The 57,354-nt window shown below is 70.6% G+C and carries 51 protein-coding genes and 1 pseudogene (1 of these 52 only partly in view); 26 read left to right on the top strand and 26 right to left on the bottom strand.

Annotation, left to right across the window (positions count from 1 at the left end):
* The 4 genes from M3B01_RS02755 to M3B01_RS02740 all read right to left on the bottom strand — a co-directional run.
* On the bottom strand, positions 1–428 hold the start of the coding sequence (locus tag M3B01_RS02755; RefSeq protein WP_259789290.1) for a glycerophosphodiester phosphodiesterase family protein. The gene continues 475 nt to the left of window position 1, outside the view; the window shows 428 of its 903 coding nt (coding positions 1–428); the start codon lies at positions 426–428; its stop codon lies off the left edge, out of view.
* Positions 429–430: 2 nt separating this feature from the next.
* On the bottom strand, positions 431–1,831 hold the full coding sequence (locus M3B01_RS02750) for an ABC transporter substrate-binding protein (protein ID WP_259789289.1): 1,401 nt from the start codon (positions 1,829–1,831) through the stop codon (positions 431–433).
* Between the two features lie 132 nt (positions 1,832–1,963).
* Entirely contained in the window at positions 1,964–2,866 is a 903-nt protein-coding gene (locus M3B01_RS02745; protein WP_259789288.1) for a carbohydrate ABC transporter permease, read from the bottom strand.
* The gene (locus tag M3B01_RS02740; RefSeq protein ID WP_259789287.1) at positions 2,863–3,951 is read right to left on the bottom strand and encodes a carbohydrate ABC transporter permease; all 1,089 of its coding nucleotides are present in this window, start codon (positions 3,949–3,951) and stop codon (positions 2,863–2,865) included. Before M3B01_RS02740 ends, M3B01_RS02745 begins: the two co-directional genes overlap by 4 nt.
* Before the next feature lie 414 nt (positions 3,952–4,365).
* Here M3B01_RS02740 and M3B01_RS02735 point away from each other — a divergent pair, with 414 nt between their 5' ends.
* Together M3B01_RS02735 and M3B01_RS02730 are read left to right on the top strand one after the other, a co-directional pair.
* Complete coding sequence (locus tag M3B01_RS02735) at positions 4,366–5,388, top strand: LacI family DNA-binding transcriptional regulator (RefSeq protein WP_259789286.1); 1,023 nt, start codon at positions 4,366–4,368, stop codon at positions 5,386–5,388.
* 230 nt (positions 5,389–5,618) lie between these two features.
* On the top strand, positions 5,619–6,689 hold the full coding sequence (locus tag M3B01_RS02730; protein ID WP_259789285.1) for an LLM class flavin-dependent oxidoreductase: 1,071 nt from the start codon (positions 5,619–5,621) through the stop codon (positions 6,687–6,689).
* 181 nt (positions 6,690–6,870) lie between these two features.
* On the opposite strand, the gene M3B01_RS14680 is transcribed toward M3B01_RS02730, so the two are convergent.
* Positions 6,871–7,218, bottom strand: a complete 348-nt coding sequence (locus tag M3B01_RS14680) for a hypothetical protein (RefSeq protein WP_396123327.1) — start codon at positions 7,216–7,218, stop codon at positions 6,871–6,873.
* A gap of 48 nt (positions 7,219–7,266) precedes the next feature.
* On the opposite strand from M3B01_RS14680, the gene M3B01_RS14675 reads away from it, so the two are divergent.
* The 10 genes from M3B01_RS14675 (at position 7,267) to M3B01_RS02680 (ending at position 19,393) form a co-directional block, all read left to right on the top strand.
* Positions 7,267–7,824 carry a hypothetical protein gene (locus M3B01_RS14675; protein ID WP_396123326.1) on the top strand — a complete coding sequence of 186 codons (558 nt, stop codon included), beginning with the start codon at positions 7,267–7,269 and terminating at the stop codon, positions 7,822–7,824.
* 320 nt (positions 7,825–8,144) lie between these two features.
* The gene (locus tag M3B01_RS02720; protein WP_259789283.1) at positions 8,145–8,798 is read left to right on the top strand and encodes an S-layer homology domain-containing protein; all 654 of its coding nucleotides are present in this window, start codon (positions 8,145–8,147) and stop codon (positions 8,796–8,798) included.
* Between the two features lie 289 nt (positions 8,799–9,087).
* Entirely contained in the window at positions 9,088–12,714 is a 3,627-nt protein-coding gene (locus M3B01_RS02715; RefSeq protein ID WP_259789282.1) for a S41 family peptidase, read from the top strand.
* 6 nt (positions 12,715–12,720) lie between these two features.
* A complete protein-coding gene (locus M3B01_RS02710; RefSeq protein ID WP_259789281.1) occupies positions 12,721–12,966 on the top strand; it encodes a hypothetical protein in 246 nt (81 codons plus the stop codon).
* Positions 12,967–13,097: 131 nt separating this feature from the next.
* Complete coding sequence (locus tag M3B01_RS02705) at positions 13,098–14,198, top strand: WD40 repeat domain-containing protein (RefSeq protein WP_259789280.1); 1,101 nt, start codon at positions 13,098–13,100, stop codon at positions 14,196–14,198.
* A 76-nt stretch (positions 14,199–14,274) separates the two neighbouring features.
* Positions 14,275–14,799: a hypothetical protein gene (locus tag M3B01_RS02700; protein WP_193865040.1), complete on the top strand. Its 525-nt coding sequence runs from the start codon at positions 14,275–14,277 to the stop codon at positions 14,797–14,799.
* A gap of 153 nt (positions 14,800–14,952) precedes the next feature.
* Complete coding sequence (locus M3B01_RS02695) at positions 14,953–15,663, top strand: hypothetical protein (protein ID WP_259789279.1); 711 nt, start codon at positions 14,953–14,955, stop codon at positions 15,661–15,663.
* A gap of 119 nt (positions 15,664–15,782) precedes the next feature.
* Complete coding sequence (locus M3B01_RS02690; RefSeq protein ID WP_259789278.1) at positions 15,783–16,460, top strand: copper chaperone PCu(A)C; 678 nt, start codon at positions 15,783–15,785, stop codon at positions 16,458–16,460.
* A 95-nt stretch (positions 16,461–16,555) separates the two neighbouring features.
* On the top strand, positions 16,556–17,761 hold the full coding sequence (locus tag M3B01_RS02685; RefSeq protein ID WP_259789316.1) for a Dyp-type peroxidase: 1,206 nt from the start codon (positions 16,556–16,558) through the stop codon (positions 17,759–17,761).
* 144 nt (positions 17,762–17,905) lie between these two features.
* Entirely contained in the window at positions 17,906–19,393 is a 1,488-nt protein-coding gene (locus M3B01_RS02680) for a gluconokinase (protein WP_259789277.1), read from the top strand.
* Between the two features lie 119 nt (positions 19,394–19,512).
* Here M3B01_RS02680 and M3B01_RS02675 read toward each other — a convergent pair whose 3' ends face one another.
* The 7 genes from M3B01_RS02675 to larE form a co-directional block, all read right to left on the bottom strand.
* Complete coding sequence (locus tag M3B01_RS02675; protein ID WP_259789276.1) at positions 19,513–20,883, bottom strand: mannitol dehydrogenase family protein; 1,371 nt, start codon at positions 20,881–20,883, stop codon at positions 19,513–19,515.
* Positions 20,884–20,885: 2 nt separating this feature from the next.
* On the bottom strand, positions 20,886–22,331 hold the full coding sequence (uxaC, locus tag M3B01_RS02670; RefSeq protein WP_259789275.1) for a glucuronate isomerase: 1,446 nt from the start codon (positions 22,329–22,331) through the stop codon (positions 20,886–20,888).
* A gap of 141 nt (positions 22,332–22,472) precedes the next feature.
* The gene (locus M3B01_RS02665; RefSeq protein WP_259789274.1) at positions 22,473–23,474 is read right to left on the bottom strand and encodes a LacI family DNA-binding transcriptional regulator; all 1,002 of its coding nucleotides are present in this window, start codon (positions 23,472–23,474) and stop codon (positions 22,473–22,475) included.
* A 51-nt stretch (positions 23,475–23,525) separates the two neighbouring features.
* Entirely contained in the window at positions 23,526–23,846 is a 321-nt protein-coding gene (locus tag M3B01_RS02660; protein WP_259789273.1) for a multidrug efflux SMR transporter, read from the bottom strand.
* The gene (locus M3B01_RS02655; RefSeq protein ID WP_311203190.1) at positions 23,843–24,271 is read right to left on the bottom strand and encodes an SMR family transporter; all 429 of its coding nucleotides are present in this window, start codon (positions 24,269–24,271) and stop codon (positions 23,843–23,845) included. Before M3B01_RS02655 ends, M3B01_RS02660 begins: the two co-directional genes overlap by 4 nt.
* Before the next feature lie 34 nt (positions 24,272–24,305).
* Complete coding sequence (larB, locus tag M3B01_RS02650) at positions 24,306–25,085, bottom strand: nickel pincer cofactor biosynthesis protein LarB (RefSeq protein WP_259789272.1); 780 nt, start codon at positions 25,083–25,085, stop codon at positions 24,306–24,308.
* Positions 25,078–25,950 carry an ATP-dependent sacrificial sulfur transferase LarE gene (gene larE, locus M3B01_RS02645; protein WP_259789271.1) on the bottom strand — a complete coding sequence of 291 codons (873 nt, stop codon included), beginning with the start codon at positions 25,948–25,950 and terminating at the stop codon, positions 25,078–25,080. Before larE ends, larB begins: the two co-directional genes overlap by 8 nt.
* 192 nt (positions 25,951–26,142) lie before the next feature.
* Here larE and M3B01_RS02640 point away from each other — a divergent pair, with 192 nt between their 5' ends.
* The gene (locus M3B01_RS02640; RefSeq protein ID WP_259789270.1) at positions 26,143–27,192 is read left to right on the top strand and encodes a Gfo/Idh/MocA family protein; all 1,050 of its coding nucleotides are present in this window, start codon (positions 26,143–26,145) and stop codon (positions 27,190–27,192) included.
* 44 nt (positions 27,193–27,236) lie between these two features.
* On the opposite strand, the gene M3B01_RS02635 is transcribed toward M3B01_RS02640, so the two are convergent.
* Positions 27,237–28,577, bottom strand: coding sequence for a lactate racemase domain-containing protein (locus tag M3B01_RS02635; RefSeq protein WP_259789269.1), 1,341 nt, complete (start codon positions 28,575–28,577; stop codon positions 27,237–27,239).
* Positions 28,578–28,883: 306 nt separating this feature from the next.
* Between M3B01_RS02635 and M3B01_RS02630 the strand changes: the two genes are divergently transcribed.
* A complete protein-coding gene (locus M3B01_RS02630; RefSeq protein ID WP_259789268.1) occupies positions 28,884–29,456 on the top strand; it encodes a CueP family metal-binding protein in 573 nt (190 codons plus the stop codon).
* Between the two features lie 13 nt (positions 29,457–29,469).
* Here the strand turns inward: M3B01_RS02630 and M3B01_RS02625 are convergent, their stop codons facing one another.
* A complete protein-coding gene (locus M3B01_RS02625; protein WP_396123328.1) occupies positions 29,470–31,578 on the bottom strand; it encodes a heavy metal translocating P-type ATPase in 2,109 nt (702 codons plus the stop codon).
* A 338-nt stretch (positions 31,579–31,916) separates the two neighbouring features.
* On the opposite strand from M3B01_RS02625, the gene M3B01_RS14610 reads away from it, so the two are divergent.
* The gene (locus M3B01_RS14610) at positions 31,917–33,296 is read left to right on the top strand and encodes a LarC family nickel insertion protein (RefSeq protein WP_311203189.1); all 1,380 of its coding nucleotides are present in this window, start codon (positions 31,917–31,919) and stop codon (positions 33,294–33,296) included.
* An 11-nt stretch (positions 33,297–33,307) separates the two neighbouring features.
* Here M3B01_RS14610 and M3B01_RS02600 read toward each other — a convergent pair whose 3' ends face one another.
* A complete protein-coding gene (locus M3B01_RS02600; protein ID WP_259789267.1) occupies positions 33,308–33,787 on the bottom strand; it encodes a hypothetical protein in 480 nt (159 codons plus the stop codon).
* A 206-nt stretch (positions 33,788–33,993) separates the two neighbouring features.
* On the opposite strand from M3B01_RS02600, the gene M3B01_RS02595 reads away from it, so the two are divergent.
* Complete coding sequence (locus M3B01_RS02595) at positions 33,994–34,362, top strand: hypothetical protein (RefSeq protein WP_193865025.1); 369 nt, start codon at positions 33,994–33,996, stop codon at positions 34,360–34,362.
* A gap of 69 nt (positions 34,363–34,431) precedes the next feature.
* On the opposite strand, the gene ppsA is transcribed toward M3B01_RS02595, so the two are convergent.
* From ppsA to M3B01_RS02550, 9 genes are all read right to left on the bottom strand, one after another.
* Positions 34,432–36,807, bottom strand: coding sequence for a phosphoenolpyruvate synthase (gene ppsA, locus M3B01_RS02590; RefSeq protein WP_259789266.1), 2,376 nt, complete (start codon positions 36,805–36,807; stop codon positions 34,432–34,434).
* Complete coding sequence (locus M3B01_RS02585) at positions 36,804–37,739, bottom strand: pyruvate, water dikinase regulatory protein (RefSeq protein WP_259789265.1); 936 nt, start codon at positions 37,737–37,739, stop codon at positions 36,804–36,806. The genes ppsA and M3B01_RS02585 overlap by 4 nt, the downstream gene beginning before the upstream one ends.
* 113 nt (positions 37,740–37,852) lie before the next feature.
* Positions 37,853–38,428: a bifunctional 2-polyprenyl-6-hydroxyphenol methylase/3-demethylubiquinol 3-O-methyltransferase UbiG gene (locus tag M3B01_RS02580; RefSeq protein ID WP_259789313.1), complete on the bottom strand. Its 576-nt coding sequence runs from the start codon at positions 38,426–38,428 to the stop codon at positions 37,853–37,855.
* 94 nt (positions 38,429–38,522) lie between these two features.
* A complete protein-coding gene (locus tag M3B01_RS02575) occupies positions 38,523–39,563 on the bottom strand; it encodes a hemolysin family protein (RefSeq protein ID WP_259789264.1) in 1,041 nt (346 codons plus the stop codon).
* On the bottom strand, positions 39,560–40,951 hold the full coding sequence (locus M3B01_RS02570; RefSeq protein WP_259789263.1) for a hemolysin family protein: 1,392 nt from the start codon (positions 40,949–40,951) through the stop codon (positions 39,560–39,562). The genes M3B01_RS02575 and M3B01_RS02570 overlap by 4 nt, the downstream gene beginning before the upstream one ends.
* Before the next feature lie 245 nt (positions 40,952–41,196).
* Positions 41,197–41,859: an alpha/beta hydrolase gene (locus tag M3B01_RS02565; protein WP_259789262.1), complete on the bottom strand. Its 663-nt coding sequence runs from the start codon at positions 41,857–41,859 to the stop codon at positions 41,197–41,199.
* Positions 41,860–42,295: 436 nt separating this feature from the next.
* Positions 42,296–42,547, bottom strand: coding sequence for a hypothetical protein (locus M3B01_RS02560; protein WP_259789261.1), 252 nt, complete (start codon positions 42,545–42,547; stop codon positions 42,296–42,298).
* Positions 42,548–42,588: 41 nt separating this feature from the next.
* A complete protein-coding gene (locus M3B01_RS02555; RefSeq protein ID WP_259789260.1) occupies positions 42,589–43,146 on the bottom strand; it encodes a DJ-1/PfpI/YhbO family deglycase/protease in 558 nt (185 codons plus the stop codon).
* Positions 43,147–43,293: 147 nt separating this feature from the next.
* On the bottom strand, positions 43,294–44,850 hold the full coding sequence (locus M3B01_RS02550) for a YdiU family protein (protein ID WP_259789259.1): 1,557 nt from the start codon (positions 44,848–44,850) through the stop codon (positions 43,294–43,296).
* 158 nt (positions 44,851–45,008) lie between these two features.
* Between M3B01_RS02550 and M3B01_RS02545 the strand changes: the two genes are divergently transcribed.
* The 5 genes from M3B01_RS02545 to M3B01_RS02525 all read left to right on the top strand — a co-directional run bounded on the left by M3B01_RS02545 (position 45,009) and on the right by M3B01_RS02525 (position 49,738).
* Positions 45,009–46,193, top strand: a complete 1,185-nt coding sequence (locus M3B01_RS02545) for an ROK family protein (RefSeq protein ID WP_259789258.1) — start codon at positions 45,009–45,011, stop codon at positions 46,191–46,193.
* Entirely contained in the window at positions 46,190–47,089 is a 900-nt protein-coding gene (locus M3B01_RS02540) for a sugar phosphate isomerase/epimerase (RefSeq protein ID WP_259789257.1), read from the top strand. The genes M3B01_RS02545 and M3B01_RS02540 overlap by 4 nt, the downstream gene beginning before the upstream one ends.
* 74 nt (positions 47,090–47,163) lie before the next feature.
* Positions 47,164–48,225, top strand: a complete 1,062-nt coding sequence (locus M3B01_RS02535) for a Gfo/Idh/MocA family protein (RefSeq protein WP_259789256.1) — start codon at positions 47,164–47,166, stop codon at positions 48,223–48,225.
* A gap of 98 nt (positions 48,226–48,323) precedes the next feature.
* Positions 48,324–49,175 (top strand): hypothetical protein, encoded by an 852-nt coding sequence (locus M3B01_RS02530; protein WP_259789255.1) that lies wholly within the window; start codon positions 48,324–48,326, stop codon positions 49,173–49,175.
* Entirely contained in the window at positions 49,172–49,738 is a 567-nt protein-coding gene (locus tag M3B01_RS02525) for an NYN domain-containing protein (RefSeq protein WP_259789254.1), read from the top strand. Before M3B01_RS02530 ends, M3B01_RS02525 begins: the two co-directional genes overlap by 4 nt.
* 209 nt (positions 49,739–49,947) lie before the next feature.
* Here the strand turns inward: M3B01_RS02525 and M3B01_RS02520 are convergent, their stop codons facing one another.
* The gene (locus M3B01_RS02520; protein ID WP_259789253.1) at positions 49,948–52,383 is read right to left on the bottom strand and encodes a TIM-barrel domain-containing protein; all 2,436 of its coding nucleotides are present in this window, start codon (positions 52,381–52,383) and stop codon (positions 49,948–49,950) included.
* 451 nt (positions 52,384–52,834) lie between these two features.
* Here M3B01_RS02520 and M3B01_RS02515 point away from each other — a divergent pair, with 451 nt between their 5' ends.
* From M3B01_RS02515 to M3B01_RS14605, 5 genes and pseudogenes are all read left to right on the top strand, one after another.
* Positions 52,835–53,692 (top strand): hypothetical protein, encoded by an 858-nt coding sequence (locus tag M3B01_RS02515; RefSeq protein WP_259789252.1) that lies wholly within the window; start codon positions 52,835–52,837, stop codon positions 53,690–53,692.
* Between the two features lie 65 nt (positions 53,693–53,757).
* On the top strand, positions 53,758–54,696 hold the full coding sequence (locus M3B01_RS02510; protein WP_259789251.1) for a hypothetical protein: 939 nt from the start codon (positions 53,758–53,760) through the stop codon (positions 54,694–54,696).
* A gap of 59 nt (positions 54,697–54,755) precedes the next feature.
* The gene (locus tag M3B01_RS02505; protein ID WP_259789250.1) at positions 54,756–56,000 is read left to right on the top strand and encodes a hypothetical protein; all 1,245 of its coding nucleotides are present in this window, start codon (positions 54,756–54,758) and stop codon (positions 55,998–56,000) included.
* Positions 56,001–56,164: 164 nt separating this feature from the next.
* Positions 56,165–56,746, top strand: coding sequence for a hypothetical protein (locus M3B01_RS02500; protein ID WP_259789249.1), 582 nt, complete (start codon positions 56,165–56,167; stop codon positions 56,744–56,746).
* Positions 56,743–57,009: pseudogene (locus M3B01_RS14605) on the top strand (integrase core domain-containing protein); the annotation flags it as partial. The gene M3B01_RS02500 and the pseudogene M3B01_RS14605, both read left to right, overlap by 4 nt.
* 114 nt (positions 57,010–57,123) lie before the next feature.
* Here M3B01_RS14605 and M3B01_RS02485 read toward each other — a convergent pair.
* Positions 57,124–57,258, bottom strand: a complete 135-nt coding sequence (locus M3B01_RS02485; RefSeq protein ID WP_259789248.1) for a hypothetical protein — start codon at positions 57,256–57,258, stop codon at positions 57,124–57,126.
* Positions 57,259–57,354 lie beyond the last annotated feature (96 nt).

Below are 57,354 nucleotides of genomic sequence, written 5' to 3'. Positions count from 1 at the left end.
ATCCGGGTGCCGCCCTCTCCCACAGCGACATCGAGCACCTCGGTGAGCGTGGGGATGCGCTGGTCCTTGCCCACCCGCACCCGGTCCAGCTGCTCGCGGGTGAGCTCCGCGACCGATCCGGTGCGCAGCGGGGAATCGGGCTGGGCGGTGCGGTCGATGGTGGCGTCGTGGATGATCACGTCGCGGCCGTCGGCGCTGAGGTGCACGTCGCACTCGAGCAGCACGGCCCCGTCGGCGATCCCGCGGCGGAAGGAGAGCAGGGTGTTCTCGGGGACAAGCGCCGCAGCGCCGCGATGGCCCACCAGCTGCGGGATGTGACGGTCGGGCCGTGCACCGGCCGTGCCGGGGGCGCCGCTGCGCGACGCCCCCGCGGCGCCTGAGGTGCCAGAGCTCGGCACGTCCGATGCGCTCGTGGCGAGCGTGTTCATGCTCAGATCCTCTCGAAGTCGATCTTCTCGATGTCCTCGCGGTTGTCGTCGAGGATCTCCTGCAGGGAATCCTTGATGGAGCCCAGCGCCGTCTTGGGGTCGGTGCCGTCACCGTGCACCTGTGCGACGGCCGTGGAGATCTCCGTGACCGCCGACTGGAACCAGTTGGTGTAATCGGCGGTGCGGGCGTTCTCCAGCTGGTTGAGGGCCACCTCGTAGTTGGGGTCCTTCGCCACGAGGTCCTTGACCTCCTGGGTGTCGCGGGCGGCCTTGACAATCGGCACGTAGCCGGTGCCGATGTGCCACGTCGCGGAGTTCTCGGGCGTGCCCAGGAAGCGGAACAGCTCAGCGCAGGCGTCCTGGCGGTCCTTCGAATCAGCGCGGACGATCGACAGCCCGGAGCCGCCGGTCGGCACGGCCTTCTCCTGGCCCTCCTTGGCGAGCATGTAGGCGGTGCCGACCTCGAACTTGTCGCCAACGGCCTTCGTGGTGCCGGTCAGGCCTGCGGTCGAGCCGCGCTTGCCGGCGGCGACACCGGACTCGAAGTCGGTGCCAGCAGACTTGGCCATGTAGGCGACCTTGTCCTCGTGGATCAGCTTGCGCTGGAACTCCAGCCACTCGATCCCCGGCGCTTCGTCAATGGTGACCTGGAAGTCGTCGTCACTGTTGCGGCCACCGAAGCCCCAGATATCAGCCTGCGAGTGCCAGGCATCGTCGGTGGAGAAGGCGAGCGCGCTCAGCGGCCGCCCCTCGACCTTGATCGAGGAGAGCTCCTTGCCGAACTCGGCGAGATCCTCCCAGGTCTCGGGGCCCTCTTCCGGCAGTCCGGCTTCCTGGTAGCGGGTGCGGTTGAAGTAGAACAGCGGCGTGGAGCGGGCGAAGGGCACGAGATAGGTCTGGCCCGCCGCCTTGCACTCGGGCGTGTAGTTGTCGATGTAGTTGTCGAGCTTCCACTCGTCATCGAAATAATCATCCAGCGGGGCGAGCGCGTCGGAGAAGTAGAACTGCAGCCACTGCATCTCGGGGAAGCAGACGATGTCGGGCACGGTGCGGGCCTGCAGCGCGGCGGTGAACTTCTGGTTCAGGTCGGCGTAGCCGCCCACGGATTCGGCGACCGCGACGATGTCGTTCTGCGACTCGTTGAACGCGGTGAACAGGCCGTTGAGGACTTCGAGGTTGTTGCCGGTGAAGGGCGCCCAGAAAAGGATCGGGGTGCGGTCCTTGTACTCGTCGGGCACAGTGATGTCGGCTTGGCCGAAGCCGTCGCGGACGGGCTGGTCAGCGTCCTCCGAGCTGCCGCCATTGGGCGAGCCGCAGGCGGCGAGCGAGGCGCCGGCTGCGCCGAGCCCGAGAGCGGTCAGGATGCTGCGACGCGACGGGGAGAAGGAACGGGGGCTGGTCATGGACATCTCCTTGGGAAGGTGCGATCGGGTTGGGTCGTGGGATGGAGGTCGAGGTGGGACAGGGGCGGCGGCGCAGGGCCGACGCTGGGGCGGATGCGCCGTGTGGCGGCGATGTTCAGTGACGGGGCCGGGTCACTTCAGGGCACCGGCGGCGAGACCGCCGATGATCCGTTTCTGGCCGAGGAAGAAGAGCACGAGCATCGGCAGCGACACGAAGACGGTGCCGGCCATGATGGCGCCCCAGTTCGAGTAGCCCTCCTGGCTGCGCAGGAAGAGCAGGCCGATGGGCAGCGTGCGCATGTCCGTGGTGCTGGTGACGATCAGCGGCCACACGTACTCGTTCCATTTGCCGGCCATCACGATGAGGCCGGCGGTGAGGATCATCGGCGAGGACAGCGGCACGGCGATGGTCATCATGCGGCGCAGGTGCCCGGCGCCATCGATCTCCGCTGCTTTCATGATGTCCACGTCGATGGTGCGCATGTGCTGCAGCAGGAGGAACATGGCGAAGGCGCTGGCGATGCCGGGCAGGATCAGACCCTGGTAGGTGTTCAGCCACCCGAGGTTCGCCACGGTGATGTAGTTGACGATCAGCGTGACGTGGCCGGGCAGCATCATCGACGCGATGATCAGCACGAACACGATCCTCTTGAAGCGGAACTCGACGAAGGCGAAGGCGTAGGCGCACAGGATCGCCAGCAGGATCTCCAGCCCGGTGCCCACGACCGTGGTGATGATGGAGTTCAGGTAGAAGCGGTCGAACGGCGCGGTGGACCAGGCTTCGGCGAAGTTCGCCAGGGTCGGTTCGGTGGGGATCCACTGCAGCGGCCAGGTGTAGATGGCGTCCTGGGGTTTGAAGGCCGACGAGAACAGCCAGTACAGCGGAACGAAGAACATGGCGATGATGCCGGTGATCCCGACCATGAAGAGGGCGGTCCGCCACGCCGGTCGACGCGGGCCGCGGGCGCGGCGGCGGAGCGGGGCGTCAGCGGTGTCGCGGATCTCGGACGAGTTGGTGGTGGCGTGGGTGCTCATGAGTCGTAGTTCACCTTCTTCTCTCCCACACGGACCTGGATGAACGTGAGGATCAGCAGGATGACCAGCAGGATCGTGGCAGCGGCAGAGGCGGAGCCGATGTCGAACTTCTGGAACGCCTCCTCGTAGACCATCCAGCTCAGGGTCGAGGAGGAGTTCCCCGGCCCGCCCCCGGTCATGATCGAGATGATGTCGAAGGCCTGGGCAGCGGAGATGACGCCGGTGATGGACAGGAAGAACGTGATGGGGCTAAGCAGCGGCAGTGTCATGTGCCGCAGCAGCGTCCAGCCGTGGGCACCGTCGAGGGCGGCGGCCTCGTAGATATCGCGGGGCAGGTCCAGGATCGCGGTGTAGCAGATGACGGTGACGAAGCCGAGCCGCTGCCAGGTGTACGCGATAGTGATCGCCCACAACGACCAGTCCGAGGTGGTGGTCCAGGCCGGTGAGGAAGCACCGACAAGGGAGAACAGCCAGCGCGAGAGCCCATAGTTGGGATCGAAGATGAACAGCCACAGGGTGCCGACGGCTGCGCCGGGCAGCATGTGCGGGGCAAAGGCCATGGTCTGGGCGAATCCGGTCAGCGGCAGTTTCGTGGCCAGCAGGCTGCCCAGGAGGATTCCGCCGATGATCGAGCCGACCACGCTGACGCCGGTGAAGATGAGGGTGTTCAGCAGGACCTGGCCGAAGGCGGGGTCGGTGAACAGGTCCTGGTAGTTCTCCAGCCCCACCCATTCGGGGGTGGGCTCCACGAAGTCCCATTCGGTGAAGCTGAGGCCGATGTTGTACAGCGAGGGGTAGTACGAGAACACCAGGATGGCCACCAGGTTGGGGGCGACCAGTGCCAGGAACAGGGCCGCGTCGCGGCGGGTGCGGCGGCGGCGCTGAGGGGATCGCCTGCGCTGCTCAGTGCGTGCCCGGATGGCGTCGTTCCCACGGTGCGGGGGATGGCCGGTGCTCCCGGGTGCCTCCGTGGAGTTCGCCCCGTGAACGGCGGCAGTGGAGAGCTCGTTGGCGGCGTCGGTGGGCCTCGCGCCCGACGGGGCAGCGGTGCGCGATGACGGTGACCTGCGGGTCGCGGTGGTCATGAGAGCGCTCCCAGTTCTGTGCTCGCTGTGAAGCGGTCCCGGTGCCCGTCGGGCTCCGGTCGGCGGGGACGACCACAACCTAGGGAGGGCCGCGAAGGTCGCGCCAGTACCCCTTTGACCAGGGTTAATGCCACGTTAACGCACGATGGCAGTGCAGGTGGGAGCGCTCCCACCTGCGATGGGTCGCCGTCGTTTCGTCGGGATCTGCACCTCCCGTCCCCGCTCCTCCACGACCGCGTCACCGGATGTGCGTCAGAAGTTCACCATTTCCCGACCTGGTCGCGTACACCACACGTGCCGACTTCACCGGACCGTCACCCCCCGGCAGAGGTCCCGTTCACGGACTCGGCTACCCTGCTGCGATACCGATCCAGCCCTCGGTGCCGAGCGCTGCGATCCGGCAGGAGGGAATGCATGGGAAGGTCACGTCCACCGACGATGCAGGACGTCGCGCGGGCGGCAGGGGTCTCGCGCTCCACCGTCTCCCGCGTGTTCCAGAACGGCGGCGAGAAGGTCTCCCCCGATGCCCAGATCCGCATCCACGAAGCCGCCCGCGCGATGGGCTACGTGCACAACCTCGTGGCCAGCGGGCTGGCCGCCCGCAGCAACAGGCAGCTGGGACTGCTGATCCGCGACGCCACCAACCCGGCCTACGGCCATCTGCACGCGGAGATGCACCGTGCGGTCCTGGCCGCCGAGCGCACCCTGGTCTCGGTCACCGCCCACCGGCACGACTACGGGCCCACGGAGATCGAAGGTCTGCATCGGCTCATGGGACTGCGCGTGGCGGGAGTGTTCGTGGGCACGGGCGTCACCGCTGCCGAGGATCTCGCCGAGACGGTCACCGGGATCCCGATGATGATCGTGGGTCGTCCGAACACTCATCCGCGGATCGAATCGGTCAGCTACGACGAGAAGGCGCACGGTCGCGACATGGCCGAGCAGATCGCCGCCGCCGGCCATCGCCGTGTCGTGGTGTTGAAGGCCCCCGTCCTCTACTCCCGGGTGTTCGACCTGCGCATGCGCAGCCTGGTGGACCGATGCACTGAACTGGGGGTGTCTGCAGTCCCGGTGGACCTGCTGCCCGTCGAGCAGGGCGTGGGGCGCGCCCTCGACGTCGCCCGGGAGGAGCGGGCCGGCTGCATCGTCTGCCCGGTGGACTACGTGGCGCTGGAGCTGCTGCGGGCGGCCGCCCAGCGCGGTCTGCGTGTTCCCGAGGACGTCAGCACCGTGGGATTCGACGGACTGGGTGACGGGCTGGACCTGATCGGCCTGGCCACGGTGCAGCTGCCGGTCCGGCAGGTCGTCCGCGATGCCGTGGTCCGCATGGAGGAGCTGCTGGAGGGGGCGGACCTTCCGGTGCGGCACTCACTGCACACCGGCACGTTCCTTCCCGGCCGCTCCCTCGGGCCCCCGCCGGCCGGCCACAACTGCTGACCTGCCCCGCCCCCGGCCGAACGGGACGCTCCCGTGGGGACGTTCCCGTTCCAGGATTCGCCCCTCATCGAACGGGAACGTCCACGTGGGCCCGGGGCGCTGCGGCCGCAAGCCGGGCGCCCGCTTGCGCGACCCACCTCTTGAGCTCCTCCCATGTCGAGCTCGTCCCATGTCGAGCTCGTCCCACCCATTGATCGAATATTCAATCACCGTGTACGGTGGTGGCCATCATGCGTGCCTTCGGATTCCTCAGCTTCGGCCACTACGGCCACGCCGCCGCTCACGGCGGTCTCTCCGCCCGGCAGATGCTCCACGACGCGATCGACATCTCCGTCGGCGCGGAGGAGCTCGGCGTCAACGGCGCCTACTTCCGCGTGCACCATTTCGCCACCCAGTCCGCCTCTCCGATGCCGCTGCTGTCGGCCGTCGCAGCCCGCACCCAGCGCATTGAGGTGGGCACCGGTGTGATCGACATGCGCTACGAGAACCCGCTGCAGCTGGCGGAGGAAGCGGCCGCGCTGGACCTGATCGCCGATGGCCGGGTGGCGCTCGGAGTGTCCCGGGGCAGCCCCGAGCCGGCCGACCGCGGCTGGGAGGCCTTCGGCTACACCGGCTCCACCGATCCGCGGGGCGCGGACATCGCCCGGGAGAAGTTCGAGCTGTTCCTGCGGGCCGTGCGCGGCGAGCCCATGGCCCGCGCCTCGCAGCAGCCCTACGGCGCCCCCGTGCAGCCAGGGGCAGGACTGCGCATCGAACCCCATTCCCCCGGTCTGATCCAGCGGATCTGGTGGGGTGCGGGCTCGCGCGACAGCGCCGAGACCGTCGGCCGCCAGGGGCTGAACCTGATGAGCTCGACGCTGCTGACCGAGGCCACCGGCGCCTCCTTCGGCGAGCTTCAGGCAGAGCAGATCGATCGTTTCCGTTCCGCTTTCGCCGAAGCCGGCCACACGCACCGGCCGCGAGTGTCCGTCTCCCGCAGCGTGTTTCCCGTGGTCACGCAGCAGGATGCGCTGATGTTCGGGCTGCGCTCGGGCAGCGGTGCCGATCAGATCGGCATCATCGACGGGCACCGCTCCACCTTCGGCCGCACCTACGTGGGCGAGCCGGATCAGCTGGTGGAGCAGCTGCGCGCCGATGCCGCGGTGATGAGCGCCGACACACTCATGCTCACCATCCCCTCCCAGCTGGGGGTGGAGCTGAACCTGCACATCCTGGAGAACTTCGCGCAGCACGTGGCCCCCGCCCTGGGATGGCAGCCCAACACCGCCGGTCCCGTGGAGGGCGACCCCGCACAGCCGTGAGCGGGTCTCAGCTGACGGCGCGCCCCACGCTGTCACAGACATGAGCGCAGCGGGTGCTGTCGGCCCGTGATCAGGACCTCGCCCCGGTCTTCGCAACACCCCTCGCCCGCCCGCACCCGCTCCCGTACAGTGGGCAATCGCGGGCGCCGGTGGGAGCGCCTGCCGTCAGCGGAAGGGGAGGTCAGCGATGCCTGGGCCGCTGTCCCCCGTTGCCCCCGCCGAGCCCGGCACCGGCAGCGGCTCGGCCCCCGGCACGGACGCCTCCCGCCACCTGCTGAACCCGGTTCAGGACGCGCGCCCGATCACCCTGTGGGGCTCCTCCTCGATGAGCTCCGAGGGCGGCACCGAGGGCACTCCCCGGCCGATCCGGATCCACGAGCACCTGGCACTGGCCGCCGCCCCCGCTCCCGTGCACGCCTTCGGGGTGGGTGCCACGCAGTCCGGGCACGCCCTGCTGATGCGCGGCCTGGCCCGTCCTCGTATCAGCCCTGATCAGGGGCCCGACGGTTCGGGCACGGTCCCCGTCCACCTGGACACGGACCTTCCGGCCTTCGGTCCGCTGCGCTGCCCGGGAGAGGTGGACGGCGTCGCGGGCACGCTCGATGCCAGCTCCGGCAGCTGGCGGTTCGTGACCGATGACGCGGCCGCCTCACTGCGCACCGGCACCTTCCGCTCCTCCCTCGCGGAGGTGGCCGACGGCTCCCGACAGGTGCTGTGGCTGGGCAAGAACAACATCCTGCAGGTGGACACGGTGCTGGAGCACACCCAGCGCATGTGGGATGCCGCCGCGGATCCTGCCAACGACACCCTGGTGCTGGGGCACTGGCCCACCGAGCACGATGCGGCCGGCTCCCCCACCGGCGAAGCCCTCACCGCGGTCAACTCCGCGCAGAAGCAGAGGTACGGTGCGCACTTCGTGGATCTGCAGTCCCTTCTTTTGAGCGAGGAGGGACTGACAGCGCCTCCGGTCGCGCACCTGCGGCTGCTGGAGCAGGCCTCCACGCACGAGGCGATCGAACGCGGGGTGACGCCGCCACTGCTGGTCGCCACGGACCACATCCACCTCAACGGCTGGGGGAACCTGCTGGTGAGCTGGGCGATCGTGCGCAGGATGAGGGAGCTGGCATGGCTGTGAACCATCCTGCGCCCCACCGGCCCGCCGCCCCGCCTCGCCTTTCCGCCCCGCCTCGCCTTTCCGCCCCGCCACGACGTCCCGCCCCGCCGCGCCTCCGGCCGGGCCGCCCGGGTGTGGGTCCGGTCCTGCCCCCGGCCGCGCCACCTCAGTCGGCAGCATCGTCCCTGCCGAGCGCCCCGGCGCACTCGGTGGCTGCTGCAACGGCACCTCCCGCCCCGGCCGGCACGGCCACCACCGGCACCAGGCCCGCCCGTCGCTCTGTACTGCTGTTCGGTTCGGCTGCGGCCGCCGTGGCAGTGCCCATTGCGGGCCTCGCCCTTGTGACCAGGAGCTCGACCACCGATGACCCCGCCGCTGCACGGGCCGGCGGGATCCCCTCCCCCGGCCAGGTGCGGCCCGCGCTCGCCTCCTTCATCGACGTCCCAGCCGACCACCCGGCTGTCGAGGCCATCGCGTGGGCGCACGGAACGGGAGTGCAGCCCGGCCTGGAGGACGGCACTTACGCACCGGATTCCGAGGTCACCCGCGGGGAGCTCGCCGCTGCGCTGCATCGCCTGGCCGGTGCACCGGTGATCGACGTGGACGCCACACCGACCCTGCTCACAGACGTGCCGTCGGACCCCGAGCACGCCGCCGCCGTGCTGTGGCTGCACGGGCGGGGCGTGATCTGGGGTGATGCGGAACTGCGCGTGCATCCCGATGCCGCCGCCACGTGTGCCGAGGGAGCCGTGATCCTCACGGATCTGCTGGCACCGGCGTTGGTCGGGGCGGTGGTCGACGCAGCCCCGGCGCTCCAGGCGGTCCTTGCCGTGCTCGGCGGCTCGCACACCGTCGGGTCCGGAAACAGCACTGCGACCCGAGGTGTCGCGGGGCTCGATGGCGAAGCTCTCCGGGCCGTGGATCCCGATGCCCCGCTCACCCGGGCCCATCTCGCCCTGGCACTGCACCAGGTGGAGATCACCCTCACGAGCTGACTGCCACGGCACCCCATCGATGCGGGCTCGGGGGAGCCGCGAGGCGGCCGAGCAGAGGCGAGCGAGGAAGACGTAGCAGAGCAGAGGCGAGCGAGGAAGACGTGGCAGAGCAGCGGCGAACGAGGAAGCAGCGCACACGTCCCGTGGCCTTGCGGGTGATCGACGCCCCCTCCCGCGGCCGACACACGAGGAGTTGGCGCAATGGCGCCATCATTTCGCCAACTATCACGACCTCGACCGGCCCCGGCCCGGTATGACGCACGCCACGCGCACGCATAGGCTTGCCGGCATGCCGATGACGCCTGCGCATGCCGCTTACCTCCGCCATCCCGATGTCCACGGCGACACAGTCGCCTTCACCGCCGCGAACGATGTGTGGCTGGCCCCTCTCGCCGGTGGCCGTGCCTGGCGGCTCACGGACGAGGGCGCGCCCGTGTCCTACCCTCGCTTCTCCCCGGACGGCGCGCACGTCGCCTACACCTCCCGCACCTCCGGCGGCCCCGAGGTGTGGGTGATCGCCTCCGACGGCTCCACCGCGCCCCGTCGCCTCACCACCTGGGGCCGCCCCTCCACCCGCGTGGCCGGGTGGCTGTCCGACGGGCGCGTGCTAGCCGCCTCCAGCTACGGAGCGCCCCTGGCCCGCGACATGCAGCTGTGGGCGACCGACCTCGAGGGCACTGCCGTCCTGCTTCCCCTGGGGCGCTCGGCCGAGGCCGCGATCCACCCGGACGGCACCACCGTGGTCGTCACCCCGTGGCGCCGCGAGCAGTCGGCCTGGAAGCACTACCAGGGCGGCACCGCCGCGAAGCTGTGGATCTCCCACGAGGCGCTCGCGCTCGACGCCTCCCCGGATCAGCACGCCGCCCGCCCCTGGGAGCCGCTGCTGGACGAGCTGCTGGCCTCCAAGACCCGGGTCGCCTGGTACGGGGACCGCCTGGTGTTCGCCTCGGACACCCCGGGCGCGGGCGCCGCACTCACGGATCGCGCCACCGCGAACCTCTGGTCGGTGCGGGCCGACGGCACGGACCTGCAGGTCCACACCTCGCTCACCTCCGAGACCGGGTACCTGCGCGAGCCCGCCACCGACGGCACCAGCATCGTGTTCACCTCCCGGGGCCGCCTGTTCGCGATGGACTGCCTGGACGCTGAACCGCGCGAGGTCGAGGTGCAGGCCACCGGCGTGGGCGCCTCCCGTCTGGCCCGTCCGGCGTCGGCCACCGAGAACCTGCTGGCCATCCGGCCGGTGCACGATGCCCGTGCGAGCCTGGTGGAGTGGCGCGGCAGCGCCCACGTGCTCACCCACCGCGGTGGGCCCTCCCGCCTGCTGGCCGGCGCCTCCGGGCTGCGCATCCGCGAGGTGCGCCCCCTGGGCCGCTCCCCCTTCGCACTGCTGGTCACCGACGAGCAGGCGCAGTCGGACCGCGAGGACGGCGGCGTCGGTTCGGACGTCCTGGCGGTCGCCCGCCTGGACGGCAGCGGGAAGCCCACCCTGCTGGATGTGGGCGATGTGGGCCGGATCCTGCACGCGGTCCCCTCACCGGACGGCTCCAAGGTGGCGATCTCCACCCACGACAACCGGGTGCGCCTGGTGACGCTGCGCGGCATCGAGGACCCCGCGCTGACCTCTCACCGCGGCCGCAACGCCGCGGCCCGCACCACCGGTGAGGCCGGCCCCGAGTCCTGGCAGCAGGACGAGGCCACCCCGCCCGAGCCTCCGCGCCTGGACCGCGTGCGGGAGGTGGGCCGCTCGAACGGCGGCGAGATCCGCGACCTGGCCTTCTCCCCGGACGGCCGCTACCTGGTGTGGGCCGAGCCGAACTCGTGGCTGCTGGGCCGGTTGATGATCTCGGACACCGAGGACGCCGACCCCACCGGCCGGGCCCTGACCTCCGGCAAGTACCAGGACTCCGCCCCGGCCTTCAGCGCCGACGGCAAGCACCTGGCCCTGCTGTCGATGCGCACCTTCGAGACCATCTACGACGACATGGTGTTCGACCTGGGCTTCGTCAATGCCGAGCGTCCGTTCCTGATCCCTCTGGAGCGCACCACCGCCGATCCCTTCGGCCCCCACCCGGACGGCTGGTCCGCCTCCGAGGAGGAGCCCACGGGGGAGGGCAAGGACGGCCGGGGCACCGGCCCGTCGGCGCACGGATCCGGAGCCGACGGTCAGGGCGGGGCACACAGCACCTCGCAGGGCGCGCATGCGGAGGCGGCCGATCAGCCCGCCGGGGCCACCAGCCCCGCCGGGGCAGGCGATGCCCAGCGTCCGCCGCGCACGCACGTGGACCTCGATGCCGTCGAGTCACGGATCGTGCCGTTCCCGGTGGAGTCCGGGAAGTACTCGCACCTGACCGCGGTCAAGGGCGGCTTCGTGTGGCTGCGGCACCCGCAGCTGGGCATCCTGGGCTCCGCCCGGGCCGGCGTGGAGGGCGAGGCGCCCACCCCCAGCCTCGAGCACTGGAGCCTGGCCGACCGCAAGCTGACCGTGCTGGCCGAGGGCGTCACCGACGTGGCGGCCTCCGGGGACGGGGAGTCCCTGGTCATCAAGCAGGGCGAGGACTGGGTGCAGGTGCCCGCCTCCCGCAAGGCGGAGGACCAGGACCCGGCCCGCATCGCGATCGACACCGCCCGCCTGCGGCTCACCGTGGACCCGGTGGCCGAGCGGCGCGGCATGCTGTGGGACAACTACCGGATCATGGCCCAGCAGTTCTGGCGGGCCGACATGGATGGTCAGGACTGGCACGCCATGACCTCCTGGTACGAGCCGGTGCTGGAGCGCGTGGTCACCGACGACGACTTCCAGGACATGATGTGGGAGGTGGTGGGCGAGCTGGGCACCTCCCACGCCTACGTGCAGGGTGCGGTGTACACGGCGGATCCGCCGATGCTGCCCGGGTACCTGGGGGCGGATCTGCAGCGGGCCGGGGATCGCTGGGTGATCACCCGCATCCTGCCCGGCGACTCCTCGGATCCGGACGCCCGCTCCCCGCTGCTGGCCCCCGGTGTGGCCGCCCAGGTGGGCGATGCGATCGTGCAGGTGGACGGTCGCGAGGTGGGCCCGGACGGTGTGGAGCCGCTGCTGATCGGGGCGGCGAACCGACCCACCGAGCTGGTGCTGGAGCGCGACGGCGGGCACCGTCGGGTGGCGGTCACCCCGCTGCCGGACGATACCCAGCTGCGCTACCAGGCCTGGGTGGCCTCCCGCCGGGAGCGGGTGGAGGAGCTCTCGGGCGGTCGACTGGGCTACCTGCACATCCCGGACATGGTCTCCTCCGGCTGGGCGCAGATGCACCGTGACCTGCGGGAGGCCTCCACGAAGGAGGGCATCGTGGTGGACGTGCGGTACAACGCCGGCGGCCACACCTCGCAGCTGGTCACCGACCGTCTGGCGCGCCGCGTGCTGTCCTGGGACTACCCGCGCCACGAGGCCCCCGGCACCTACCCCGAGTTCGCCCCGCGCGGCCCGGTGGTGCTGGTGACCAACCAGGAGGCCGGCTCCGACGGGGACATCGTGAACGCGGTCTCCCAGGCGATGGGGATCGGCCCGGTGATCGGCACCCGCACCTGGGGCGGCGTGATCGGCATCGACGGCCGCTACGACCTGGTGGACGGCACCGGCATCACCCAGCCCAAGTACGCCAGCTGGTTCGAGGGCGTGGACTGGTCCATCGAGAACTACGGGGTGGAGCCGGACATCGAGGTGCCCTACCCGCCGGGCGCCTGGGTGGCTGATGCCGATCCGCAGATCGCACGGGGCGTCGAGGAGGCCCTGGCGCTGCTGGAGCAGAAGCCGGCCGCGGTGGCACCGCCGCTGCCGCCGGCCCGGTTCGCCTCCCCCTCGGCATCCACGACCTCGCCCGCACCCCGGCCGGCGTCCACGGAGCCGTCCGTCCCTGACCCCACCGAGGAGGGCTGACAGCTCATGAGCGCGGACATCGACCGCAGGATCCTCGACCTCCCGGTGAGCGTGGCGCACGGGGAGGACCGCATCTCCATGATGCTGGACCTGCCCGTGGGATCGATCGGCGAGCACGCCGGCACGGGCGGGGTGTGGGAGCACCTGACGCAGCCGGAACTGCTTGCCGGCTTCGCCGGTGACCTCACCTTCGAAGAGCTCCAGCGGTACCAGCAGGACGCCGGGGTGCCAGTCAGTGAGAAGCGCACGTGACCGGCCGCCGATCATCGCGGCCAAGCACCGCACCGCAGCATCGGCTCCGTTCGCTCCGCGGGGCGCGCGCCCCGTTCCGCCGAGGCCGTCGGCTGCTCCTCCTGCTCGCCGGCGGTCTGCCGGCCGGTGCGATGCTCGCGGCCTGCGGTCCCGATGACGACACGCCGCCCGTCGGTGGGTCCGAGCTGCGGGCCAGCACCTGCCACCAGGGCCGCACGGTGGAGCCCCCCGCCCCGGCCGAAGGGGTATCGGGCACGTCCGAGGTGGCGGTCGATCAGTCCGTGCTCGCCCCCGTCGGCCTGGCCGTGTCCCCGGACGGGGCCATGATCGCCGCCAACGCCGGTCGGGGACGCAAGGCGACCGGTGCCTCCGAGACCGCCGGAACGGTGTTGTGGAACGCCTCCGATGGCTTGGTGGCACGGCGCTTCGACAACGACCTCTCCGGGGCGATCGCGTGGAGTCCGGACGGTTCACTGCTCGCTGTGGGCGGCCCTCAGCACATCGAGCTGACCAGCCCGGATGGTGAGGTGTTGTGGACCCTGGACGGTCACGGCCCCCGGCTCGAGGGACTTGGCCGCTCCTCGATCCACGCCCTCTCCTTCAGCACTGACGGCAGCACGCTGGCCTCCGTGGGGCCGGACGGCACCGTAAGGCTGTGGACGGGGATCGGCAGCGGGTGCGCGCCGGCCCCGGTCCTCGATGTGCGCTCGCTGCTCCCGCTGTCCCTGAGCATCAGCCCGGACGACACCACCCTGGCGGTCTGCGGCACCGCCGCCCCCGTCCAGCTGTGGAACCTCGGGACCGCCGAGCGCATCTCCCAGGTGGAGGGACCGGAGTTCGCTCCCCGCGCTGTCGCCCACACCCCCGACGGCACAGTCCTGATAGGGACCGGGATCCCCGCCGAGAGCACGGCCGACAGCACCGAGGAGGCGCGCCTGTACGCCCTGTCCCCGAGCGGCGACCTCCAGGAGGCTCCTCGGCCACCAGGGCTCGCCGCCGACACGATCGCCGTGACCGCCGACGGCAGCCGTGTCGCCGTCGGCAGCACCACCGACATCCAGGTCATGGTCTGGGACCGCTCCACCGGACAGCACGAGAACCTCCCCCGGGCCACTGGAGCGACCGGCCCCCTGGCGTGGTCGCCCGACGGCAGTGTCCTGTACGGCGCCTCCGCGTCCCAGGGTGTGATCGCCTGGGACGGCACGACCTGGACCACCTTGGAGACCCCGTGACCCCGCCCGCACCCCGACGTCCAGGGCCGCCGGAACGGTCCGGACGACACCGCCGGAGCACGACGAAAGAGGCACCGTGACTTTTCCCAACATCATGGAGGACTTCCTCCGCGACCCGACCCCGGAGCATCGCGATCGACTGCGGGCGGCCATCATGGACGCCCCCCGGTACGACCCGCTGGTCTCGATCGCCGGTCTGCTCGCCGACGGATCAGGCACGGACACGAGCACCGATGAGGCGACGGCGGCCCGTGCTGTGATCGACACGATCTGGGAGCACATGCCCGCGCTGTTCCTCAGCCCGCAGGCCCACCTCCACCTCGCCCGTGCCTACAGCACCGTCGGTGCCCACAAGGACTCCGAGAGGGAGCGCAAGCTGGCCGCACTGTCGCTCGACAGCATCCGCGGTGACGGCACCGGCGGAGAGGACTCGCCCTACCAGGTGCTTCGCGTCGAGGACGAGTACGACCTGCTCGCCTCCTCTCGCCTCCGCTCCGTCGGGCAGACACTGCGGGAGAGCGACGAGAGTGCGTTCGACATCCACACCCTGGAGGACGGCGCCTCCCTCTGGTTCGAACTGCTCTGGCGTCGCCGGTCGTGACACCGGCACCCACGGGGATCGACGACGACCTCGGTGGTATCCGGCGGCCCGCTGGCCCCTCCGCGGCCCCACGGCCTGTGCTGGACGGACGGATCACGGGTATGGTCTCGGTCCAGGGCTGCCCAGAGGGTCGCCCTGGGCCACAATGGGGGCATGTCCTCGAGCCGTGAGCCCCTGCGCCTTGTGCGGGGGGCTGCCGCCGCTACGGTCGCCACGGCCGTCGCGCTGACCGGCCACGTGTTGGGCGGGGGCCTGGTTCCCGCCTTCCTGGGTGTGTTGCTGCCGTGGTGGCTGTCGGTCGCGGTGTGCACGGTGCTGGCCGGTTCCCGGTTCTCCCTGCCGCGGATGGCGCTGGCGGTGGTCGGCTCCCAGGCCCTGTTCCACGGTCTGTTCATGGCCGGCACCCCAAGTGATCCCTCGGCCCATCTGGTGGCCCCGCCCGGGGATCACCTCGGCCACGGTGTCCACCACGGACATCTCGCCCCGGGAGGCGACGCCCCTGCCCCTCACGCCATCGGGCCTGTGGCCGAGACCCCTGCTCACACGGCCCACGGTGTGGGCGACCTCGCCCAGCACGCCCTGCACGGGGACCATAGCGGGACGGCGATGATCCTGGCCCACCTGCTGGCCGCCGCCCTCACCACCGTGCTGCTGCACCGCGGTGAGTCCGTGCTGCACCGCTGCTTCACCCTGGCCACACGGCTGGGGCGCTTCTGGATGCGCCCTGCCGCCACCCCGACGATCCCGGTCCTCGTGACCCGTCCTCGTCGCGCGGCATCCGCACCCCTGCACCTGACGCACACCCAGCGCGCCCAGATCGAACCCCAACTTCGACGCGGTCCTCCCCTGGTCCTAGCCGCCTGACCTCGCCGGTCAGGCACTCCCCGTCGGCGCCCCATGCGCCGGCCAGACCATCTCCCGAGCTCCCCGCCGTCCGTGCGCCTTCGCGCCGCGGCGGTGCGAGCCGTCCAGAAAGGACCCCCATGCCCCGCACCACCCTGACCCGCACACCACTGTCCGGTGTCCCCCTGTCCCGTGTCCCCCTGTCCCGCGTCCCCCTGTCCCGGCGCACCGCCGTGCGCTCCGCCCTGGCCTTGCCCCTGCTGGCCCTCCCCCTGGCAGCCTGCACCACCGGGGAGGGCGCCGGCGAGGACGCTGACCAGGACCCGGCATCCGAGGATCCCGGCGCCGACACCACCACCGGTCCCGCCGCCCCGAGCGGACCGGTGACCATCACTGATCCCTGGGTGAAGGCCGCCGAGGGAGACATGACCGCCGTGTTCGGCACCCTCACCAACACCTCCGGCACCGAGATGATCCTGCTGGGTGCCACCACCGATGCCGCCGACGCCGTCGAACTGCACCAGACCGCCTCCGACGGCTCCGGCGGCATGAGCATGCAGGAGAAGGAGGGCGGCTTCCCCATCCCCGCCGGCGGCGAGCTGCTGCTGGAGCCGGGCGGGGACCACATCATGCTGATGGGTCTGACCGCGCCGCTGCTGCCCGGCGACGAGGTGGAGCTGGTGCTGCAGTTCGAGGGCGGCACCGAGCACCCCATGACCGCCACCGTCAAGGACTTCGCCGGAGCCCAGGAGAACTACGGAGGCATGGAGGAGCCCAGCGACGGCGGCGGTGAGCACGGCGCGGAGGGGGACGAGTGACCCCCGAGCCGCGCGCGCGTCAGCCGCACACCCACGAGGCAGGCTCCCCTGGGGAGCTCGACCCCCGCGCCCCGAGCCGCCCAGGACGCCGCGGCCTGCTGCTGGCCGGCACCGCCGGTGCGGGCGCCCTGGGCGTCGGCGCGGCGGCCGTCGGCCTGGAGCGCGCGCTGCGCGGATCAGGGCCGACATCCGGGCCCGCCGATCAGGCCGAGGCGCCCCTGCACGGTGAGGCCACCCTCCCCTTCCATGGTGAGCACCAGGCCGGCGTGGGCACTCCCGCTCAGGCCTCGTCGTCGTACCTGGCCCTGGACCTGCGCGAGGAGGTGGACCGCGCAGGCATCATCCGCATGCTGCGACTGCTCACCGACGATGCCGCCCGGCTCACCCAGGGACGGCCGGCCCTGGCCGACACCGAGCCGGAGCTGGCCACCGCCCCGGCCCGCCTCACGGTGACCTTCGGGTTCGGGCGCGGCCTGCTGGAGCGGGCACAGGTGGAGGTGCCCGCGTGGCTGGGTCCGCTGCCGGCCTTCGAGATCGACGAGCTGCAGGAGGAGTTCTGCGGCGGTGACCTGCTGCTGCAGGTGGCCTCGGACGATCCGCTCACGGTCTCCCATGCGGCACGGATGCTGCTGAAGGACTCCCGCGCCTTCACCACGGTGCGCTGGGTGCAGCAGGGCTTCCGTCGGGCCCACGGCACCGAGCGCCCGGGCGTCACCCAGCGCAACCTGTTCGGTCAGGTGGACGGCTCGGCTAACCCGCAGCTGGACAGCAGCCACTTCGACACCGTGGTGTGGATCGACGAGGGTCCCTTCGCCGGCGGCACCTCGATGGTGATCCGCCGGATCCGCATGGACCTGGACGGCTGGGACGAGGCCGATCCGGCCGCGCGTGAGCAGTCCACCGGCACGAAGCTGTCCAACGGTGCACCGCTGAGCGGCCAGGAGGAGGGCGACCACGCCGACTTCGAGGCGCGCAGCGAGCACGGCTTCCCACTGATCCCGGAGTTCGCGCACATGCGGCGGGCCCGTGGGGTGGACGAGGGCGTGCACGACGAGATCTTCCGCCGCCCCTACAACTACGAGGACCCGCCCGCTCCCGGCAGCGGGGCGCTCTCGGAGTCGGGGCAGATCTTCACCTCGTTCCAGGCGGACCTGGAGGGGCAGTTCATCCCCATCCAGCAGCGGCTGTCGGACCTGGACCTGCTGAACATGTGGACCACGCCGATCGGTTCGGCGGTGTTCGCGATCCCGCCGGGCTGCGCGGAGGGCGAGTTCGTGGGGCAGTCGGTGATCGGGGACTGAGCGGGGGCCCGGCCCCGGTGGCAACAGGCGGCGTGTCCGGGACCGCCACAGCCCCTGCCCCTATCCTGAACGGGACGGACCCCGCTCCCGGCATCGCTGCCCGAGGACCGCCGGAACAGACCCCAGCCGCAGGAGACCCACGCCATGCCCCGTTTCGCCATTCCCGATGAGGATGCACTGGCCCCCCTCGTGATCGGCCTGGACGTCGGTTCGGGCGGCGCCCGAGCCGGGGTGTACGACGCCACCGGCCGGGAGGTCGGCAAGCGCACCCACAAGCAGCCCCACGGCTTCACCGTCGGCGATGACGGCACCTCCACCATCGATGCAGACGTGATCGTCGAGGGCCTGCGCACGGCTCTGGGGAAGGTCCTGTCGGATCCGCTGCCCGGCCCCGTGATGGCGATCGGCTTCGACGCCTTCGCCTCCTCCCTGGTGGTGGTCGACGAGGCCGGCGAGCCGCTGACCCCGTGCATCACCTACGCCGACACACGCTGCCGCGCCCAGGTGGCCGCGCTGCGCGAGAGCCTGGACCCGGTGGCGCTGCACGAGCGCACCGGCGCCCGCCTTCACTCCTCGTACACGGCGCCGCGCCTGGCGTGGCTGCGAGAGGAGCACCCCGATGTGTTCTCCCGCGCGCACCGGTTCATGGCGCTCGGCGAGTACGTGGCCCTCAAGCTGCTCGGTACGCCGGCCCTGGGCACCGCCTCTGCGGCCTGGTCGGGGATGATCGACCGCCGCACCGGGCAGTACGTGCCCGAGCTGCTCGAGGCGGTGGGCGTGGACGCGGCGATGATGGGCACCCCGCTGGATCCCTCCGATGCCCCGCCCCTGGCGGGCACCCCGCTGGCGAAGGAGTTCCCGCAGCTGAAGGAGGCCGTGTGGGTGCCGGTGATCGGGGACGGCCTGGCGGCGAACATCGGCATCGGCGCACTGGGCCCCACCACCTGGGGCATCTCCACCGCCACCTCCGGTGCGATCCGCCAGCTGATCACCGGGGAGACGCCCACGCTGCCGACGGGCCTGTGGGCCTACCGCGTGGATGCGGATCGCACCCTGGTCGGCTCCGCCATGAGCGACTGCGGCCGGGTGCTGGACTGGGCGCGCAACCAGTTCTCCCTGGCCGACGACATCTCCGCCTGGGACACGGACGAGCTGTTCGCCGCGGCACCGGAGTCCTCCACCCCGCTGGTGGTGCCGTTCTTCTCCGGCGAGCGCGGCACCCAGTGGCGCGATGGTGCCCGTGCCCTGTACGCGAACGTGTCGGCCTCCACCACGGCGGAGGACCTGCTGCGCGGCTCGATGGAGGGCGTGGCCCTCAGCTACCTTCGCATCGCCGATCAGCTCACGGAGATGGGCGGGACCCCGGAGCGGATCGTGCTCTCCGGCGGCATGACCGAGGCGATCCCGGCCTGGCTGCACCTGCTGGCCGACGCCCTGGGTGCACCGATCGATCACGTGGCGATCTCCCGCTCCACGATGCGCGGCTCCGCCGTGCTGGCTCTCGAGCAGGCCGCCCCGGGCGTCGAGGTGGCCGAGGCCCCGGTGCGCAACCGCATCGAGCCGCGTCCCGAGCACGCCGACTACTACCGGGAGCGCCTGGACCGCTTCGAGAAGCTCGCCGACCTGGCCTGACTTACCGACCCGCCCCGGCCCGGACCGCACCCTAGCGTCCAGCAGCGCTCCGGGGCCTCGGTGCGGGACCCGCTCGCGACACGTGGCCGGGCCACCCGCGCGGCCGCAGAGGGTAGGTTTCAGCCCCGCGGAAGGCGCTTCTCCTCCGCCGCCACCTTCGCGACCAGTGCGTCGGCGCTCTCACCCTCGAGGCCCAGCAGCGCCACCAGGGCGGTCACCCGCGCGGTGTCGTCCTCGAGCGCGGCGGCCTGGGCGATGCCCTCGGCCCGCGGATCGGCGACCTCGTGGCCATCGCGGCTGCGCTCGGTGACCCACAGGGTCCAGGCGGCGACGGCGGCGACGGCACCTGGAGCCTTGTCGGGACCGCCGCGCTCAGCGATCACCGGCAGAGCCCGCACCTGCAGCTTCTCGGACCCGTCGGCGGCGATCCGGATCAGCGCATCGGCCAGGCGGGGGTTGCGGAAGCGCTCCTCGAGGGCGGTGGTGTAGGCGTCCAGCTCGTCCTCGGGCAGGGGCAGCGTGGAGCGGGCCTCGGACCACAGGGTCTCCACCAGGGCCCGCACCTCGCGGTGAGCGATCGCCTCGTTCACGCGCTCACAGCCGGCGAGCTGCCCGGCGTAGGCCATCAGGGAGTGGGAGCCGTTGAGCAGGCGCAGCTTGCGCAGCTCATGCAGCTCGACGTCGTCGGTGAGCTGCACCCCGGCCTTCTCCCACTCGGGGCGTCGGCCGCGGAAGGCGTCCTGCACCACCCATTCGGTGAAGGGCTCGGTCACCACGGGCACCTGGTCGGCCAGGCCCGTCTCGCGCAGCACCAGGTCCTTCTCCTCCTCCGAGGCCGAGGGGGTGATGCGGTCCACCATGGTGGAGATGACGTCGACGTGGTCGTCGAACCAGGCGCGGGTCTCCTCATCGGCCGCGTCCAGCACGGCCTTCTTCAGCACGGCGCCGTTGCCGGAGAGGTTGTCGCAGGAGACCAGGGCGATCGGCTCGGTGATCCCGGCCTCGCGGCGGGCCCTCAGCGCCCCGGCCAGTCGTGCGGTGGCGGAGGTGGCGGGGTCGTTGCCGGCGCTGTAGCCCTTCTCGGTGATGGTCAGGGTGACCACCGCGGTGAAGGGATCCGCGATCAGTCGGTCCAGCGCCTCGACGTCGGAGGCGGCGAAGGCCTCGTCGATCACGTCGATGATCTCGACCTCGTCCCGCTCGGGACCGCGCACCACCAGGCCGTACTTCCCGCTCTGGGAGTTCAGCGCCTCGGCCATGGCGGGGCTGCGGCCGGTGAAGGCGGCCACCTCCCAGCCTCCGGCCTGCTGGGTGGCCACCAGGGTGTGAGCGCGGGCGAAGTTGCCGATGCCCAGGTGGACGAGGCGTCCGAATGCCTCAGGAGCGGCAACCCCGGCGGAGCCGGCCGCCTCAGGCGCGGCAGCCCCAGCGGAGCCGGCCGTCTCGGGAGCGGCGGCGCCGGTGGGTGCAGTGCCGGCGGGTTCCGTCATGATCAGTTCTCCTTCGCGGCGGGGCTGCTCTGCGGCAGGCGGAACACCTCGCGGGGGTGGGTTGCCGGGAGGGCGTCGGCGATGTCGACGGCGTCCTCCAGGCGCATGCGGTGCTCGGCCACGAGGCCGGCGAGGTGGTGGGAATCGATCCGCCGTGCCATGTCGTGGCGGGCGGGGATGGAGCAGAACGCACGGGTGTCGTCGATGAACCCGCTGGTCCGGCTGTAGCCGATGGTCTCCGAGACGGCGCGGCGGTAGCGCAGGATCGCATCGGGCGCATCGATGAACCACCACGGCGCACCGGCGTACACGGAGGGGTAGAAGCCGGCCAGTGGGGCGATCTCGCGGGAGAACACCGTCTCGTCGATCGTGAACAGCACCAGGCGGAAGGCGGGGTCCAGGCCCACGTCGTTCAGCACCGGAGCCAGAGACGTCACGAACTCCACGGAGGTGGGGATGTCGGCGCCCACGTCGGCCCCAAACTTCTCGAACGTCCCCTGGTGGTGGTTGCGGTGCACGGCGGGGTGCAGCGTCATGACCAGGGAGTCGTCGGCCGCCATGCGGGCCTGGTCGGCCAGCAGGTGACGGCGCAGTGCCACGGCCGCGTCGGCGTCGATCCGCCCCTCGCGGGCCTCGGTGTACAGCCTGCTCGCCTCGGCCTCCTCGAGCCGGGCGGTGCCGGGGTCGGCATGGGCGTGGTCCGAGGAGACCGCGCCGTGGTCGCGGAAGTACTGGCGGCGCGCCCGCATCGCACGGTCGTAGCCCTGGTAGGTGCCGGTGTCCTCCGCTGCGGCCTCGCCGAGGGCATCGGTGAGCTCGCGGAAGTCGGCCCGGGCGGGCTCGAGGTACTTGTCGGGCCGGAAGGTGGGGATGACCGAGCCGGTGAAGGCCTCGTCGGCCGCGAGGGCCCGGTGGGCGGAGAGGTCGTCGACGGGATCATCGGTGGTGGCCAGCACCTGGATCCGGAACTGGTCGAACAGGGCGCGGGGTCGGAACTCCGGCCGGGCCAGCTTCTCGGCAATCGCGTCGTACATCGCATCGGCGGTGCGGGGGCTCAGCACTGTCTCCAGGCCGAACACCTGGTGGAACTCGTGCTCCATCCACAGCCGCGAGGGCGTGCCGGCGTACGCGTGCCAGTGCTCGGCCAGCAGTTGCCAGGCGGCGCGGGCGTCCTGCTCCTCGAGGGGTCCGCGGCCGACGCCGAGCTCGGCGAGATCCACGCCGCGGGCGTGCAGCAGACGGGTGACGTAGTGGTCGGGGGTGATGAACAGGCTGGTGGGGTCGCGGAACGGCTCGTCATCGAGCAGCAACCGGGGGTCCACGTGGCCGTGCGGGGAGATGATGGGCTGATCCCGCATGCGCTGGTAGAGGGTCCGGGCGATCTCGCGGGTCGCGGGGTCCGCGGGAAGCAGGCGGTCCTCGTGCGGCGTGTAGGCGTCGTTGCTCATGGGTCCATGATCCCGGGCCTCATCCGCCCCGCGCCCGGGGTTGTCATCGGTTGCCGCTCGCCGCGCACAGGTCCGCGCCCGCCACGGCCCGCCTCAGTGCCCCCGCCACGGCCCGGCTCAGTGCACCCACCGTGCCCTGGCTCAGTTCACCCGCCGCGGCCCGGTGGAGCCCCGGACGACCAGGCGCACCGGCTGCGACCCCTCCAGCGGGGTGCGGTGCGCCGAGGGGTTCTCGATCCGTCGGATCAGTCGGTCGACGGCTGCGCGTCCCTGGGCGCGCTTGGGGGTGGCGAGCGTGGTCAGCCCCCCGCCGACGAAACGGGCCAGGGGGATGTCGTCGTGCCCGATGACGGACAGCTCACCGGGCACCCGCACCCCTGCCCGCAGGGCGGCGACCAGGAACCCCAGCGCGATCAGGTCGTTGTAGCAGATCACAGCGTGGGGAAGGACGCCGTGGAGGTCCTCGAAGGCCTGCTCGCCGCCGGAGGTGGTGGGCGGGTAGGGCCCGTGCCGGCGGATCTGGATGCCGTGCGCCGTCGCCGCGGACCGCGCCGCGCGCCACCGCTCCGCGTCGGACCAGGAGTTCACGGGGCCGGCCACGTAGGTGACCAGGCGGGTGCCGTTCTCGGCCAGGTGGGCCATGGCCTGGGCCATGCCGTGCTCGTAGTCGGGGGTCACGGAGTCCAGGCCGGCCACGCGCCGGTTCATCACCACCACCGGGATGCGCTTGGTGAGGTGGTTGAGGGTGGCGTCGGAGAGCCGGGTGCCCGCGAGCACGATCCCGTCCACCACGTCCACGGCGCTGAGCAGGCTCTGCCGCTCGCGGGCCTCGTCCTCCACGCTGTCCAGCAGCAGCAGCATGTGGTCGTGCTCCTTCACTGCCTCCTGCATGCCGGAGATAAGCTCGGCGAAGTAGGGATTGGTGAGATCGGGGACCTCGATCCCCAGGCGGTCGTGGCGCTGACCGCGCTCCTGAGCGGGCGGGGGTGCGCTGCGGTAGCCGAGCTCCTTGGCCGCGGCCATCACCTTCGCGTGGGTGGCGGCACTGACCCGGCCGGGACGCGAGAAGGCACGGGACACCGTGGAGGGTGCCACCCCGGCGTGCGCGGCGACGTCGTAGATGGTCACGCGGTCTTCGGTCATCCGCCCACGTTAGTCCCCCCAGGTGGCAACCGGCGGCAATCTTCCTGTCGGTCAGTGCCCGGCGCCCAGCTCGATCAGCAGCACCCCTGCGCCGATCATGCCGATCCCTGCGATCATCAGCGGTGTCATCGGCTCGTGGTGGATCAGGCGGGAGAAGATCGCGGTCAGCGCCACCCCGGCCGCCGTCCACACCCCGTAGGCGACGCCGAGCGGCACGCCGGTGCGCAGCGCCCCGGTGAGGAAGACGAAGGCCAGCACGTACCCGATCAGCACCACGGCGTACAGCCAGGCCCGGCCGGTGGCGGCGGACTTCAGGGTGAGGGTGGCGCTGACCTCGCTCAGCACCGCGCCGATCATGAACACCCAGCTCATCGCACCTGCTCCCCTGCCGCCGGCACCGCAGTCGCCCGCCGTGCCCGCTGGGCGCCGACCTCGATCGCCAGCACTCCGGTCACCACCAGGGCGATCCCGGCGGCCATCATGGCGTTCAGCTGCTCGCCGAAGATCCAGGACGACAGCATTGCGGTGCCCACCACGCCCATCGCTCCCCAGATCCCGTAGGCGACGGCCAGCCCCATGCCGCGTCGCAGCACCACCGCCAGCAGTCCGAAGGCACCCGCGTACCCGGCCACCACGACCACGTAGAGCATCGGCTGGGCGATCGCACCCTTGAGAGAGAGGGTCGCGGCCATCTCCACCACGATGGCCGCGGCCAGCAGCAGCGAGGTGAGGGCCACGGACCGGCCGGCGGGCCGGTGCGGGGCGGTCGCGGGAGAGGGAGCGGGGGCGGTGGTCACCGCAGAACCGTACCCAGCGCGGGCGTGCGCGCAGTCAACGGTCGTTGGTGTCGCTGAGCACATCTGCCGGCGCCCAGCGGGCGATCTGGGCGGCGAGGTGCCCGGCGCCGTAGCCGTTGTCGATGTTGACCACGCCGATGCCGGGCGCGCAGGCCGACAGCATGGTCAAGGCGGCGGTCACGCCACCGCCTGCCACGCCGTAGCCGACGGAGGTGGGCAGAGCGACCACGGGCGCGCTGATCTGACCGGCCACCACGGTGGGCAGGGCCCCGTCCATGCCGGCGGCGACCACCACGCAGGCGGCCTCGCGCAGCTCGGGCAGGCGGGCCTGGAGGCGGTGCAGGCCAGCGATGCCGATGTCGGCGATCAGGCGGGTGGGGCGCCCCAGGTGACGGGCGGTGAGCTCGGCCTCCCGGGCCGCGGGCAGGTCGCTGGTGCCTGCGCAGGCCACGATCACCAGGCCCCCGGCGGGCGGGGGCGGCTCGGCGGGCCACGCCACCATCCGGGCCTCCGGTTCCCAGTGGGCATCGGGCAGCGCTGCGAGCACGGCCCGCGCCCGCTCCTCGTCCGCGCGGGTGAACAGCACGGGGCCGAGGTCGGCGGCGAGCTCGGGCTGCTCGCGGGCGATGCGGGCGTACTCTGCGGCGATCGCGGTGAGGTGAGCGAGGCTCTTGGCGTCGCACAGCACGGCCTCCGGGGCCCCGCGGCGGGCACCGCGGCCCAGGTCCAGCTCGGCGACCCCGTCGATCCGCCCGTCGATTCGCCCGTGGGTCCGCCCGCCGGCCTGCCCTGCGTGCTCAGCGTGCTCAGGCACGGGGGACTCCTCGCTGGTCCAGCAGGGTGAGGGTGAAGGCGCCGGACTGCATGCCCTTCAGGTCCACGGCGGCGAAGCGGAACCCGGCACCGATGGCGGCGCGGTGGATCGCGGTGCGCACCTCCGGCTCGACGGAGCGGGCCAGAGCGTCCGAAGGCAGCTCGATGCGGGCCACGTCGCCGTGGTGCCGCACCCGGGAGTCGGCGAAGCCGAGCTCGCGCAGCGCCTCCTCGACGGTCTCCACCTGGCGCAGCTTCTCAGGGGTGACCTGCTGCCCGTGGGGGATCCGGGAGGCCAGGCAGGGCGCGGCCGGCTTGTCGGCGCACGGCAGTGCGAGGGCGCGGGCCACGGATCTGACCCGGGACTTGTCCAGGCCGGCCTCGGCCAGGGGGCGCAGCACGCGGTGCTCGATGGCGGCGCGCGCACCGGGCCGGTCCGGGCGCAGGGCGTCGTCGGCGTTCTCGCCATAGGCGACCGCTGCCAGGCCCAGCTCGCTGACCAGGGCGTCGTCGATGCGGGAGAACAGCTCGTCCTTGCAGAAGTAGCAGCGGTCCACGTCGTTGGCGATGTAGCCGGCCTTCTCCCCCTCGTGGGTCTCGACCTCCACGACGCGCACGCCGATCACCGCGGCGGTCTCGTGGGCGCCGCGGCGCTCGGCGGCGGCCAGGGACGGGGAGATGCCGAGCAGTGCCACCACGTTCTCGGCGCCGAGTGCGCGCACGGCCAGGGCCAGCAGGGTCGCGGAGTCCACACCCCCGGAGTAGGCGACGCCGAGGGGTGCAGCGCCCTCGACGAGCGTGGCCACCCGGTCGGCGGCGGCCAGGTCCTCACCGGCCAGCTGCATGGGGGTCATGGACGCGGTCATGGGACTCCTTCGCTCGGTCTCGCTCGGGTCCCGCAGGAACGGGCGCCGTTCAGCCTACCCACCTGGATGACGGCCGGTCCGGGGCGGCCATGTGCTGCCGCGGGCCCGGCGACAAGGCACGGCAATCGGTAGCCTGGCAGCGTCCCCGCGCCGGATCCTGGTGGGTCCCGTCCCGCTCGACGAGGAGAACAGATGCGGAACCTCAGGACTGCCGTGATCGGCTGCGGCGACATCTCCCCTCTCCACATCGACGCGATCGCCCAGCTGCCCGGTGCGGAGCTGGTGGCGGTGTGCGACACCGACCCGGGACGCCGCGCTCAGGCGGCCCAGGATGCCGGGGTGCCCGGCACCGCCACCCTCACCGAGACCCTCGATCGGTTCTCGCCGGACGTCGTCCACCTGTGCACCCCCCACGACCAGCATGCCGACCTCGCCATCGAAGCCCTGGCCGCCGGGGTCGAGGTGCTCACGGAGAAGCCGCTGGCCTCCACACTGGAGGACGCCCGTCGCATCGTCGATGCCGCCGCCGCTCCCGGGGCGCCGCGCATCGGGGTCTGCTTCCAGAACCGGTACAACGCCACGGTCCAGGAGGCCCACCGGGTGCTGACCATCGGCGAGCTGGGGGCGCCGACGGGGGCCGCCGCGACGGTCGCCTGGCACCGCACCCCCGACTACTACCGGGCCAGGCCCTGGCGCGGCACCTGGGCGGGCAGCGGCGGCGGACTGCTGATCAACCAGGCCATCCACACCCTGGACCTGCTCCAATGGCTGCTGGGCGGGGTCTCCGCCGTCGCCGGCTGCGCCTCCACCGACGTGCTGGGCGGCACCATCGAGGTGGAGGACACCGCGACGGCCACCCTCACCCATCCGTCCGGCACGCACAGCGTCCTGCTGGCCACCAATGGGGCGCCCACGAACCTGCCCGTCCGGATCGACATCGTCTGCGAGCGCGGGACCCTGCAGATCGCGCGTGAGCTCACGGTGCTGCCCGCCGACGGGGAGCCGCGGGTGGTCGTCGAGCGCGCGGCCCCGGCAGGGGCCCGCTCCTACTGGGGTGCCTCCCATACGGCCTTGATCAGCGACTTCTATGCCGGCCACGGCAGCGGTGAGCCCTTCTGGATCTCACCAGCCGAGGCGCTGCCCGCGCTGCAGGCGCTCAAGGCCGTCTACGACTCCCCGCGCGGGTTCCCGGACCGTCCCGGTGCCGAGCTGGACCGGGACAACCCGCTGCGGGACGTCTGACCCGCGGGTCGAGCTCAGCTCCCCTCAGGCTCAGACCCCCCGGATCAGACCCCCTCGCGCTCCGAGGCAAGGCGGAACAGCACCTCGCCGGCGTGGTCGATCACCAGGGTGTCGGGGTCATCGCGCAGCGCGTCGATGTCCAGGCTCGCTGGGTCCACGTAGGTGACGTTGTACGCCTCGCACACCTCCTGGGGGATGGAGGTGGCGAAGGAGCGCCGCACGCGCTGCTGCTCCACCCCCGTCTCCGGGTCGTAGGTGCCCAGGCCCGTGACGTGCGTGGAGTGCGCGAGCTCGCCCCAGGGGTGGTCCTTGAAGCGGTCCCACTGCTTGGTGAAGTACTCGATGTTGTGGTACCCGATGTCGCGCAGCCCGGGGTGCATCGCGGCCACCTCGGTGATGTGGGGGGCGTAGATGATCACCTCGCCGCCGTCGGCGCACACCGGCTCGGACTTGTAGAAGCCCTTGGCGCCGGTCCAGATGTCCTCGTACATCTCCGGCACCAGCGCCACGATGCGCTTGAACGGCTTCTCCACGTAGGTGATGTGGGTGAGCGCGGAGATCCTCGCGATCGCGGCCCACGCCGCCTGGGGGTCGCCGAAGGCGAGGGCGTTGAGGTCCTTGCCGCCGGAGATCACGTCCATGGTGAAGCAGAGCTTGTCGGTCTCCACCAGGTCGCTGGCGGCGTCGATCAGCTGGCGCACGGGGGTGATGCCCAGGGTGCCGATGATGCGGCTGGCGGTGATCAGGGCCCCCACCCAGTGGGACACGTCGATCACGTCGTGCACGGAGCAGCCGGGGAAGAAGTACTTGTTGCCGCCGGAGAATCCCACCACCTCGTGGGGGAACACGGGGCCCACGATCAGGTTCACGTCGGACTCGACGCACAGCTTGTTGATCTGCACCCGCATGGGGGTGTCGGCCAGCAGTCCGGCGGTGAGCTCGCTGATCCGCTCAGCGGGGATCTCGCCCAGGTCCGCGATCTGCTCGGGGTCGTCCCAGGCGTGGTTGACGATCTTCCAACCGGGGTAGGCGGCCGCGATGCCGTCGGCATCAGGGGCGCCGACCAGGCGGGCGATGGCCTCTGGTGCCATGGCGGCGTGGGTGCCCAGGGCGATCAGCACCGTGACGGAGGCGGCGCGGCTGGCGAGCGCAGCGTGGATCGGCTTCAGCACCCGCGGCAGGGGCACGGAGCGGGTGCCGTCGGGGATGATCAGGCACACGCTCTTTCCGTCGAGGTCCTGGCCGGCCAGCTGCTGGGCAACGAACTCGTCGATCTGCTCCTGGGCGAGGATGCCGCCCGGGCCTCCGAGGAGGGCGGCGCGTTCGGCCAGGCCCTCGGGGATCGGGTGGATCGCGGGCTGCTGGGTCGCGGTCGTCTCGCTCATGGCTCCCACTATGCGCCGTGGCCTGGCCGGGAACAAGGACGGCCCGGCTCATGTCCGTCTCCGAGCTGCCGCCGCGGCCGCCCGAGGCGTCGGAGCTCGCGACCCTCGCAGCCCACCCCTTGGTGCTCCACGCCCTCAGCACACCGCATCGGCGGTGCCCGGACGGCCGAGCGATCGGCGTGGCCTGGCTGGCCGAGGCGCGGACTCGCGTCGAGAGGTGAGGCCGCGGGACCGCGGTCCCAGCTCGCGCATACCCTGCCCGGGTATGGTCGGAGCGTCCTCGCCGTCGTCCCGAAGGATCCTCCGATGACTGTCGCCCTGCCGCGTCGGACCCTGCTCGCCGCCCTCGCCGCGACCCCGCTGGCGCTCGCCGGCTGCTCCGCCGGCCCGTCGGCCGCGGAGGAACTGCTCTCCGCCCACGACCTGCCCGCCGGCACGGCCCGCGAGGTGATCGACGCGCTCGAAGCGCTGCCGCTCCACGAGCGGCCCTCGGAACTGCTCGCCTCCGTCGGCACCGACGCGCTCACTCTCTCCGACACCGCAGGGCGGGAGGCGACCCTCGAGCTGCCCGCGGAAGAGCTGTACGTCTCGGTCGCGCCGTTCGTGTCCAGCACCCATGAGTGCTTCCTCCACAGCCTCACCACGTGCCTCGGCGAGCTGGCGGAGGAGGAGCTCGCGGTGCGGGGCGAGGACGCCTCCGGGACGGTGCTGATCGACGAGGAACGCACCACCGCACCGAACGGCTTCCTGGGCCTGTGGCTGCCCCGGGATACGGAGCTCACGCTCACCCTCGCCGGAGCGGCAGGCGAGGCCACGACGACGCTGCGCACCGACGCCGAGGCCCCCACCTGCATCACCACGATGCAGCTGGGGGCCTGAGCAGGGCAGGGCCTCAGCGCCGGGCGGCGACCGCCTCGGGACGCAGGTCCAGACGGCGCAGCAGCTGCGCGTTCAGCGCCACCACGACGGTCGAGGCGCTCATCAGCAGCGCGCCGACGCTCATCGGCATGACGAACCCGATCGGGGCAAGCACACCGGCGGCGAGCGGGACCGACAGCAGGTTGTACCCGGCCGCCCACCAGAGGTTCTGCCGCATCTTGCGGTAGGCGGCGCCCGACAGCTCGATCACCGACAGCACCGCGCGCGGGTCCGAGGAGGCGAGCACCACCCCGGCCGAGCCGATCGCGACATCGGTGCCGGCGCCGATCGCGAGGCCGACGTCGGCCCGGGCGAGGGCCGGCGCGTCGTTGACGCCATCGCCGACCATCGCGACCTTGCGGCCCTCGTCCTGCAGCGCGGCGACGCGGCTCGCCTTGTCCTCGGGACGCACCCCGGCGAAGATCCGGTCGATGCCGAGCTCGGCGCCGACGTGCTCGGCGACGTTCTGTGCATCGCCGGTGATCATGACGACCTGGATGTCGCGGGCGTGGAGGGCGTCGATCGCCTCTCGGGACTCCTGGCGCACCGCGTCGACGAGCTTGAGGGCGCCGACGGCCTCGCCGCGCTGCAGCACGTGCAGCACGATCGCGCCCTCCTCGCGCCAGGCGGGGGCCTCCTCGAGCTCCGCGGCGCCGGTCTCCTCGAGCAGGCGCGGCCCGCCCACACGGATCTCGTGCCCGTCGACCTGCGCGCTCACGCCGAGCGCGGGGGCGGAGGCGACTTCGGAGGCGGCGGGGACGGCGACCCCGTCGGCCGCGGCCCGTTCACGGATCGCGCCGGCGAGCGGGTGCTCGCTCTCGGACTCGGCCGCGGCCGCCAGGCCCAGCAGGTTCTGCTCGTCGAGCCCGCTGCCGGGGGCGACGGCGATCTCGGAGAGCTCGGGCTCGCCGCGGGTGAGGGTGCCGGTCTTGTCGAACAGCACGGTGTCCACGGTGCGCATGCCCTCGAGAGCGAGGCGGTCGGTGACGAGCACACCCGCGCGGGCGGCACGCTCGGTCGCGAGCGAGACCACCAGCGGGATCGCCAGGCCCAGCGCGTGGGGGCAGGCGATGACCAGCACGGTGACGGTGCGGATGACGGCCTCGTCGGGCATGCCCAGCAGCGCCCAGACCAGCGCGGTGATGACGGCGGCGCCGAGCGCGAACCAGAACAGCCAGGCGGCGGCCCTGTCGGCGATGCGCTGGGCGCGGGAGGAGGAGGACTGCGCCTCGGAGACCAGGCGCTGTATCCCGGCGAGCGCGGTGCCCTCTCCCGTCGCGGTGACCTCGATGCGCAGGTTCGAGTCGGTCGCAACGGTGCCGGCGACCACGCGGTCCCCGGCCGTGCGCTCGACGGCCCGGGACTCGCCGGTGATCATCGACTCGTCGACGTCGGCGCGGCCCTCGACGATGGTGCCGTCGGCCGGGATCGAGGCGCCGGGGCGGACCAGCACGAGGTCGCCGGTGCGCAGGTCGGAGGGGGCGACGGTGACGATCTGGTCGCCCTCGATCCGCTCGGCCTCATCGGGCAGCAGCGCGGCGAGGGAGTCGAGGGCCGAGGAGGTCTGCGCGAGGGAGCGCATCTCGATCCAGTGCCCGAGCAGCATGATCACGATCAGCAGCGCGAGCTCCCACCAGAACTCGAGTTCGTGGTGGAGCAGGCCCAGGGTCGCGCCCCAGGAGGACAGGAACGCGACGGTGATGCCGAGGCTGATCAGCAGCATCATCCCCGGTGCGCGGGAGCGGAGCTCGGAGAGCCCGCCGGTGAGGAACGGCTTCCCGCCCCACGCGTACATGACGGTGCCGAGGATCGGTGCGATCCAGCCGAGGCCCGGCGCGTCAGGGATCGTGTAGCCGATCAGGTGCGCGAACATCGGCGAGAGGCCGACGACCGGCACCGCGAGCACCAGCATGATCCAGAACATCCGACGGAACTGCGCGACGTGATCGCCGTGCCCGCCATGTCCCCCGTGCCCGTGGTGTCCGGCGTGCGCGTCGTGACCGGCGTGCGTGTCGTGACCGGCGTGCATGTCGTGGCCGCCGTGATCGTGGTGAGCCCCGCTCCCGTGATGCCCGGCATCCATGTCGCGCCCGGCGTGCGCGTCATGGCCGTCGTGGCCCCCGCGGCCCTCGTACTGGTGCGTGCCCCGATCGCCGCCCTCGCCGCCGAGAGCGACGTGGGAACCCTGCCGTCCGTGCCCCTCGTGATGCGTGCTCATACCGCGACCATATACCCCTGGGGGGTATTGGCCAAGGGCGGGGGCGCGACGCCACCCACCACTCCTCACCGAACGCCGGCCTGGTGGCCGCCATGCTGGCGGTGGGCGAGGTCGCCGTAGAGACCGTAGGGGTCTCCGACGAGGCGTGAGCGACCGCGACGGCCTGCTCGATCTCGGCGAGCCCGGGCCGATACGATCCGGTCATGGATCCCGCCACGCCCCGCACCGCCTATCTCGACGCGACCGCCGGGATCGCCGGCGACATGCTGCTCGCCGCGCTCGTCGACGCCGGCGCGGACCTCGCGGGCGTCCAGCGCGTGCTCGACGCGCTGGTCCCGGACTCGGTGCGCTTCGTCCGCTCCGACGTTGACCGCGGCGGGCAGCGCGCGGTCAAGGTCGACGTGGAGGTGCTGGTCGACGACCCGCCGCACCGCACCTGGGCCTCGATCCGGGAGCTGCTGGAGCGTTCCCGTGGGAACGTCGACGTCCCTGAGCGCACCGTCGACCTGGCGCTGGCGGTGTTCGGCCGACTCGCCGAGGCGGAGGGCGCCACCCACGGGGTGCCGGCCGACGAGGTCCACTTCCACGAGGTGGGAGCGCTGGACTCGCTGGCCGATGTGATCGGCGCCTGCGAGGCGTGGCGGCAGTTGGGCATCACCCAGGGCACCGCGAGCGTGATTGCGGTCGGCTCCGGGCGCATCCGCGCCGCTCACGGGGACATCCCGGTGCCGGTGCCGGCCGTGGCCCGCCTGGCCATCGGCTGGCCGACCGTGGCCGGGGAGATCCTGCCCGGGCGCGGCCATCACCACGACCACGACCACGACCACGACCACGACCACGACCATCATCACTCGCACGACGAGCACCTCCCTGCCCACGCACAGGGCGGCCCCCACGCGCACGGCGGCCGGAAGGTCCCCCCGGGCGTCGCCCCCGGCATCGGCGAGCTCGCCACCCCCACCGGAGTGGCCCTGCTGCGCGGCCTGGCCACCACGGCGGGCCCACAGCCGGCGATGACCGTGCTGGCCCTCGGGATCGGCGCCGGTACGAAGGACACCCCGGGCCGACCGAACGTGGTGCGCGTGGCGATCGGCGAGCCCGTCGGCCATCCCACCGGCTCACCGCTCCACGACGTCCACGACACCCCCACCTCCGCCGTGCAGATCGAGGCGAACGTGGACGACCTGGATCCGCGCCTGTGGCCAGGGGTGGTCGATGCTCTCCTGGACCATGGCGCGCTGGACGCGTGGCTCACGCCTATCGTGATGAAGCACGGCCGCCCTGCCGTGACCGTGCACGCCCTCGCCAGGCACGACGCCGCCGATGAGCTCGCCGATCTGCTGATGCGCTCCACGGGCACGCTCGGCGTGCGGATGCATGCCGTGGAGCGCCGCATCCGCACCCGGTCCTTCGAGCACGTCGAGGTGCGCGGCCAGCGGATCGCGGTGAAGGTCGCCCGCGACGCCGACGGCACGGTGGTGCGGCGGGAGCCCGAGTTCCGGGACGTGGCCGCTGCGGCCCGCGTCGCGGGGCTCACGGAACGGGAGATGCTCCACCTGGCGCGCACCGCGGCGGAGGGGTAAGCGCCGTGTGATCAGATGTAGGTCTCGAACGCCAGGAACTCGCCGGGATCGCCAGTGCGGCACAGGATCAGCTCATAGAACTGCACGTTCTCCACATCCCATCTGCACGCGGTGGGGTGCACATCGCTGACGTCGTCCCCGGTCTCGCCGGCTTCCTCGATCAGCTGGTCCAGGTGGTCGGCGTCGCCACCATCGGCTGCCCGGGTATACGTCTCCGGGTCGAACAGGCTTCCCGGCGCTGGATCAGGAACTCGGATGCGGTAGATGGTGACGAAGTCGGTCGTGAATCCCCCGTCGGAGCGCGCCACCATCGTGAACTCGGCATCCGCGGGCAGCTCTATCTCGGACTTCTGCTCAAAGACGGCCCGCCAGTCAGGTTCCTCGACGGCATCCATCAGGCTGCACCCGGTCACTCCCACACCGAGGATCACCGCTGCGAGAAGGCTCCGCGCACTGCTTCCCATGCTCGTCCTCAGCTCTTGGATGTCCATGGCGACCTCCGTCGGGTCCAGTGCCTGACCGTGCTCTCCACCTGACCGTAAGGGGCCGCCGCCGATGCGTCTCGACATTCACCACGTCCGCGCTGAACCTGCACCAGTCCTCCCCTGCACCGACCGCTTGCCCGGTGATTCACCTGACGGATCCGCTGTCCTGGCGGATACTGTGCAGGGACATCCGCCGCTCCCCAGGAGGAATCATGGCCGCCCTGTCCGACACCATCAGCCTCGCGATCGACAAGGCCCTCGCGGCCCCCCACGGCCGCCACGCCGAGATCCTCGTGAACGACGGCCCGCTGCGGCAGACGGTCATCGCCCTGAAGAAGGGGGTGCGCCTGGCCGAGCACAACTCCCCGCCTGCGGCGTCCATACAGGTGATCCGCGGGGTCCTCCAGGTCTCCGGCGAGGACGAGGTGGTGATCCAGGAGGGTCACGTCGAGGCCCTCACCCATCAGCGCCACGCGGTGGAGGCGCTGGAGAACACCGTGTTCCTGCTGACCACCGTCACCAGCATCCCTGGCCGGACCAGCCACACCGGCCAGATCCCGGTGGTGGACCCCGAGGTGTGAGGCACCCGGCGGTATTGCCGGGTCACGTCCGGGGAGCCGGTCCCACGGGCCAGTGCTGCCTCCGTGGTCTCACCCCCGTCGCGCGATCCGCAGCCAGGTGTCCACGACAGTGTCCGGGTTCAGGGACATCGAGGCAATGCCCTGATCCACCAGCCACTCGGCGAGGTCCGGGTGGTCGCTGGGGCCCTGACCGCAGATGCCCACGTACTTGCCCTCGCGGCGGCAGGCCTCGATGGCACGGGAGAGCATGACCTTCACGGCCGGGTCGCGCTCGTCGAAGCGATCCGCCACCAGGGCGGAGTCGCGGTCCAGGCCCAGAGTCAGCTGGGTCATGTCGTTGGAGCCGATGGAGAAGCCGTCGAAGTGCTCCAGGAACAGCTCGGGGGTGATGGCGTTGGAGGGGACCTCGCACATCATCACCACCTGCAGGTCGTTCTCGCCGCGACGCAGGCCGTGCTGGGCGAGCAGGTCGATCACGCCCTTGCCCTCGGCGGGGGTGCGCACGAACGGGATCATGATCTTCACGTTCTGAAGGCCCATCTCCTCGCGCACGTAGCGCAGGGCCTCGCACTCCATCGCGAAGCAGTCCGCGAAGTCCTCCGAGAGATAGCGGGAGGCGCCGCGGTACCCGATCATCGGGTTCTCCTCGTGCGGCTCGTACAGCTCGCCGGCCAGCAGGTTCGCGTACTCGTTGGACTTGAAGTCGCTCATCCGCACGATCACCGGGTTCGGTGCGAACGCGGCGGCGATGGTGGCCACGCCCTCGGCCACGCGCTGCACGAAGAAGTCGCGCGGGGAGTCGTAGGCGGCGATGGCATCCTTCACCTTCGCGGCCACGTCGGGCTGCTCGGTCTGGAGCGTGTCCAGCTCCAGCAGGGCACGCGGGTGGATGCCGATCTGGCGGTTCACGATGAACTCCAGGCGTGCCAGGCCCACACCGGCGTTGGGCAGGCGGGAGAAGGCGAAGGCCTGGTCGGGGTTGCCCACGTTCATCATGATGGTGGTGAGGATCTCCGGCATGGCGTCCACCTCGGAGGTGGTGACGTTGAAGTCCAGCAGGCCCTCGTACACGAAACCGGTGTCGCCCTCGGCGGCGGAGACGGTGACCTCCTCGTCGTCCTTAAGGTCACGGGTGGCTGTGCCAGTGCCCACCACGGCGGGGATGCCGAGCTCGCGGGCGATGATCGCGGCGTGGCAGGTGCGGCCGCCGCGGTTGGTGACGATGGCGGAGGCCCGCTTCATGATCGGCTCCCAGTCGGGGTCGGTCATGTCGGCCACCAGCACGGATCCGGGCTGGAAGTTGTGCATCTGGTCGAGCGAGGTGAGCACCCGCACGGGGCCGGCACCGATCTTGGCACCGATCGCGCGGCCCTCGGCGCGCACGGTGCCTCGACCGGCCAGGTGGTACTTCTCCACGGTGGAGCCGGCCCTCGACTGGACGGTCTCGGGGCGGGCCTGCAGCACGTAGATCTGCCCGTCGGCCCCGTCCAGGCCCCACTCGATGTCCATGGGGCGCCCGTAGTGCTCCTCGATGATCAGGGCCTGACGGGCCAGGTCCAGCACCTGCTGGTCGCTCAGGGACAGCTTCGCCTGCTGGGTGGGGTCCACGTCGACGAACTCGGTGGTGCGACCCACCTGGGTGTCCTGGGTGTAGACCATCTTGGTGGCCTTGGCGCCCACGGCCCGCTTGAGGATCGCGGCCTTCCCGGCGCGCAGGGCGGGCTTGTACACGTAGAACTCGTCGGGGTTCACGGCGCCCTGCACCACACCCTCCCCCAGCCCGTAGGCGGAGGTGATGAACACGGCCTGGTCGAAGCCGGACTCGGTGTCCACCGTGAACATGACGCCGCTGGCGCCGATGTCGGAGCGCACCATCTTCTGCACGCCGACGCTGAGCGCCACGGAGGCGTGGTCGAAGTCGTGGTGGACGCGGTAGGCGATCGCCCGGTCGTTGTACAGGGAGGCGAACACCTCGCGGATGGCGGTGAGCACGGAGTCGATGCCTCGCACGTTCAGGAAAGTCTCCTGCTGGCCGGCGAAGGAAGCGTCGGGCAGGTCCTCGGCGGTGGCGGAGGAGCGCACAGCGAAGGAGGCCTCCTCACCGCTGCCCGCGGCGAGCTCGTCGTAGGCGGCGCGGATGTCGGCCTCGAGCTGGGCAGGAAAGGGCTGGGCGACCACCATGTCGCGGATCTTCCTGCCGGTCTCGGTCAGCGCCATGGTGTCATCGGTGTCCAGTCCCGTGAGCATCTCGTCGATGCGCTCGGCCAGGCCCGTGGCGCCGAGGAACTCCCGGTAGGCATCGGCGGTGGTGGCGAACCCGTCGGGCACGCGCACCCCGAGGCGTGCCAGGTTCGAGACCATCTCGCCGAGGGACGAGTTCTTGCCTCCCACCTGCTCGAGATCGGCCATGCCGAGGCCGGAGAACCAGCGGATGCTGGAGGTCATGGGGTGCTCCTATCGGTCAGGGACTGCAGGATGAGGGTGGACATCTCCTCCACGGACTTGCTGGAGGAGTCGACGAAGGGGATGCCGTAGTAGTCGTAGATGCGGCGCGCGCGGGACAGCTCCCAGTGGGTCTGGTCCACCGAGGCGTACCGGGAATCGGGGCGGCGCTCCCCGCGCACCTCGGACAGGCGCCTGGGGGAGGTGAGCAGGCCGAAGCAGCGGTCGGAGAGGGTGGCGATGGTCTGCGGCAGCGCGCCGTTCTCGAAGTCCTCGTCCACCAGCGGGTAGTTCGCCACGAACACGCCGTGCATGAGAGCCAGGTACATGCTGGTGGGGGTCTTGCCGCAGCGGGAGGGGGCGATGAGGATGACGTCGGCGCGCTGGATGGCGCGCACGGACTGCCCGTCGTCGTGCTCGATGGCGAACTCCACGGCCTGCATGCGGCGGTTGTAGCGCCGCACGTCGCCCAGCCCGTGCAGCCGGGCGGGGGCGTGGTCGCTGGACAGGCCCAGCTGGGCCTCGATGCGGGCCAGGTGCCCGGAGACGAAGTCGATCACGGGCGCACGGGTGCCCAGCAGCACCTCCCGCACCTGTTCGTCCACCACGGTGAGGAACACGATCGGCTCCACGGGGCCGTCCATCACCGCATCGAGCTGCTCGCGCACCTCCTCGGCCTCCCCGGTGGTGCGCAGGAAGGGGATCAGGCGTCGCTCGAAGGGAACCGACGGGAACTGGGCGAGCAGGGCGTTGCCCATGGTCTCGGCGCTGATCCCCGTGGAGTCGGAGATGAAGTAGACCGGGACCGCACCGGAGGCGTCAGGGGTGAGGGCACCGGGGTCGGCGACAGGGGCCGGTGGCGGAGGTCCCGGTGCGGTGATCTCGCGGCTGTCCGCACGTGGAAGTGGCCTGGGGACAGGCAGCGGAGGGGCCATGGTCAACCTTTTTCCTCGGGCGGGGGCGGGGCCGCCGCGACACGTCGTCGTGCTCGCTCCTCACCGTAACCCCCGTTTCGCCGCCGCGGCAGGCCGTTCTTCCCAGTGGTACGTCACATCCTCCGCACCAGCACGGCTACCAGGAAATCGTCCGAGGGCGGCTGCAGGTCCCAGCTGGAGAAGCGCTGCTGCACCTCCAGTCCGGCAGTGGCGGCGTCGGCCTCGAAGCGACCGAAGGGGTAGCCGCGGCCGGAGCCGAAGCCGACCACGAACCGGCCAGCGGGGGCCAGATGGCGGGCGATCCGCGTCAGGGCCGGCACCCGTTCGCTGCCGGCGAGGAAGGCCATCACGTTGCCGGCGCACACCACGACGTCGAACTGCTCCTGCTCCCCGGTGCTGTCGCGCAGGTCCAGCTGGGCGAGGTCGCCCACCTCCCAGCGCCCGTCGGGATGGTCCTCGCGGGCCACGCCGATCAGCGTGGCATCCAGGTCCACGCCGGTCACGTGGTGGCCGACGCGTGCCAGATACCCGCCCAGCCGACCGGTACCGCAGCCGGCGTCCAGCACCCGTGAGCCGCGCTCCGCCATGGCGTCGATCAGGCGGGCCTCACCGTGGATGTCCTTGCCGGAGGCCTCGATGCGACGCCACCGCTCGGCATACCCGCGGGCGTGGTCCGGATTGTGCCGCAGGGCGATCGTCCAGGCGTTCTCCGCCGGGAAGTTCTCGTCGGCCGGGTCGGTGCTCGTCGGCCCCGGGGGCGTGCTGTTCACGATCTCACCCATCTCAGGCCGCCGCGCGGGAGTCGTCGCGGATCTGCCCGACGAGCTCCTCGAGCATGTCCTCGAGGGTGACGATGCCGATCACGCGACCGGAGCGGTCGGTGGCGGCACCGAGGTGGGCGCCGCTGGCCTGCATGCTGGCCAGGGCCTTGCGCAGCGGCTGATCTGCGCCGATGCGGGGCAGATGGCGGATCCTGTCGGCCGGGATGGGCAGGTTCCGCGCCTCGGCGGCCGATTCCAGCAGGTCCTTGATGTGCACGTATCCGGTGAGGCCCCCGCTGGCGTCCTTGATGGGGAAGCGGGAGAAGCCGTCGATGGCGGCGGCCTCGGCCTCGGCGGCGCTGACCCCAGCGGGCAGGGTGGAGACCCGGTCCAGGGGGATCACCAGGTTGATCAGGGAGCGCTGCTCGAAGGTGAGGGCACCCAGCAGCAGCGCCTCGTCGTTGTCCTCCAGCAGGCCGCCGTCATGGGACTCGCTGACCATCGCGGCCACCTCGTCACGGGTGAACACGCTGGTGACCTCGTTCTTCGGGGTCACACCGATCATGCGCAGCACCAGGTTGCCGATGCCGTTCATGGCCCACAGCACGGGCCGCAGCAGCAGCACGATGCCGGAGAGGATCGGGCCCAGCACCAGCGCCATCCGCTCAGGGCCGGCCAGCGCGATGTTCTTGGGGATCATCTCGCCGAAGACCACGTGAAGGTAGGTCACCAGGCTCAGGGCGATCGCGAAGGAGATGGGGTGCACGAGCGCGTCGGGCACGCCCAGCCATTCGAACGGGCCCTCCATCACGTGGGCGATGGCCGGTTCGCTGATGGCGCCGAGCGCCAGGGAGCACACCGTGATGCCCAGCTGGGCACCGGCCATCATCAAAGAGACGTGCTCCATCGCCCTCAGGGTCACCTTGGCCGCCCAGCTCCCGGCGTGGGCCTCGGGCTCGATGATCGAACGGCGGGCGCTGACCAGCGCGAACTCCGCGCCCACGAAAAACGCGTTGGCGATCAGCAGCACGATGGTCAGCAGGATGCCGGTGAGGAAGCTCATCGCTGGGCCTCCTTGGCGTCGGCGCTCTCATCGGCGTCCTCCGGGGCGTCTGGATCCGGCAGGGCCTCGATGCTGATGTGCAGGGTCTCGATGCGCAGGCCGTCCATCTCCCGCACCTCCAGGCGCAGCTGGGCGGGCTCCTCCCCCGGTTCGGGATCGGTGGGGACGACGACCTCGTCGCCGACCTCGGCCAGACGGCCCAGCTCCATGGTGACCAGGCCGCCCAGGGTGTCGTAGTCCTCGTGCTCGGGGACGGTCACGCCCAGGCGGTCGCTGGCCTCGTCGGGGCGCAGGATCGCGTCCAGGTCCCAGGAGCCGTCGGGTTCGGGCACGTCATCGGCCTCGTCGTCGTGCTCGTCGCGCACCTCGCCCACGATCTCCTCGACCAGGTCCTCGAGGGTGATCAGGCCATCGGTGTCGCCGAACTCGTCGACCACCAGCGCCATCTGCAGGCCGCCGGCGCGCAGGGTGTCCATCAGGTCGTCCAGCGGGACGGTGTCGGGCACGAAGGTGGCGCTGCCCATGACGGAATCGACGCGGGTGGCAGGCCGCTGCTCGAAAGGGACGGCGAGTCCGCGGCGGATGTGGGCCACGCCGGCCACCTCGCCCTCGTCGTCCAGCACGGGGAAGCGGGAGTGCCCGGTGGTACGGGCCAGCTCCAGCAGGTCCTGCACGCTGTCGTCCACGTCCAGGGTGTCCATCCGGCCGCGGGGGACCATCGCGTCGTGCGCGCGCCGATCGCCGAAGGCGAGGGTGCGCTCGACCAGGTCGGCGGTCTCGGCGGGCAGGGCGCCCTCGTCGGCGGAGCGGCGCACCAGCGCCGAGAGCTCCTCGGGGCTGCGCGCGGAGCTGAGCTCCTCCTGGGGTTCGATGCCCATCTTGCGGACGATCGCGTTGGCGTTGCCGTTGAACAGCCGGATCGGCCAGCGGAAGATCGAGGTGAAGGCGCGCTGGAAGCCGACCACGGCGCGGGCGGTGCGCAGGGGCTCGGCGATGGCCAGGTTCTTGGGGACCAGTTCGCCGAAGATCATGGTCAGCCCGGTGGCGAGGACCAGGGCGATCGCGACGGAGACGGAGCGGGCCTCGACCGAGCTGAGACCGGCGTCGATCAGCGGGGGGCCGGCGATCTTGGCGATCGCGGGCTCGGCCAGGAAGCCCACGCCCAGGTTGGTCACGGTGATGCCCAGCTGAGCGCCGGACAGCTGGGTGGAGAGGGTCTTCATGCCCTCGAGCACTCCCTGGGAGCGCTTGTCCCCCGTGGCTGCCGCGGCCTCGACTTCGTTGCGGCTGGCGGTGATCAGGGAGAACTCGGCGGCTACGAAGCCGCCGCAGGCGGCGATCAGCAGGAGGCTGATCGCCAGGGATATGAGGGGGCCGATCAGATCCATGGACGGATCCTCCCGGCAGCTGGTGTCACGTGCAGGCCCGAAGGCCTCGGACTGTCACCGGGTGCGTCGCTGGCGGCGCTCATGGTCTCCTGGTTCTCCTCGGTCCGCACTCGTCCATCGAGCGCGGAATGAGGGAAGACTACCGGTTCGACCCCCCGTCGTCATCGTCCGTGTGACCGGGGTGGCGGAGGTGACCGTTCAGTCCGGCGCCCGCCCTCGCGGCTGCTCCTACGCCGGTCTCTGTGTCAGGCCCGCTCATCGGCGCGGCGCTGCACGAAGCTCGCGATCGCGCGCAGCTCCACCTCGTCCACGGCGTGACCCAGATGGGGGCGGCGCTCCTCTTCCAGGGTGGTGTGGGCGGTCATGAAGTCCCGCACCTGCCGCTCGCGGTCCTCGTCGAACAGGGGGTCCATGCCCCCGTGGCCCCACAGGGCGGGGGGCTTCACCTGGGCGAGCGCCTGGTCGCCGGGCATGGGGGCGGGGAACGGCGCACCGGAGAGCTGCACGATCCACTCGAGCGCACGGGGATCCCGGCGCAGCAGCTGCAGACCCAGGATGCCGCCCTGGGAGAAGCCGATCACGCCGACCACAGGCACCTGCTGGGCGGCGATCCATGCCTCCACGGCGGCGGCGGAGGCCTGGATCTTCTCGGTGGCCGCGGGGTCGATGTCCGACTCCAGCCAGGCGTAGCCCTGGACGTAGCGGTAGATGCCGCGCAGGGAGACGTAGGCGAAGGTGGGCGGGAGATAGGGCACCAGCCCGGTGAGGTCGCGCTCGTGACTGCCCAAGCCGTGCAGCAGCAGGACGATGGGGGCATCCGGTGCGGTGGACCCCATCCGGACCACGGCGGTCTCGTCGATGGACTCGGCGATCAGTTCGACGGGCGGGTTCACGAAGGCGCTGGTCATGGGATGAGCGTAGCGGCTGGGGCTTGGGGTCGACGGGCCCGGTGGGCATCACCTGCCGGCCCCCTCCCCTGCCCGACGGGGGGCAGCGCTGGCTCCGGATCGGGCGGCGCGCCATCGAGGGCATGAGCGGACCCGCAGGGTGCGCGGTGCGCTGGTCGGGGGACGAGTCCGACCCCTGCGGGTCCGGGCAGCTCGGGTGGATTCGCTGCGGTCCGTCGATCCGATGGGGTGCCGTCTGGCACCTCGGGTCGATGGTCGCCTCAGCGGCGAGCCACCTCACATGTCCGATGGGAAATCATTCCTCGGATCACCTCCTTTCAGTGTGGAGCCACCGTAGGACCGGCGCTGTCGCCGCGCAATGGATTATTCGGTCGCCAACCGCGTAGAGCCGTTCCTCGAGGCCGGATGGACGCCGTGGGTGCACTGCGGCGAGTTCTCAGACCAGCGGCTGGTTGCCGGCCAGGTCGTCGAGGTCGTCGCCCTCCGAGCGCATCTCGTCCTGATCGCGGTTGCCCTGCTCAGCCGCAGCGAGGTCGTCCTGACCGCGCTCGACGGTCCGGTCCAGGGCCAGGCCCTCGGCCTCTGCCGGAGCAGGTCGCTCCGGGTCGCCGGGGCGCGCGGCCTCGAGGGCGTCGTCGATGCTCTCGCCACTGGCGGGCTCGGTCTGGAAGTCCGGGTTCTCGGTCATGGTGCTCTCCTCTGGAGCGGGGTGGGGCGCTCCTAACAGGTTCAGGAACTCAGGGCCTTGATGATCGCACTATTGAAGGCATCGAGGTCATCGGGGTTGCGGGAGGTGATCAGCGGGAAGCCGCCACCGGTGTCCACCACTGCCTCCTGGTCGGTCCAGGTGGCGCCGGCGTTGAGCAGATCGGTGGAGATGGTGGGCACCGAGGTCATGTCCCGACCGTCGACCAGGTCGGCCTCGATCAGCAGCCAGGGGGCGTGGCAGATCGCGGCGACCGGCTTGCCGTCGGCGGCGAAGGCCTTCGCGAGCTCCTGGGCGGACTCCTCGGCCCGCAGGCTGTCGGCGTTGAGCGTCCCACCGGGGATCACGAGTGCGTCGTAGTCGTGGGCCTCGACCTTCTCGAGCAGGACGTCGGAGGGGACCTCTGGTCCGGGTTCGCGGTCAAGCTTGAGGGTCTTGACCGGGCCGGACTCGGCGGCGGCGACGACCACCTCGGCACCGGCCTCCCTGAGGTCGGCGATCGGGGGCTGGATCTCATCGGTCTCAGTACCGAAGTTGGTGGTGATGATCAGGATCTTGCGGCCGTTGAGCTCAGTGGCCATGGTGCATCTCCTTCCGTCGGGCGTTCGACGGCGAGAGCTGCTGCGGGGGGCGGGGGCTACCCGCGCAGGTGCTCGCCCTGACTGCGACCGTACCACCGGGCGCTCCGGTGCCGCCGACCAAGCGGACGGCACTGAAAGAGGTGCCGGTCAGGTTCCGCAGTAGGTCAGGAAGCTCTCCCCGCCCTCCCCCGGGCCCTCCAGGTGCTCCAGCTCGGACCGGGCCTCGTAGGGGTGGGTCACGGCCTCGAGGATCGCCTCGACCCCGGCGAGATCACCCAGATGGGCACCGCGCAGTGCGTTCTCGAGGTGGATGTTGCGGGGGATGTGGACGGGGTTGGCGCACTCCATCGCGGCGACGGCTTCTTGTGCCGCGCTGCCGGATCCGCGCAGCTCGTCCCGTCGCCGGTGCCAGGCCTCGTACGCGGCGGGATCGGTGAACAGCGCGCCGGCGGTGCCTTCGGTGAGGGCGCGGAAGAACCGGGTGTGGTCGGTGCGATGGGACTCTAGCAGCGCCAGCAGGTCCTCTCCGAGGGCGCGCACCGCGGACAGGCGCTCGTCGCCCTGCGCCGCGCCGCCTGTCCCCGTTGCCAGCGGGATGCCGAGCTTGACGCCCATGCCGCGGGTCCATGCCTCGAGGTAGGCGGGCTCGTAGCCCTGCAGCACCTCGGTGGCCGCCTCGATCCCGGCCTCGGGGTGCTCCGGGGAGATCAGCGGCAGCAGGGTCTCGGCGAAGCGGGAGAGGTTCCACAGGGCGATGCCGGGCTGGTTGCCGTACGCGTAGCGGCCCTGATGGTCGATGGAGCTGAACACCGCGCGGGCGCGGTGGTCGTCGAGGAAGGCGCACGGCCCGTAGTCGATGCCCTGGCCGGAGATGGTCATGTTGTCGGTGTTCATCACGCCGTGCACGAAGCCGACCAGCATCCACTGCGCCACCAGCTGAGCCTGCGCGTGGCTGACGCGGCGCAGCAGCTCCAGGTAGGGACTCTCGGCGCCCCGCGCATCGGGATGGTGGCGCTCGATGGCGTGATCGGCCAGTGCGCGCAGCACCTCGGGGCCGAGGTGCCAGGCGGCGTACTCGAAGGTGCCCACGCGCAGGTGGCTCGCCGCGACCCGGGTGAGCATCGCGCCCGGTTCGGGGGTGATGCCTCGCCGGGGCCGCACCAGCTCGCCGGTGGAGACAACGGCCAGGGCCCGCGTGGTGGGGATGCCCAGTGCGTGCAGGGACTCGCCGATCACGGCCTCGCGCAGCATCGGCCCCAGGGGCGCCTTGCCGTCGCCTGCGCGGGCGAAGGGGGTGCGGCCCGCGCCCTTCAGGTGCAGGTCGCGGCGGTGCCCGCGAGTGTCGATCAGGTCGCCCAGCAGCACGGCGCGGCCGTCGCCCAGCTGCGGGTTGGGCTGGCCGAACTGGTGGCCGGCGTACACCTGGGCGGTGGTGAACGGGGTGGTGGGTGCGGGGTTGTCGGCGGCCAGGGGCCGCCCCTCGGCGTCGAGCCGACCGGTGAGCAGGGCCAGCCCAGCAGGGGTGCGCAGCCACTCGGGGTCGTAGCCGAGTTCGAGGGCAAGATCCTCATTCAGCCAGGTCAGCTCGGCGCGTGGGGCACCGTCCGCCTGCCATGGCACCGACAGGTCGCCGACAGCGTCGGCGTAGGTCTGATGGAGCTGCGGAGCAGCAGATGGAGTGGTGGGCACTGTGGGGATGGGCATGGATCGCCTCCTGCGGCCACGGTACCGGGGAGCTGCATGCCTGCGAACGTTCCGTCGACCGTGACCCCAGCCCTCTTGACAACCACCCCCGCCACCGCGAAGACTGACTCCGCAGATTTACACAACCGGGTTTCGATAATCCGTGCGGGGGGCATCCCATGGCATCCGCCGACGGCGCCGCAGCAGCCGTGCGCCAGGCCAACGCACGCACCTGCCTGCTGGCGATGCGTAAGGCCGGGGGTCCCCTCACCCTCGCCGATCTCGCCGAACAGACCGGGCTCTCCCGCCCCACCGTGGACGCCGTGCTCGCCGAGCTGGTCGAGGCCGGCTCCGTGCGGCCGGTGGCCGCCGCCCATTCCGCCGCCCGGGGCCGCCCCGCCCGCCATTTCGAGTTCGATCCCGGGGTCGCCGCCGTCGCTGCGGTGGACGTCGGCCACCGATCGGTGCGCTGCCTGCTCACGGATGCTGCGGGCCGTGCGACCGGATACCACCGGATCGAGGTGCCGCTCGACAGCGGCAGTGGGGGCACCGGGGCTAAGGCGAGGCTCGAGGCGATCGAGCAGGTCGTGCGCCGCGCCGCCCCAGCCCACCGCGGCCCGGCCGCCGTCGGCCTGGCCGTGCCCGGGATCATCGCGGCCGATGGCCGTCTGGCTCAGAGCCTTGCGGTGGAGGACCTGGTGGGCACCGACCTCACCACCGAGCTCAGCGCGCGCCTGGGCTGCCCGGTGGCGGTGGAGAACGACATCAAGCTCGCCGCCTACGCTGAGCACCACCTCTCCGACTCCCCCTCGGACATCGCCTTCGTGCAGATCGGGCATCGCATCTCGGTGGCCCTCATCGTCGGCGGGCGGATCCTGCAGGGCAGCCACCGCCTGGCCGGTGAACTCGGCACCCAGCGCGGCATGCGCTGGACACGCAGCTCGCAGCGGGGCCGGCTGCGCTGGTCCACCGGGGACGCGGCCGAGGAGCTGTTTACCCGCGCGGCGGCGGGCGACCGTGCAGCGGCCGAGGAGATCGACGGCTTCTGTGCGGAGATCGCGCCCCGCATCGCGAGCCTCGTGCTCACCGTGGACCCCGAGACCGTGGTGATCGGCGGCGGGCTCTCCCGCGCCGGGGACACCCTGCTGACGCCGCTGCGCCGTCACGTGCACCACCTGCTCACCAGCCCCGCGAAGCCCGCGCTGACCGCGGCCCGCCTCACCACCGACGGTGCCCTCATCGGCGCACTCGGCCTCGCCTTCGAGCATGCCTCCGTGCAGATCACCGGGGTGTCGGAGGTGCCCCCGCCTTGGCGCTGCTTCACCGCGCCGCCCCCAGCACCCCACCCGGAAGGAACCCCGTGACCGACCAGATCCGCTTCGGATTCAGCTCCTACAGCTTCCACTCCAAGCTCACCGCCGGCGAGATGACCCTGCCGGAGGTGATCGACTGGGTGGCCGCCTCGGAGGGCGAGCATCTCGAGCTGGCCTCCCTCAGCGAGCAGGCCGAGGCGCCCGTGCCCAGCATCGCGTCCGATCCCGCCTACGTGGACGAGATCCGCGAGAAGGCCGCCTCGGCCGGGGTGACCCTGTCCAACCTGGCGGTCAGCGCCGACTTCACCTCCGGTGACGAGGCGGAGGTGGCACGCCAGGTGGCGCGGGTGAAGCAGTACGTGGACCTCGCCGAGCGCCTGGGCATCGAGCGGATGCGGCATGACGTGGCCGGCCACGCCGGCCTGTCCGGGGACGACACCCCGCTGTTCGAGCAGGCACTGCCCTCGATCGCGGCTGCCAGCAAGGAGATCGCCCGGTACGCCGCCGCCAAGGGCATCACCACCAGTCTCGAGAACCACGGCTTCTTCGTGCAGTCGGCCGACAGGGTGCGTCGCATCATCCACGCCGTGGACGAGCCGAACTTCCGCACCACCCTGGACGTGGGCAACTTCGTGTGCGTGGACGAGCAGCCCGAGGTGTCCGTGGCCCAGAACCTGCCCTACGCGATGGTGGTCCACGTCAAGGACTTCTACATCCGCCCCGCCGAGCACGCACCCGGCGAGGGCTGGTTCCGCAGCCGCGGCGGCAAGCACCTGCGCGGCGCGGTGGTCGGAAACGGCGACATCGACCTGCGCGCGGTGGCCCGCGCCATCAAGGAGTCGGACTTCTCCGGGTACGCCGCGATCGAGTTCGAGGGGTGGGAGGACTGCCTGATCGGCTGCTCCCGCGGCATCGCGGGCGCCAAGCGCCTGCTCGCCGAGGCCTGACCCCTGACCCGTCGGCCCCGGACCGCCGCGCCACGACCTGATCCCGATCCATCCATCCCTGAAGGAGATCCCCCATGCCCATGTTCCGAGTCGGCGTCATCGGCGCCGGCAGCATCGCACGCGCCCACCTGCAGGCGTACGCCGCCCATCCCGACGTCGAGATCGTCGCAGTCAGCGACATCAACGCCGATCGCGCTCGCGCGGTGGCCGAGGAGTTCGGTGCCGCCCGCTCCTACGGCGACGCCCACGAGCTGCTGGCGCAGGAGGACATCGACGGCGTGAGCGTGTGCACCTGGAACAACTCCCACGCCACCTGGACCATTGCCGCGATCGAGGCCGGCAAGCACGTGCTGGTCGAGAAGCCCATCGCCCGCACCGTCGCCGAGGCCACCGCCATCCAGGAGGCCGTCCAGGGCAGCGACCGCGTGGTCCAGGTGGGCTTCGTGCGCCGCCACTCCCCCAACTGCCAGGTGCTGAAGTCCTTCATCGACGCCGGTCAGCTGGGCGAGATGTACTACGCCAAGGCGAGCCTGATCCGTCGCATGGGCAACCCCGGCGGCTGGTTCGCCGACAAGGAGATCGCCGGCGGCGGCCCCCTGCTGGACATCGGCATCCACGTGCTGGACCTGGCCTGGTACCTGATGGGCTGCCCGAAGGCGGTCTCCGTCTCCGGCAACACCTACGCGGTGCTGGGCAACCGCGCGAACATCACCACCATGCCGCGGTACAAGGTCTCCGACTACGACCCGGACAAGAACACCGTGGAGGACATGGCCAACGCGGTGGTGCGCTTCGAGAACGGTGCCTCCCTGCTGCTGGAGTGCTCCTACTCGCTCCACGCCACCAAGGACTCCATTGTGGTGTCGGTGCACGGCACCAAGGGGGGAGCCGATCTGGAGCCCAGCCTGGAGATCGCCGCGGAGATGCACGACTCGGTCGTCAACATCACCCCGCAGATCTCCTCAGGCACCTTCGAGATGGGCGCGGGGTTCGCGGGCGAGATCGCAAACTTCGTCGATGCCGCCCAGGGCCGCGCCGAGAGCATCGCCCCGGCGGAGCACGGGGTGGAGATGGCGCGAATCCTCGAGGCCGTGTACACCTCCGCCTCCGAGGGCCGCGAGATCCGGCTGGACTGAGCCGGGACTGCCCTTCGGACCGGCCGGCAGAAACCGGCCGGCCCGAACAGCTCTCCGGGTACGCTGAGGCGAGAACGATCTTTGAGAGGTGCGAGGACATGAGCAGCCCCTACCCCGGCAACCCGTCCCCCCAGCAGCCGCAGGGCGGTGCGCCGCAGGGGGGCGGCCAGCCTTCCGGCGGTGACCAGTGGGGCTCCCCGCCCCCACCCCCGGCCCCCAGCGGCGGCTACCCGGGCGGGAGCCCGGCTGCCGGCCCCGGCCCCACCGCTGGCACCCCGTACCCGGCCACCGGCAATGCAGCGCCTCCGCAGAAGAAGAAGCCGTGGCCGTGGATCGTGGGCATCTGCGGGTGCCTGAGCCTGGTCGCCCTGCTGGCCGGTGGCGGCGGCATCGCCCTGTACACCATGGGCGGGGACGACGAGCCCACGGGTGGTCCCACCACGAGCGAGGAGCCCACCTCGGAGGATCCGACGACCGAGGAGCCCACGTCGGAGGAGCCGACCAGCGAGGAGCCCACCACCGAGGAGCCCACCTCGGAGGAGCCCACGGGCGAGACCGGCCTGCCGGGCGAGGAGGTCTACTCCGACACCCCCGTCCAGGACCCGAGCGAGTCCGATCTCGACGCTGCCAAGGACACGATGATCGGGTACCTGATGGGCCTGTCCGACAACGATCCGGCCGCTGCCTGTGCGCTGCAGCTGGATCCGATCACCGGGGTGGGCATCGACGACAGCTCGATCCTGAAGGACACCTGCGTCGAGTCCACCCAGCAGGCGATCGACGAGCAGGAGCTGCAGGGCAAGGCCGAGCACCTCACCCCCGACCACTTCGAGGCGAACCTGGACGCCGAGGGCCGCGTGATCCTCGTGCACAACATCCACGCCGATGACCCCACCCCGATGAAGATCGCCAAGGGCAGCGACGGCAAGCTGTACGTGGTCCTGGCGTGACCGGGCGGGTCGACGCGGCAGCTCGCACCACCTATCTCCTCGTCGACGGGGAGAACATCGACGCCACCCTCGGCGTCTCGGTGCTGGGCCGCAGGCCTCAGCCCGAGGAGCGTCCCCGTTGGGGCAAGCTGCTCGACCACGCCGCGGAGAACTGGGGCAACCCGGTCTCGGGCCTGTTCTTCCTGGCGGTGGGCGACAGCCTGCCGGTGGGGTTCGTGCAGGCGCTGACGGCGATCGGCTACCGGCCGGTGCCGTTGCGCGGCGAGGGCAAGGTGGTGGACATCGCCATCCAGCGCACCGCCGAGGCACTGCAGGACCGTCCGGCCGACGTCATACTGGTCAGCCACGACGCGGACTTCGTGCCCCAGATGTCGGCACTGGCGGGGACCGAGGGGCGGCGCACCGCCCTGGTGGGCTTCCAGGAGTTCTTCTCCGGGGAGCTGCGCGGCATCCCCGGCATCGAGATGATCGACCTGGAGTACGACGTCTCCGCGTTCAACGGCCCCCTGCCGCGGATCCGCATCATCGACATCGACGAGTTCGATCCGCTCGAGTTCATCTGACAAGCCACCCCCCGTGCGCTTGATGGCGATGCCGACGCCGCGAGAATGATCGGCGGCTGGGACCCCGGATCCACCTACTGGCTCACCAACACGGTGCCCGCCGGGACCGGCGCGTCGCCGCGATGGCGGTGGCATGGCGGCGGGATGGGCGGGGGTGGATCCGCTCAGCCTGAGCAGGGGCGCCCCCTCATCGACGGCGACCCGACGGTTCAGCTCTCGGCCAGTAGCAGCTCCGTGAGCGCAGCGACCAGCTCCGGGGTGGGGTGGCCGTGCTCGACATCCTCCGGTGTGAACACGGGCACCGTGCCGTACGCGGCGACTGAGCTGAGGGCGGCGGCGCCGTCGCGCTCGAGCTGGGCGAACAGCAGGTCCTTGGTGAAGTAGCCGATGGCCGCCCCACGCAGCACCGTCTCCACCTGGCCCAGCACGTCGCCGGGCCCGGTGGTGCCGAGCCCTGCGCCCTCCAGCACCACCGGCTCGGTACCGGCACCGACCAGGCGCACCCGCACCCGGCCGTCGGCGGTGGTCACGCTCTGGATCTCGGCGCCGCGTGCCTTGAGGTTGTCGGCCGCCCCCCGGCCGAAGCCCAGCAGGCTCAGCTCCCAGGTGGTGCGGGCCGGGGGGCCATCGCCCGTCGCGGGCTCGATGGTGAGGCGCCCGGCCTCGATGTCCAGCGAGAACACGGTCTCGACCCAGGTCCCGGGCTCGGTCTCCTCGGCCAGCGTGAACGTGCCGTCGGCACCGCCGGCGACCAGCACCTCGAGCGCCGGGGTGGTCTCGCGGATATCCAGGGATTCCCCCTCGGCGACCAGTGGCAGGAACCCGCCGGCGCGCAGCAGCACCGGGATCGAGGACACGTCGCGGTGCAGGCTCGCCAAGCGACCCCCGCGATAGGAGATGCCGGTGGTGACATCGGTCCAGCGCCCCGCGGGCAGCCACGCCTCGGCCACGGCGAGCCGGGTGGTGCGGTCCACGGGTCGCACGATCGGCGCCACCAGCAGCTCGGAGCCGAAGAGGTACTGGTCGCGGTACACGTACGCCTCGATGGACGTGTCCTCGAAGTAGGTGGGCTCCACCAGGGAGCGACCCTCGCGGTGCGCGCGGCGGTTCATGGCATGCAGGTAGGGCACCAGACGGTGGCGCAGGCGCAGCTGCTCCACCATCACCGCGTGCGCGGGTTCGGGGAACATCCACGGCTCCTTGCCGGTGAACCGGGAGCTGGAGGAGTGCAGGCGCAGGATCGGGGAGAACACGCCGAACTGCACCCAGCGGGTGGCGAGCTCGTCGTCCCAGTACCCGCCCATGTGGCCGCCGATGTCGTGGCTCCACCAGCCGTAGCCGATGTTCGCCGCGGCAGCCGTCATCCGCGGCTGGAAGGCGAGCGACTTCCAGCTGATCACGGCATCACCGGAGAAGCCGACGGGGTAGCGGTGACTGCCCGGTCCCGCGTAGCGCGACAGCAGCAGCCCGTCGCCGTTCTGCTTGCGGGTGTCCTCGTACTGGACATGGTTGAGCACCCACAGCGGATCCATGCCGGGGACCTTCGAATAGGGGCCCGACTGCCAGTCCAGCCACCAGAAGTCGGTGCCCAGTTCCTCCAGGCCCCGGTGCAGCACCTCGAGGTAAGCGCGGAGGAACCCGGGGTCGGTGGGGTCGAACTCCACGGCCGCACCGTCGGCCTTGCGCCCCATGGCCTCGGCGACCTTCTCGTACAGCTCCTCGAAGGCGCGCACCCCGTCAGCGGGATGGTCGTTGAGGGTGACCCGGAGGCCCCGATCGTGCAGGGCCTGCTGGAAGCGCGCGGGATCCGGGAACAGCTCCGGGTCCCAGGTGTACCCGGTCCAGCCGGAGCCGTAGACAGGGTCGACGTCGGTCAGGTGCCAGTCCATGTCGATCACAGCGACGGACAGCGGAACGCCCTCGTCCTCGAAGCGGTCCATCAGCTCCAGGTAGGACTCCTCGGTGTAGCGGTGGTAGCGGGACCACCAGTTGCCCAGCGCCCAGCGCGGGAGTAGCGGCTGCGGGCCCGAGAGCGCGAACAGATCCCTCACGGCAGCCACGTGGTCGCGGCCCGCGGCGAACACGTACAGGTCAACGGAGCCCGGCTCGGCACCCCGTGCCTGCAGTTCACCGTCGGGTCCGAACACCATCGAGCCCGAGTCGTCGATGTCGGCGTAGCCGTAGGTGCTGTTCACCCCGGGATCGAGGTCAACGGCGCCGTCGGCCTCGTCCAGGGTGCGGGTGGCGCCGCCCAGGTTGCCGTCCAGGGGCCGGGTGGTGCGGCCCTCGCGGCGGGCCGTGCGGTGGGCCGGTAGGGAGAGGTCCTGCTGGTACCGCCAGATCGAGTGGTAGTTGGAGACGCCGCCCAGCACCGACAGGGACAGACCGTTGGCGGAGAACTCGCCGCGGTCGTAGTCCAGCACGTAGTGGTCGGTCTCCACGCGCACCCCGGTGGCCGTCTCGCTCACGCGCGCGGACTCGTCCCGCAGCTCGCGGTTGGTGGCGAACACGGAGGGGCGGTCCTCGAAGGTGCCCGAGGGCGACCACTCCAGCCGCACCAGGCGCGGCGTGATCGGAGTGATGCGGAAGTTGTCCCCCTGCAGCAGGGAGTTCTCGATGAAGCTCTCAGGGGCTGGGGTTGTCACAGGGTCATCCCTTCACGGCGGCGCTGGAGGCTCCCCCAGCGTCTCACCACACGTGCGGCTAGCGCAGCCCGTCGGTCCCGACCACGCAGGACCCATCCTCGCTCTGCGCCACTCACCGCCACACCACCGAGGCACGAAAAACCCCCTCCACCGGCATTTCTGCTGATGAAGGGGGTCTTCTCGCGGTGGGGGGTTTGGAAAACCCTTCTACCTGCAGTGTTGGGGCGTCCTTGCACCGGGTTTCCTGTAGCGCTTCGACAGATTTCCCAGGGATCGGCTGTGGTTCTCACCCATGCAGCTTCTCACCTGCGGAAACAAGAGGGACCGTGGCCTGTTGCGGACGACTCATTGGCTAGCGCGCTCCCGGCGCCCTGCCCGGAGCTGAGGTAGGCACGTAGCGGTGACTAGCCCCTCCGCCTGATCGTCAGTGCCCCGCGGGAGAATCAGGCCTATGAAGACGACGGCGTTCATGGGTTCGACGGATTCTGAGGGCGGCCCGAGCGGCTACCGGCTCCCAGACCTTGACGTGGAGAAGATCGAGGCGTTCGGCAAGGCACGCGTGCCAGGCGACGACGACGTGGAATCGGTGCTCTCACTCACCTACCTCGTGAAGGAACAGTTCGAGGCCTTCGGCACTGGTGGGGGCGAAAGCGTGAGCGACGAGGAGTCAAGAACGCTCAACCAGGCTGTGAAGCGCTCCCTGGCTAGACACGGGATCACGTTCGATCCTGGATGGCGCGACTTCGCCTCTTTCCGGACTCACTGGATTCGCGAGGGAGGTCATGGCAACTACCAGGCCCGTCGAGACATGCTTGAGAAAGTGTTCGGGCCGATCATCGACCAGCTGCATGACCTCCAGGACCGCGCCTTTCTCCAGGAACTTGCTGAGCCCGTCTCACCCCGAGGCAGCACCGATTGGGAGCGCGTAGACGACGAGGTCCTTGCCCTGAGAGAGCGATTCCGATCAGCACAGAACTCTGCGGACTATAGGGACGTGGGGAACCGCAGCGTGGCCGTCCTCGAGGCGCTCAGCGCGATCGTCTATGACGACGAGAAGCACACACCAGCCGGCGAAGACACGCCCGTGGTGGAGAAGACGAAGATCCGCATCGGACGGTACGCAACAGAACGGCTCGGCGGACGGGACAACAAGGACCTGCGCTCGCTCCTCAACGGCGCCAGCGGGCTCGCACACAGCATCAAACACTCGCCGTCACCGGACCGAAGTGAAGCAGGGATCGCTGCTGACGCCGCGATCCTGCTGGTCAACATCATCAGGCGGCTCGAGGGCGGCGGCGGCTCGGCGTGAGCGCAGCTCCGTTTGTCACCCCTTCCGTGGAGACTCGTACCACTAGCACCTAGTTGGAGGTAGAGATGGACCTGCGAGCAATACACGATCAACTGGATGGGTCCGAGCAGGGTGACGTCCTGCTTGCATTCCTCGAGGTGACCGGAGGCGATCGAAAGCAGGTTGTCGCCAATCGCGACGTGGCCGAACTGACCGAACTGGACCAGGGCGATGTCCAAGAGCTGCTGAGCCAGCTCCGTGAACTGAGCCTCATAAAGGGCCCGATCTCGGCCGCTGGCGGCTGGAAGTTGACCCTGGTTGGGGCCCGGGCCGCACAGGGATTTCGTGAGTCCCTTGAATCCGGGCCGCTCTGGTTCGAGAAGGTCGCAGAGAAGCTCCTGAGAGGACTCCTCGAAGCCGGGGAGAGTGCGTCGCGCGAGCAGTGGGAGACGTGGGACCTCCATGAGCAAGGGCGGCCCGCGATCGACTACGACACACGGCTGGAGGTTTTGGAGGCCCTTGCGAATAGCGGCTACATCGGCCACGAGGGCTCGAACGCGGACCGGTTCGATGGGGTGTGGATCGAGTCCAAGGGGCGCCAGACCCTCCGGTCGAACGGGCGGATCTTCCCCTCCATGCACAGGCTGTCGAATCCCGCGACGACCAACCAGCACATCGGCATCCTGGCCACGAACTTCACCAACGATCACGGTGTGGTCCAGGCCGGTGAGCACAACGTCCAGCACGTCACCATGACCGATGAGCGAATGACCCAGATCCAGGCGAGAGTTGAAGATGTCCGCCGAGTTCTGGAGGACGCGAATGTCGATGCGAACGTCCGCGACCAGGTGGGGGCTGAAGTCGACCAACTCGACCAGGCTGTGCGAGACGGTACCGACCCGGGACTGATCGGCACGATACTGGCCAAAGCTATGACGGCAGCTGCATCAAGCGCCGGAACAGCCGGCGGGGCCGCTCTGATCCAGTCACTGGCGCGCGTCAGTGAAGCGGTCGTTGGCACCTGATAGGCGTCGCAACAACTCTCGACAGGCGCCGTCGATGGAGACCAAGAAGGTTGTATGAGATGACGAAGAAGAAGTCAGCTGGTTCTGGGGAGCCGTCGGAGCATCACGAGGAAGAAGAAGCTCCCGAGAACGTTGCGGGCCACCAAGACACCGGGGAGGTGGATGAGCCTGGCCAGACCATGGGGGCAAGTGCGGCAACCCTGGCCGCCGCGTTCCGCGAAGTCGCTGGGCGTAGCGGAGCTCCCGCGGCACTGCCCACCCATATCCCCTCCATCCCCCCTGCAAATATCAGCGACATCATAAAACCACAGATGACCCGAATATTTGATCAATCGAGCATCACGGACATGTGGAAAATGTCGACACTCATGGGGCACTCTGGGATCGCAGATATTCAGCGAAGCATAGCCGGATTCGATGTCAACTCAGAAGTATCCCAGCTGATACGGGGCCTCGATTTGGCCAATATAGTATCCCCCATAGACCTCGGGGCACACAGCATCCTACCCAAGATGTCGCTAGGACTCGAAGACGTCATCAAGAGTCTTTGGCCGACCGGTCAGCTCAAGACACTACTGCAGACCTTCCTGTCGCAGCCTGCAAAGATTCCGCCGAACATGCGCATTGCAGGGATCGCGGAGGCAGAAGACGACGATGTGCTGACGGTGCTGCTGGAGGGGATCCCCCTCGCCTGGGTGCCGCGCGCCAGCACCGTCGAACTGCTGATGGAAGCTGGAAGCATGCAGGAACGACGAACCATCATCGGCAGAAGGATCGACTCCATCTCGGAGGACTGCCAGGTCCTACTCCGGGACGTCAGCGACCAGCGCTACCACTACGCGGCTGAAGCACTGGACGAGGCAGCTAGTCTGCTTGATATTTCACCGCAAGCTTCGCAGGCACTTTCCGCGGTAGTGCTTGACTCATCGATCTGGGGAATGATTCCCACCCACGCCAATAACAGTTTGCACAGAGCCGGAATCGCCGATGATCGAAAGCACCTAACAGAAACAAAGCTGCGCTCACCAGAGGACTTCAGGCGGAGATTGCTGGATCGCCTCGACGCTCGAGGGTACATCGCGTTGGCCCCCGTAGCGGCCATCCACAGGAAGTACGATCCTCAAGATAAACGTAAGGCAGCCGACAAGATCCTGCCCAATAGGCACGCTTCACTTCATGATATTGGGCCGCATCAGTACAGTCAGCGCAATGCAGCGATCTTTCTCATGCTCGCCACGTCCACCGTCTTCTACCTCAGTAGGTACTACCAACCACCCCATGTGCGGGATCGACGCGACACCTGATATTCCAATCTGATTTCATCAGATCCGCGCTGATCAGCATGGGTGTGACGGCTGCAGGCATGCCGGCAAGCGATACTGTGGAAACGATCGACTACTACCGCCGAGGCTCAGCTGAGGTCGGCTACGCCAAGAACTAACGCCAGCAGCCAGGAGTTGGATTCACCATGAACAGCAGCATCGCAGATCGCTCTCTGCGGCTCCAGGGAACGCTTCTAGTGGGTGCCATTCTGATCGCGGGGCTCGCTGCCTGTGGGCCACATGAGCCAGTTCAGAACACCTCCGGCGGAGATGATGCCCCCTCTCTCGCCACCGAAACGACCCCAGCCACGAGTACCACCGCTGTGGAGTCCGTGCAGGAGGAGACTCAGGAGCGCACGGATCTGACCGTGTTCATCCGTGAACAGGAGCCCCTGGGAGTTTTCATGCAAGAGGAACTGCTGTGCAAGCCCCGCAGCGCCACTCATGAGGGAATCATGGACCGGGCTCCAGAACCCCGCATTCGCCTCACCGATGAGAACGGCGAGGTGCTCGCCACCCAGGAAGTCAGCGCCGAAGGTCCGATCCTGGGCGGAGAGTGCACCATCTTCGTCAAGTTTCTGGAGGTGCCGGTGACCAGCAACTACACCGCGACCTTCATTAGCGATGACCCCGAACGCGAGCTGATCGAGATTAGCTCAACCATCGACTTCGACCGGGCCAAGTTCGAAGACGGGTACACCCAGGGCATCTACATAGACATCCCCTGATCCCCGACGACTCGCCCTTCAGTAGTGCTCTTCGATGCGCTCGAAGGCGCGGTCGAACGGTCTGGGAGACTGATCGTGCATCAGTCCCGAAGAACGGACGGCCCGGCCACCCCCAGGCCCAGGGGAAGATCGAACGGTTCCACCAGACCCTCAAACGCTGGCTCACCTCCCGACCCCGCCCCGGCAGCATCCAGGACCTCCAGACCCTGCTGTACCAGTTCCAGACCTGGTACAACACCGAACGCCCGCACCGGGCCACCGGCCGCCGCACCCCCGCGCAGGCCTACACCGCCCTGCCCAAGGCCACCCCCGGCAGCGCCCTGACCGAACCGGAATGGCGCCCCCGCGTTGACCGCATCGACAAGAACGGGAAAGTCTCACTGCGCTTCGCAGGCCAGCTGCGCCACCTCGGCTACGGCCGCGCTCACGCCGGCCGCCACGTCCTGATCCTGGTCCACGACGACCACGCCGTCACCTCCGATGCCACCACCGGCGAGATCATCGCCGAACACCGTATCGACCCCGCCCGGGACTACCAGCCCAAGCTCCCGCGAACCCACAGCACACCCGCCAAGACACCGGACCCCGGCCCGTCAGTGAATCCACGC

Origin of the sequence: Brachybacterium sp. p3-SID957, from assembly GCF_025144775.1 — a bacterium.
Taxonomy (GTDB): domain Bacteria; phylum Actinomycetota; class Actinomycetes; order Actinomycetales; family Dermabacteraceae; genus Brachybacterium; species Brachybacterium epidermidis.
The sequence above is the reverse complement of the archived record's forward strand: the minus strand, read 5'-3'. Positions and strand labels throughout refer to the sequence as shown.

Coding starts and splice junctions, on each gene's coding strand:
- M3B01_RS02750 (WP_259789289.1), bottom strand. CDS start 1,831: ATGACCAGCCCCCGTTCCTTCTCCCCGTCGCGTCGCAGCATCCTGACC.
- M3B01_RS02745 (WP_259789288.1), bottom strand. CDS start 2,866: ATGAGCACCCACGCCACCACCAACTCGTCCGAGATCCGCGACACCGCT.
- M3B01_RS02740 (WP_259789287.1), bottom strand. CDS start 3,951: ATGACCACCGCGACCCGCAGGTCACCGTCATCGCGCACCGCTGCCCCG.
- M3B01_RS02735 (WP_259789286.1), top strand. CDS start 4,366: ATGGGAAGGTCACGTCCACCGACGATGCAGGACGTCGCGCGGGCGGCA.
- M3B01_RS02730 (WP_259789285.1), top strand. CDS start 5,619: ATGCGTGCCTTCGGATTCCTCAGCTTCGGCCACTACGGCCACGCCGCC.
- M3B01_RS02715 (WP_259789282.1), top strand. CDS start 9,088: ATGCCGATGACGCCTGCGCATGCCGCTTACCTCCGCCATCCCGATGTC.
- M3B01_RS02710 (WP_259789281.1), top strand. CDS start 12,721: ATGAGCGCGGACATCGACCGCAGGATCCTCGACCTCCCGGTGAGCGTG.
- M3B01_RS02705 (WP_259789280.1), top strand. CDS start 13,098: ATGCTCGCGGCCTGCGGTCCCGATGACGACACGCCGCCCGTCGGTGGG.
- M3B01_RS02695 (WP_259789279.1), top strand. CDS start 14,953: ATGTCCTCGAGCCGTGAGCCCCTGCGCCTTGTGCGGGGGGCTGCCGCC.
- M3B01_RS02690 (WP_259789278.1), top strand. CDS start 15,783: ATGCCCCGCACCACCCTGACCCGCACACCACTGTCCGGTGTCCCCCTG.
- M3B01_RS02680 (WP_259789277.1), top strand. CDS start 17,906: ATGCCCCGTTTCGCCATTCCCGATGAGGATGCACTGGCCCCCCTCGTG.
- M3B01_RS02675 (WP_259789276.1), bottom strand. CDS start 20,883: ATGACGGAACCCGCCGGCACTGCACCCACCGGCGCCGCCGCTCCCGAG.
- uxaC (WP_259789275.1), bottom strand. CDS start 22,331: ATGAGCAACGACGCCTACACGCCGCACGAGGACCGCCTGCTTCCCGCG.
- M3B01_RS02665 (WP_259789274.1), bottom strand. CDS start 23,474: ATGACCGAAGACCGCGTGACCATCTACGACGTCGCCGCGCACGCCGGG.
- M3B01_RS02660 (WP_259789273.1), bottom strand. CDS start 23,846: ATGAGCTGGGTGTTCATGATCGGCGCGGTGCTGAGCGAGGTCAGCGCC.
- larE (WP_259789271.1), bottom strand. CDS start 25,950: ATGACCGCGTCCATGACCCCCATGCAGCTGGCCGGTGAGGACCTGGCC.
- M3B01_RS02640 (WP_259789270.1), top strand. CDS start 26,143: ATGCGGAACCTCAGGACTGCCGTGATCGGCTGCGGCGACATCTCCCCT.
- M3B01_RS02635 (WP_259789269.1), bottom strand. CDS start 28,577: ATGAGCGAGACGACCGCGACCCAGCAGCCCGCGATCCACCCGATCCCC.
- M3B01_RS02630 (WP_259789268.1), top strand. CDS start 28,884: ATGACTGTCGCCCTGCCGCGTCGGACCCTGCTCGCCGCCCTCGCCGCG.
- M3B01_RS02625 (WP_396123328.1), bottom strand. CDS start 31,578: ATGGATGCCGGGCATCACGGGAGCGGGGCTCACCACGATCACGGCGGC.
- M3B01_RS14610 (WP_311203189.1), top strand. CDS start 31,917: ATGGATCCCGCCACGCCCCGCACCGCCTATCTCGACGCGACCGCCGGG.
- M3B01_RS02600 (WP_259789267.1), bottom strand. CDS start 33,787: ATGGACATCCAAGAGCTGAGGACGAGCATGGGAAGCAGTGCGCGGAGC.
- M3B01_RS02595 (WP_193865025.1), top strand. CDS start 33,994: ATGGCCGCCCTGTCCGACACCATCAGCCTCGCGATCGACAAGGCCCTC.
- ppsA (WP_259789266.1), bottom strand. CDS start 36,807: ATGACCTCCAGCATCCGCTGGTTCTCCGGCCTCGGCATGGCCGATCTC.
- M3B01_RS02585 (WP_259789265.1), bottom strand. CDS start 37,739: ATGGCCCCTCCGCTGCCTGTCCCCAGGCCACTTCCACGTGCGGACAGC.
- M3B01_RS02575 (WP_259789264.1), bottom strand. CDS start 39,563: ATGAGCTTCCTCACCGGCATCCTGCTGACCATCGTGCTGCTGATCGCC.
- M3B01_RS02570 (WP_259789263.1), bottom strand. CDS start 40,951: ATGGATCTGATCGGCCCCCTCATATCCCTGGCGATCAGCCTCCTGCTG.
- M3B01_RS02565 (WP_259789262.1), bottom strand. CDS start 41,859: ATGACCAGCGCCTTCGTGAACCCGCCCGTCGAACTGATCGCCGAGTCC.
- M3B01_RS02560 (WP_259789261.1), bottom strand. CDS start 42,547: ATGACCGAGAACCCGGACTTCCAGACCGAGCCCGCCAGTGGCGAGAGC.
- M3B01_RS02555 (WP_259789260.1), bottom strand. CDS start 43,146: ATGGCCACTGAGCTCAACGGCCGCAAGATCCTGATCATCACCACCAAC.
- M3B01_RS02550 (WP_259789259.1), bottom strand. CDS start 44,850: ATGCCCATCCCCACAGTGCCCACCACTCCATCTGCTGCTCCGCAGCTC.
- M3B01_RS02545 (WP_259789258.1), top strand. CDS start 45,009: ATGGCATCCGCCGACGGCGCCGCAGCAGCCGTGCGCCAGGCCAACGCA.
- M3B01_RS02535 (WP_259789256.1), top strand. CDS start 47,164: ATGCCCATGTTCCGAGTCGGCGTCATCGGCGCCGGCAGCATCGCACGC.
- M3B01_RS02530 (WP_259789255.1), top strand. CDS start 48,324: ATGAGCAGCCCCTACCCCGGCAACCCGTCCCCCCAGCAGCCGCAGGGC.
- M3B01_RS02515 (WP_259789252.1), top strand. CDS start 52,835: ATGAAGACGACGGCGTTCATGGGTTCGACGGATTCTGAGGGCGGCCCG.
- M3B01_RS02510 (WP_259789251.1), top strand. CDS start 53,758: ATGGACCTGCGAGCAATACACGATCAACTGGATGGGTCCGAGCAGGGT.
- M3B01_RS02505 (WP_259789250.1), top strand. CDS start 54,756: ATGACGAAGAAGAAGTCAGCTGGTTCTGGGGAGCCGTCGGAGCATCAC.
- M3B01_RS02500 (WP_259789249.1), top strand. CDS start 56,165: ATGAACAGCAGCATCGCAGATCGCTCTCTGCGGCTCCAGGGAACGCTT.